A 56,305-nucleotide genomic window follows, 5' to 3' on the forward strand; every position below is an offset into this window, starting at 1 on the left:
AGAAACATTAAAATATTTTTTTAACAAACGGTTAACAACAAAAACCGGAAAGGTAAACATAAACAAATATGATGCCCGGATAACCGTAAAGCCGGCTGAAGTCAGTTTTTGTGTCAGTTCTTTTTTGGTGTATCGCTGCCGGGCCTGCATAACTTGGTCGTGCGGCCCAAATAACCAAGGATGGGCACAATCAGTAATTAAAATATAGCCCTTGGGCTGAAGTACCCGAAAAACTTCCTGCAAAACTTTAATATCTGATTTGATTCCCTGATGATATAAGACGTCAAAAAGAGTGACTAAATCAAAAGAAGAGGCTGGAAAAGGGAGGCTGTCCGCCGAACCCTGTTGCAGCTGGGTTAATCCCCGTTGACGGCAATATTTAATGGCTAAAGGGGATAAATCAACGCCACTGACTGTTCCAAATTCTTGCAGCATTAACATATTTCTCCCGGTGCCGCAGCCAACATCAAGGATTTTTGCCTGTTTTAAAGATAAGGTTGATAAAATGGCCGCGGTAAAACGCCGCTTGGCAACAAACCACCAGTGCCGGTCTTCCAGCTGAAACATTTTGGTATATTCCAAAGATTCCATAACTTGATTTATTTTATCCTACTTTATGCTAAGATACCTTTTGTATGCAACCGGCGCGCGAATATAATTTAAAGGAATTAGGCAAGCGGGCAAAATGTATTCCCGGACCGGAACCGAAACTAACCGGAGAAGCCCATGACAAAGTGATCGGGAAAAGGGCCAGACCGCTTTTTTCTAAAAATATAATCCCTGTTTGCGAGCCCACTTTAAACGCTAAGGCATTTATTTATGTTAAAAAAGCCTTAAAAACTAACTGGATTAGTTCTAGAGGAGAGTTTCTAGAGAAATTTGAAAACCTATTTGCCAAAAAAGTCGGCGCCAGATATGCGGTCGCTGTTAATTCTGGGACTTCAGCATTACACTTAGCCTTGGCTACTTTGGGTATTAAGGCAGGAGACGAAGTGATCGTCCCAACCTATACGATGATTTCTTCAGCTTTTGCGATTTCCTATTTAGGTGCCCAACCAGTATTTGTGGACTGTGATGATTATTATCAAATCGACTCAAAATTAATTGAAGCGGCGATTACTAAAAAGACTAAAGCAATAATGCCCGTACATATTTACGGACACCCGACGGACATGGATAAAATTGAAGCCGTGGCTAAGAAATATAAGTTAAGCGTAATTTACGATGCGGCTGAATCCCATGGGGCTAAATATAAAGGCAAACAAATCGGCGGCCGCGGTTCAGCCAGTTGCTATTCTTTTTATGCCAATAAAATAATTACTACCGGTGAAGGCGGAATGGTGGTAACCAATAATAAAGATTTTGCCGACTTAGCTAGAAATTTAAAAGACGTAGCCTTTTCGACTGAAAGGCATTTCTGGCATAAACGTTTAGGTTATAACTTTAGAATGACAAATTTAACCGCAGCTATAGGTTTAGCCCAAACAGAGCAATACGACAAATTAGTTGCCGCCAGAATTTATCATGCAAAATACTATATGAAAAATTTATCTGCAGTTAAAGGAGTTAAGTTTCCCCGGACTGCACCATGGGCAAAAAATGTCTATTGGATGTTTGGGTTTGAAGTGCTGCCCGAATTTGGCATGAGTAGAGATGAATTAAGGAAATTTATGGCACAAAGAGGAATAGAAACACGGACCTATTTTGTCCCCTTACACTTACAACCATATTATTATCATGAAAATAAAGGGAAAGTTTTACCAGTATCAGAAAAGCTAAGTGAGACTGGCTTATACATTCCCTCTGCTTCCAATTTAACAAAAAAACAACAAGATCGAGTCATTCAAGTGATTAAACAAGCCGCGAAAACTGCTCAATAACACGGCAGATATATTGCAATTCTTTCTCAGCTAGACTGGCAAAAGTGGGTAAATTCATACCCTGTGAGGCGATTTTGACGGTGGCTGGAAAATCCTGAGGGCAATTATAAGCTTTGTATGCCGGCAGTAGCGGAATCGGGAAAAAGAAAGGCCGGGTTTCAATGTTTTTAGTTTTTAAATAAGCCATTAACTGGTTACGGGTGCGGCCGAATTTATTTTTATCAATTAAGATAGAATACATCCAGTAATTAGATTTGGCATAGGCTGCTTCATTAGCAATAATCACTCCGGGAATGTTTTTTAAAAGCTTGGTGTATTGTTGAGCAATTCGTCTTTTTTGCCGAATAAATTTAGGCAATTGTTGTAGTTGTCCGATACCGACGGCTGCCTGAAGATTAGTCATGGCGTAGTTATAGCCGATAGCCGGATGGTAATAAGGATGAATGGTAATTTTTTTAGCCTGATCGCGATAAAATTTGGCGGTGTTGTAATATTTTTTATTGTTGGTAGTAATCATCCCGCCTTCACCGGTGGTCACAATTTTATTACCAAAAAAACTAAAGGTACTAATATCTGCCTGACGGCCGGTTGGTTTACCCTTGTATAACGAACCTAAAGATTCAGCTGAATCACTGATTAGTTTTAAATTATATTTCCGGCAAATTGCTTTTACTTTGTCAAAATCGACCGGATGGCCGTAAAGATCAACTGTCATAATGGCTTTAGTTTTCGAGGTAATTTTGGCTTCAATTTTATTAATATCAAGATTATAAGTTTGAGGCTCAATATCCACAAAAACTGCTTTAGCACCAGTGTAAGTAATAGCATTGGCCGAAGCGACAAAGGTTAAGGCGGGCACAATCACCTCATCTCCAGAACCAATCCCTAAAGCGATCAAGGCTAAATGTAAAGCAGCCGTTCCATTACCGACTGACAAGGCGTATTTAACACCAACAAATTTAGCTAATTTAACTGCAAATTCTTCCACATAAGATCCGATTGAAGAAATCCAGCCTGTATTCAGACAGTTATTAACTAATTTTTTTTCGGTTGAACCGAAAACCGGTTTGGCTAAAGGAATAAAAGAGTTCACGAAAGTATTTTACCTCTTTTCTGCCAAAGGAAAAGTCATCACAAAAATGCATGCCGGTGCGGCGAACCAGGATCATAAAATTACCAAGGCCGCTGATAAACCAAGTCAAAACTAAACTGACTGCCGTGCCAACGGCGCCGAAATGAGGGGCTAATAAATAATTTGAACTAACTAATAAAATCAAGCTGAAAAAACTAATCCAAATAATCGGTTGATGATTACGGGTGGCAAATAAAACATGATCATACGGAGCAAAAATTATTAAAATTAATTGACCGAGTAACAACCAAGCAAAAACCGGAACACTGGGTAAGAATTGGCGACCGAGAACCAAGGAAATTAGCGGATAGCGAATAAAGTAAAGCAATAATAAAAATGGAGCAAAGAAAACAACGGAAAACTTGACGGCTAAATTAGTGTAGCGTTGAATTTCGTCTAACTGACCCAAGTGATAAAGTTGGGATATTTTTGGGAAAAAATAAGTCATCAGTGAACCGGATAATGTTTTAATAAAACCAAAAAGTCCAAAAGCCCCGGCAAAAAAGCCAACTACTTCCACGGAATGAGAATGCCGCAAAATCAAAGGGATGCTACTATCCTGGAGATAGGACAAAGGCATAATTAAAGCAAAAGGGAGACTGTAGTGAAAATATTTTTTAGCTAAGGATGGGGAAAATTGTAAAGGTTTAAATCGCCAGAGCCAGTAAAGACAAAAACCGAACAAGACGATCGTTTCTACTAAAATAGATAAAGAGTAACCAAAAGCATTTTTAAAGACTAAAATAATTATCCCTAAACCCAGAAGTTTAACGACTTTGGCAAGAAGGTGGGAAAGATTGGGCGGCCAGGACTGCTGTAAGCCTTCAAAGGTAATTAAAGTGGCCTCGGCAATCCGGGAAAAAATTTCGTTGACCAATAAAATTATAAAAATCCAGGATAACTGACCCTTAATTGTACCGGCAATTAAGGCCATAACCACACAGATACTTAAAATGATTAGCTTCATGGTTAAAAAAGTGCCCAGGGTTTGCCGGGGCCGATTCAAAAAAGCAGTGAAGTGAATATGAGCCCGGGAAAGGCCAAAATCAGATAAGGCCATAATTATCCCCAAAAAGCCAATTAGGTAGGCGACCTGGCCAAAAATTGTCGGGCCAAAAACCCGGGCAGAAATCGAAATGGTGAAAAAAGAGATTAATCCACCGAAAACGTTAGCAGTTAATTGAGTCAAAACATTCCGACCAAGCTGAAACATATGATTATTTTCGGCCCACCGCCACTTGTTGCGTGGAGTGATCACCACTAATTAAAAACGGGTTATAACCTGTAGAAAACACGACCGTATTAATCACCCACCGGAAAAGATCAAAATGAAACCGGCCCAATGTCAATAAGCTGGAAGTATACATTTTTTTTAACCAATAAGGGTGTGATTGATATATTTTGACTTTTTTAAAATAAATTTTCAAAAAAGATTGCAGTTGTTCCGGAGTATATTCCCGGACATGCAATTTGTCTGTCAAACCGACGACAGGTTTAATAGGAGTAGAAATAATGGCGCAGCCGTTAGGTTTTAAAACCCGACGGATTTCTTGAAGCATGGGTTGGGGCCGGGATAAATGTTCAATAATTTCTGTGGCTAAAACGACATCGAAAAAATTGGCTTTAAAGGGTAATTTAAAGGCAGAAGCATGGAAGAATTTCGCTTTAACCCGGGTAGCGGCATAATTGAGACTGCTTTGGTCCAAGTCGACTCCATATAACCTGGCGCGCTTAATCAAGTTTAATAAAACCCCATCGCCGCAACCGATATCTAACAAACGTTGATTTGCTTTTTTGGGTATTAATTTAATTACTTGTTGATAACGGGCAACAACAAAGGCGTTAAAAATAAATAGGTTCCGGCTGACTTGTTGCCAATGATAATTAGGTGAACGTGATTGATATTTATTAAAAATTATAGAAGACATAAAGGAATTATATCCTAACTATTTATTTGTTTATCTTTTTTGTAATATAACGTAGCACCTAAAGGCTAATAATCCCCTAAGAGGAAAAAGTAGCTTCTCAATAATTCTGACTAGAGGAAATAACCAATCGGGTATTAATTGTTTATTCTCAAAACCGCCGGATAACGGATAGCGAACAAAACTAAATTTTTCTCTTTTTATTATATTAAATTTCCCCTTAAAGAGTTTATTAAATTTATCTAGCTGTTTAAAAAAAAGCAGGAAAGGGATGGCTTGATTTGAAGACCAAGGGATTTTCTTAGGCTTATTTTTAGAAGCGGAAAAAACGTCTACGTTAAAAATAAACGGCTCGGGATGAAAAATTCTATAGATAGGTAAAGAAAAAGGGCTGGGAAAAGGTTCCATCAGGATTATTTTCCCTCCTGTTTTTAACACCCGGCAGGCCTCCCGAAAGAATCGCAGTGGGTCTTGGAGATGATGTAAAACATCAATCATCACAATATTGGATAAGGAATGTTTCGGAAAAGGAAGATTGTGAGCATCGATACATTTATCTAACCATTCGCAAGGAACAATATCTGAAGAAATAATCTCCGGATAATATTTTTTAAAATTACCGATACCGGAACCGATTTCCAGAGTTTTTCCTGGTTTAAGGTCTTTAATAATTTTTTTATACCAATCGGAGTAAATAATTCTGAGAATTTTTTTGGTTTCCCAGATTCTTCGGTATCTTAACAACCTTTGATAATCATCCATAAACTATATTATAATGCCTAAGTTTATATGAAAACGGCTTTAATTACCGGTGTAACCGGACAAGACGGTTCCTATCTATCTGAATTATTACTGGAAAAAGGATATAAAGTCTATGGATTACAAAGGAAGACAAGTCTTCCTAATTCCGCTCGCATTGATCATATTTATGATAATCCCAATTACCCAAACTTTTTTACCTTTTATGGCGATCTGAGCGATGGTTTAAGCATTAATCGGATTATTCATCAAACTAAACCGGATGAGATATATAATTTAGGCGGCCAAAGTCATGTCAAAGTCAGTTTTGACATCCCCGAATATACTGCCAATACAACCGGTCTTGGCGCCTTGAGAATATTAGATGCAATCAAAGATCAAAAAGCCGCCACTAAGTATTACCAAGCAAGCTCATCGGAAATGTTTGGTAAAGTCCTGGCTAGCCCACAAGATGAAAATACACCTTTCAATCCTCAATCTCCGTATGGTCTATCAAAGTTATTTGCTTATTACACTACTAAGATTTACCGGGAAGGTTATGGTATTTTTGCTTCCAACGGTATTTTATTCAACCATGAATCTCCAAGAAGAGGGATAACCTTTGTTACCAGAAAAATTTCCATCGGTCTGGCTCAGGTAAAACTAGGATTGCAAAAAACCCTGAAACTTGGCAATATCGATGCCAAAAGAGACTGGGGTTACGCTAAAGATTATGTCGAAGGCATCTGGAGAATTCTCCAATATTCAAAACCTGATGATTTTGTTTTAGCCACCGGTGAGACCCATACGGTAAGAGAATTTGTTGAAGAGGTGGGAAAATACCTTAATTATCAAATTGTTTGGAAAGGCAAGGGGGTCAAAGAAAAAGGGATTGATAAAAAAACTAACAAAACAGTTATTGAGATTGACCCGATATATTTTCGGCCGACGGAAGTCGATATGTTATTAGGTAATCCGAAAAAGGCTAAAAAAGTCCTGGGCTGGAAACCAAAAGTAACCTTTAAAAAATTGGCGGAAATTATGGCAAAAAGCGACTTTGATTTAGTCAAAAAAAACAAACTCTGATGGAAAAATATTATTATAAAAAAACTTTAATTGGCATTAAGATTACTAGCTTAACGAAAGGGTCTAATCCTCAAACTGACACCCAGGGACCAGTGGGAGTTTTAACTTTTAAGCATCCCCGGGGCTCTCGTTTTCCCGCCCATGTTCATAAACCCGTTAAAAGAATTACTCACCAGCTTCAAGAATGTTTTATTGTCAAAAAAGGCCGGATAAAAATCAATCTTTACGGTCCTGATAAAAAATATTTTAAAACTGTGGATTTAAAAGAAGGACAATTATTCTTAACGGTTAACGGTGGCCATGAAATAACGGTTTTAAAAGACTGCGAAATATTTGAGATTAAAAATGGGCCTTACAAGCCGGATAAAGTTTTTATTTAACAAACTGCTTAATTGACTGACAGATATATTCAACTTGTTTGTCGGTCAAGCTCGGAAAGGTCGGCAGACAGACGCCGTGTTCATACCCGTAAACCGCATTAGGAAAATCTTGATTGTTTTTTAAGTAGCTAAAACATGGCTGCAGGTGTAACGGATAGAAAAAAGTTCTTGCTTCGACTCCTTTTGTGGACAAAAATTTCATCAGCTTGTGAGCTTTTTCGGATAGAATTCCCACTCTAAAGGGTATCCACTCGGCGCCTGCTTCGGGTTTAAAAAAAGTGATTCCTTTTACTCCTTTAAGTAAGTCCTGATAAAGTTTTAGTAAATGAGCTTTTCTTTGCTTTATTTGGTTAAGCTTGGCAAGTTGGGTTAAGCCTATGGCGCTTTGAACATCGGTCAGGCGGAAGTTATAGCCAATTCGCGGGTGGATAAAACTACCCCTGTCAATCCTACCTTGATTTCTTAGATATAAAAGTTTTTCATAAATTTTTTTGTCATTGGTGACGATAAACCCGCCTTCGGCCGTGGTGATGGTTTTATCGGCAAAAAAAGAAAAACAGCCTGCTTCCCCAAAAGTGCCGGCATGCTTTTCTTTCCAGTGCACCCCAATGGCTTGAGCGGCATCTTCGATAATCATCAGCCCATATTTTTTGGCAAATTTCCCCACTTCGTCCATATTGACAACTGTTCCGTAAATATGCACCGGCATTACTGCTTTTGTTTTTTTGGTGATTAATTTATCCGCTTGAAACAAGTCAATTTGGAAATTTTCCCGATTAACATCCACAAAGACAGGCTGGGCACCAACCATTTCCACTGCCGTAGCCGAGGCAATAAAAGTAAAATCAGGCACTAAAACCTCATCGCCTGCTTTTACTCCCATAGCTTTAAGGCCCAAGTAAAGAGCTAAAGTGCCATTAGGGGCAAAAACACCGTAACGGCTACCGATCAGCTGAAGCAGTTTTTCACTAAACTGTTGGCTTTTTGGCCCTTCGGTAATCCAATTACTTTTAAGACATTCAGTCACTGCTTCTATTTCTTCTTTGCCAATCCACGGTGAAAATTGAGGCACTTTCATAATTTAATTATTCCTAAAGATTAAATAACCCTTGGCCGCCATTTTAAGTAAATAAAAACCGTGAGTCAATGGTTTAGTTTTAGTCTCACCATAAGTCCGCGGATAATAACGAATGGGAATTTCGCCAATCTTTAACCCCATTCTGGCGGCACCGTAAAGCAGTTCAAAATCACCGAAGGGGTCCTGAAACCCTAAAAATCCCCACCGTTGATAAAGCAAGTTATAGTCTCTTTTAAGAATTGACTTAATTCCGCTTAATACATCAGTCGTTCTTTGGCCCAAAAAGAACGAAAACCATTTCGCGAACACAATGTTTCCCAACTGATTAACGAGTGGCATCGCTTTATTACCTTTAGGATAAACAAATCGGGTACCTTCAATAAATTCAAACCTGCCAGTTTTCATTGCCTGATAGAAGTAGTCAATATCGCCCGGGTCGGATGTGCCGTCGCCTTCATAGATAATGATTATTTCGCCTTTAGCGGCTTTAAATCCGACCCTGGTGGCATCACCCTGGCCGATGCCCGGCTGGCCCATCACGCGAATATTTTTATGAGGATACTGATTGATCATTCTGAATATTTCTTTCCTGGTGCCGTCAGTGGAATGGCCTTCGACAAAAAGAATTTCCTGCTGGTCGCAAATCCTGGGAATTGATTTAACTATTGGTTCGATATTGCCTTTTTCATTTCTGACGGTGATACAAATAGTTAAACTTTCGGGTAATGCTTTGGGGAATAGATACGGTTCAGACCGACCAATAATAAACTGGTCCAATTTAAAAAAATCAAAGAAAGGAATCAAAACACTAATAAAATTAAATAATCGTCCTAAACCAAATAAATTTAAAGGAAAAATTGTCCTTCTAAAAACTCTGGTAACTTGAAAATTAACCCCCTCAAGATAAGTTCTTAAATCATTAACGGATAACCAGTTTTGTACCCCCTCTTTTCTTTTTAATCCCAATTTCTCAGCCAGCGCCAAAATCCCTTGCCATAAATAGTTGTATTGATAAATTAAAATTCTAGTAGAAGGATGACAGGCCCGCAGAATATTCTTTAAAATTCGGAGCATATCAGTTGTTTGCCCTAAGACTCCGTTTAAAATAATATAGTCAAATTTTTCTTTAGGAAGATAATTTTCATAAGCACTGTTTATTGCTACAGTCCCTTTTGTCGGACATAATGAGTCAAGAATTTTTGCGTCATCTGCCCCTAAAAAAAGAATTTTTTTATTGGGAGGAATAATGAAAGAAAAAGTTTTTCTGATTCTTTCATGATAATACTGATGTTGCCATTTTTTCATATTGTGATAAATTTTTGTTTTATCATATCTTATAGATCAAAAAATTCCTGTTTCTATAGACAAGTTGGAAATTAAGGGCGGGATGGTTACTGCTAACGATTAAATATTGGAAGGGGTATTGTTGCTGGATTTTGATGAAATCTGATTCACGAAATTGAGTGGAGCTTTTTAAAGCTTCCATTTTATCTTGCCATAATTTGCTATATTCCCAACTATAAAAAACCGCACCCCCATCTTTGAAGTCACCCACAATACTCCTTTCGGAGAAGTTCCTAAAACCGGAAATGTCCGGGGGAATCAAAAAAACCGCAGTTACCGGCGTATTGACCTTGGCCCATTTTTGCACATCCTGCCAAGTATCATAATGGGCCAGACTAACCAAGGGGTTAGGGTAATAAAGATAGTCAGGCAGATTAACTTTGGGTTTAATTAAGAAAAGCATGACTAATAAATGACCGGTCAGAACCAAAATAATAAAAAGGGGCAGGTAAGAAAATTTCTTCGGCTTTAATCTAAGCAGTTGGGGTTTAACAATCAGCAGAAAGGGCAGAGACCAGATGGCGGCAAAATGCCAAACAGTAAGATGATCTCCCCAAAAATAAACACCGCTAATAGCCAATAAGGTCAATAGTTTAACGAAAAACGGGCCGGTCGTGACCAGCCGGCAGCAGGCAGCGCTAAAGGCAATCAAGCTGATAATAAAAATAAAATTTATCGACCGCAAGAGTTGGAGTTGAATTAAATCTGCAACCGGAATGACGGCGCTAATAATAAAATGAAACAAGAACAACCCGGCACAGATTTTTAAAAATAATTTCATTACATAAGCGTATTTAGAAAAAAGTTTATCATTTAGAACCAGCCAGGATGTACCTAACAATGATAAAAATAAACCAAAATTACCCCAACCGCTCCAACGCCAAAGATGAGGAAAACTATAAGTGCCGCGGGCACGTAAAGTCTCCAGCCAAGCTTGATTTTGCCCTAAATTTATAAAAGCAAAAAGAGGAAACTTTTTTTGTTTTTTTAGCATTAGCCACAACCACAGCAGGCCGACGGGTATGGGAATTGACGGATTAGTGAAGGCCCCTAAAAGAATCAATAATAAACCGGAAATGAATTTCCGACGCAAAATAAAGCTTAAGGCCAGTAAAGACAGCGCCAGACTAAGATCTCGGCTGACAAAATAAAAATGATGGGTCATGTAGCCGATTTGGGCGGCCCATTTGGGTAAAATAAATAAAAATACGGCTAAAAATCCAATCATCGATTGTCGATAGATGGTTTTGGCCAAATAAAAGACAGAGAGATAAAGCAACCATAAGCTTAACAAATAAAGAAGCAGGTGCGTCCAGGCTAAATTAAGACCGCTAATTTTGCTTAACAATACCGGAACGTAATTAAAAAGAGAATAGCTAGCATGGGGTTGGGAAAAATAATAGTCATTAGGATAAAGAGAGGGGTTGAGCAGCTTGTTTAAATAAGGCAGGTAGTGATCGTGATCCAAAACGCTAAAATAATAGCCGGTTAATAAGGGGCTGATAAGGGTGAGGACTGTGACCCAAATAATGTCTTTTGGTTTCATAATGATCTAAGTAAACTGATTTCTTTTTTAATGATGGTTTGATTATTAAATCGGTGAAGAACAGTCTGACGGGCTTGTAAGCTTATGTTTTTCGCTTTTTCTGGCTGATCAATTAAACTTTGAATTCCCTGTGTTAAACCTAAAATAGTATTTTCTACCAATAAACCATCTTTGTTGTTACTAATAATAAACTGGCTGTAAGGTTTGTCAGCGACCACGCAAGAAAGACCGCAAGCCATCGCCTCGAGCAAAGCCTTGGGGCTGCCTTCATGAAGTGAGGCCATGATAAAAATATCACCGGACTGCAAAAGTTTTGCCACTTGATCGTGAGGCAAGGAGGGAATAATTCTCAAATTAACGGATAAATCTTTAGCCAGAGCCTTTAATTTTTCCTCTAACCTGCCGTTGCCGACAATTGTCAGCCGGATTGGTCGCTGGGTTTTTACCTGACTGACTGCCTTAATAACTGCTTCAAAGTTTTTCTGATAAACCAACCGGCCGACAGAGATGATTTCCAGATATTTTCCCGGTTTTTTCTTTTGCGGTTTAAAAAGAGCGGTATCCACCCCGTTGGGAAGCAAAACCAATTTATTTTTAGGGATTATCCGAGAGACTTTATCATACATTTCCGGGTTAGTGACAATAACCCGATCGCTAAATTTCAAGCCAAAATATTCCGTCAATTTAATAAACGGAGGGATTAAATGATGATCTTCTTTTTTGGCAAAATAAGTATAATCATAACCGTAAGTACTGACTAAAATGGTCGGCCATAAAATTTTGGCAATTATTCCCGGCCAAATTCCTAATATTTGTTTAACTCTTAAAACCTGACACGATTTTAATTGCTTAAAGTAAATAAAAGGAATTAAAAAAGTATAAATAAATCTTGGTAGCCCGGTTTTATTAACAAATAGTTGAATATATTTGGGGAAGGGGTTAGGTTCGTCATCATAGGAAAAAACAAAGGGCCGGCCAAAGGCCGGTAAATAATATTTTAAATAATTGTTAAACCAATGAATGTCCCGACCGCTTTGACGATAGGTTTTAAAACTGTCTCCCAAGTTTAGTAGAATCCCCAACTGAGGTTTCATAAGCTTATTTTAACCGCAAATGGCAACAACCGACACACTGAGTCCGGAATTTTCCCGCCTTAATCTGTTGCCGGAACCTTCGGTAAACGGAATTATTCCACAACTTCATAAACGGAGTGTCTAAAACTGAGCCGATTTTTAAGTTAAAACAGGGGTAGACATCGCCGAAAGGAGAAATCCTCGCCAAATGAAAGATTTTATTACAATAAAGACGGCTTAAATCGACTTTGCCGGAATAATAATCAACAACTTCTGGTAAAGACAGGCTGGGCGAGAAACTTAATCTAACGCCAAGTTTTTCAGCGGTTATCATGGCCAACTGCAAGCTTTTTGCTAATTTTGTTTTGGGAAGTTTTAAAAGTTTCTGACAGTAATCTATTTTTAAATGTCGTAAATTTGGATGTAAATCGTAGCCGGAACGATCTAAGGACGGGTCAAGCAGCTGAAAGTTAAGCCAGTCAACTTTTAAGTCTTTGGCCAATTTAACTGTTTGATCCAAGAGTGGATAGTTTTGCGGTAAAATTAAAGAATTCATTGTAATCGTCGGCGTTGGTTTATTCTGTTGTTGTTTTTCCAGCTGAATCAGCTTTAAACTATGCAGTGTTTTTTTAAAACTGCCTTTGCCCCGACCTTGGTCATGAATCGCCGCTGTCGGTCCGTCAAGGGAAAACATCAAGGTATCCAAATCGAAGCTAATCAAAGCTTTAATCTGCTCTTTAGTAGCGGCGGTTAAGTTGGAAATCATGCCGACACGGTGCTTTTTCTTAGCATAAGCAACAATGGTTAAAATATCTTTATGAATTAACGGCTCACCACCAGTAAAAGACAAAGCAGTTTGAGCGGGAACCTGATCAATGACTTTTAAAATTTCCAGAGTTAATAACTGTTTCCGTCGGGTAATTTTTTTCACCACTTCTTCCTGACGCAGATAGCAAAAAGTGCAGTTTAAATTACAGCCATAAAGGATTTCAAAAACCACATTGATGGGAAATGGCGACCAACCGTTAGGCCAAAAAGAGAAAAATTGCTCGTAAACCGGGGCTAACTTTCTTTTAATTACTTGGAGCATAAAGATGAATATAAGTCTAAATGAGTCTCTAAAATTTGTCCACGCTCAAATGATTAAAGTGTCTCCCGGTGATAAAAATAAACCTAAATTCATAAGGATTTTTTAATAACTATTCTAAACCCGGTTGATTCATTAATATTTTGGCCGGCTTTGGCTTTTTTATATAAAGCAATTTTTGAGTATAAGCGCAAAGATAATCCGCCCAATAAATCAATAAAGCCGATCCAAGGTGAATCATAAGTCACCGCTCTGAGGCTGATAATGTCAAAACCGGCTCTTTTAAGGATATTTTTAGCCTGAGCTAAAGAATACTCAATTTTATGGTCCGGGTCGGCAAACGGGTTTAAGCCGACTTTTTTTTGCAGCTGCTTCCAGGAAGTATTGAGATTAGGAATAGCAATAAAAGCCAAACCCCGGGGCTTTAATAACCGCCGAATTGAGGCTAATAACTGATTTCGTCTAATAATGTGCTCTAAAACATCCAAGCAAAGAATTTTGTCAAATGACTGGTCTTTAAATTTTAATTTTTGCTCTAAATTAAATTGTCTAAAAACAACATTGGTAATATGCTTATCAGCGGCGGAATTTCTAGCAATGGTGAGTTGTTTTCGGTCATAATCCAAACCGATAATTTTCCGGCATTTAACGGCAGTCTTTAAAGTGTGCTGACCGTTATGACAGCCAAGGTCCAAAACCACATCCTGCCGGTTAATATCCGCCAAATACCAGAGCGGCTCGATGTTAATCAAATGTTTTGGGTGAATGGCATATTTACTTTTACCGGTAAGCTGCACCAGTCTCATGGAAACAGCGGACAGGACTTTAGTTTTTTTTATTAACCAAACAAAAGGATAAAGTAATTTCATGTTAAGCGGCGATAAAGAGCTAAATACTGGTTAATAATTTGTTGGCGGTTAAAGCGTGTTTGTAATAATTCTAAACTTTTTTGGGAAAATTGTGTTGTATTTTTCATGGCCTTAACTAATGCCTCTGCCACCTGGTCAGGTTTTTCCGGATCAACTAAATAACCATTGTCTTTCACCAGCTCCTGGTTACCACCGCGATTGGAGGCGACGATCGGTAAGCCGAAACTTAACGCTTCCAAGCCGGCGCGGGACAACGGTTCCGGCCAGCGGGAAAGAATCGCAAAGGCACTTGCCTGTTCATATAATTTCAAAGTTTGCTCATGGCTTAACTTGCCTAAATATTTACAGTTCTTGGGAAACTCGGACTTAAAACTGGGGTTAATGTTACCGCAAAAAATAAATTGGTATTGAGGTAATTGTTCGGCGGCCTTAATTAAACAATCCGTACCTTTGCCAAAAGACAACTTTCCTACTGATAGAATCATCCTTTTATTCTGGCTATAGCCCTGAGTTTGTCGGGGGCCATGGCCCTGAGCTTGTCGAAGGGGAGGCAAATTGTAAATCCAACTAACTTTTTTTACTCCATTATCCTGGTAGATTTTAGCTAACTGGGGCGAAACCGCAATTACTTGCTGGCAGCGGTTTAAAAACCACTTCAGTTTATACTGCCATAACTTGGCCAGAACCAGTTTCCACTTGGCCGTTCCGCCGTATCTTGACTGATATTCAGGAATCTCTTTATTAATGTAATAGCCAAAACCACATTTTTTTTGCTGTTGGGTAAAGCATAAGGCTAAAGGGCATAAAAACTTAAAGTCGCGCACCGTCGCTACCACCGGCTTATGGGTCAGCCAGCCAGCTAAAACTGCTCCGGGTAAAATATACTTACCGTGAACATGAATTAAGTCAATCTTTTTTTGCCTGATAGTTTTAATAATAAAATAAGCTGAATAAAACCAGAAAAAAGGATTATTAAACCAAAGCGGCGATAAAATCCGGCCGGGTTTAATTTTTTTAGGAAAGGGGAATTTTAAATCGGGTGATCGACCGCCTAAGTCAGGCGACAAAATAACCACTTTAATCCTGCGGCGTAGGCCTTCGGCTAAAGCGTGCAGGCTGTATTCAGCGCCGGAAACAGCATGCGGATAAGCGTATTCACTTAAAAAAATAATATTCATTTTAAAAGAGTGATAAAATTTTGTCCGCCTTTAATTCTTCCAGAACCATCAGAAACATTTTTATAAGATGTGCCTGTGGCTAAGATTTTAAAGCCAAGTTTGCGGCAAATTTGTTTCATTTTGGAAACACGAATGACTAGGCTGGTTTGATTGACAGGAGCGGTAGTAATTTCTTTATAGCCTTTAAGGAAAAAGCGGATTTGATCCAGGGGATTTAATTTTGAAAATTTACCAAAATACAATTGAGCCACTCCGCCAACTTTAAGACAACGACGGGTTTCTTTAAGATAACTAGTTAAATTCTCATAATTTGGCAAGTGTTGAAGGACAATAAATGAATAGATAAAATCAAGACTGTCGGAAGCAACAGCAATTGAACAACCGGAGGTGGTAAGAAGTTTAAAATTTGTTTTACCCTGAGAGGTTAAAAATTTAATAACGGTGTTTTTTTCTTCATGAATGTCAATACCAACCACTTGTTTAAAATAACTACAGGCAGCATTAAGAATTCTCCCCCCGCCATAGCCTATTTCTAAAGCAATTTTTTCTTCGGGATTGTTAAGATGTCTACAGACCGTTTGAGTGAGAATATGAAAAGTTAAATCCCAATAACCTCTCTTGATTGATTCATTAATATCTTTTGATTTATCAAACCACGCCTGAAATGCAGCCATGCCTTTTTTTTTACTGGCTTTAATGGCTTGGCTGTATTTTTTTCTATGCTTAATTAAATCTGAAGACTGACTCATAATTGATTAAATATCTTTAGCTGAGTTTTAATATTTTTCCTCCAAGTGAATTTATTAATAACATATTTTAAGGCTATTTTGCCCATTTTTTGCCGTAAATCCGGTGATTTAATTAATTGAAGTATTTTTTCCACCCAATCATTAACATCCCCTGGTTTAGCTAAAAATCCTGTTTGGCCATCTTGAATAATCTCTCTTATTGAAGAATTATTATTGCCAATCACCGGGATACCACAGGCGCCGGCTTCAGTCAAAGTCATACCAAAACCTTCTTTTGAAGAAGGTAAAACCAGAATGTCAGCTAAACGGTAAAGTAATACTTTGTCAGATTCCGGAACAAAACCGGTAAATTTGACTCTATCAGTTAAACCTAAATTCTGAACCTGTAATTTTAATGATTTTTCCAATGGGCCTGTGCCGGCATAAATTAAAACTGTGTTTTTGTTGCCAATTTTGTCTAAAACTGTTAGTAAAAATGCCGGATTCTTCCGCTGTTTTAACCCACCGACAAATAAAATCACGAAATTACCTGCCAAATCCCAGTGATCAATAAGTTTTTGGGGTTTTGGACCAGGCTGGAATTCCTTGCCAACGCCATCATAAATTACAGAAATTTTTTCTTCCGGATAGTTTAATCTTGTAATAATTTCGTTTTTAGTAAAATGGCTAACGGCAATAAGGTGATCAAAATTCCTGATGACGATTTTATCAATTAAGTGATTAATACCCTCTTCCAGGTGATGATAGGTAGCGATAACCGGTACCTGAGGATAAAGTTTTTTAAAAACGCTGGCAGCCGGACCGACAAAATAAGGGTTATGGACGCGTAAAATATCAAATTTTTCTGCTTTATAAGTTTTAATTAAATACGGCAGGACAAAAGCAGAAAATACATGGGGCGGAAACATGGGTTTAATCGGGGCATATGCTACAGTTAAGTTTTTGTGTTTCAGATATGGCCGGTTTTTGGGCAGTAAGCTGAAAACTTTAACCCCTGCCTGGCAAAGCCGGTTAATTACTTCCCGGTCATAAACTTCCCCGCCGGAATTACTTTCCGGACTTAATCCCAGCTCTGGTGAACAAATTTTTAAACCCATTCCCTTATTTTACTGTACTTCTCTTAATCTTTAAATGTTGCGCTGGCATTACCGTACAAAACCTGGCTCTTATAATTACTCCAAAGCCAGCGGCTAACATATCTTCTCCGGTACGAAGCAGTAGCGCTAGTCATTTTTCGGTAATTTTTCAGCATCGCTTGCCTGGACCGATCCTGCGCTTGCCGGGCGGTTTGCCCTTTTATTAGAGTAGTAACCACTAAGTTTGACGGTACAAGAAATAATTTAGCCATTGAATCAGTCAATGGCCTAGTGCGTTTATCGGAATCATAGCCTAAAATAAATTTTTGGTTATAACCGATAAAGGCTTTAGCTCCCTCTTTGATTAATACTTTACCCAAAGTAATCCCGGCATCACAGCTCCGGGCATAAATGATTGTTCCGGCCACTGCCGATTTTTTGCCGGTTTCCAAAAGCGGTTCAAAATCCTGACCGGTAATGGTTGTGCTATTGCCATGACCGTTCAAAAACAGAATCGCGGGCTGGTTAGATTTAAGACAACTGTCAAAATTCTTTTTATTGGCCTTCTTTCCGGCCAAGTCATAAACAGCGAATAATTTTTGTTTGGCGGCTTTGATTACCAAAGTTGACCAATAATACAAATAGTTAGTTGCCTCATCATGATTGGATCTTGTTACCAGAAGTGATTTACTCATTTTGGTAAATTGCCCCGGATACCAAATCTTTCAAATATTCGAGCTCTACCCGCATTATTGTTTTTCCGATTTCATCTTCTTGTTCAATGTGTTTAATTACCGCCTGCTTATTCAGCCTATTTCCGCCAATTGCCATATTAAGATTTTCCGGCATTAATTTAGCCCGAGCCAAGGCAATTTTTTTTATTTCATCTTTCGCTCTCATTTGAGAATTTTTAGTTTAGTTAATATTTCTAAAATCTCTTTTCCGACCGGCGTGTTTTGTTCGACTTCCAAGTGGGCGGCATTCCAGGTTAACGGTTCGTTAGCAATAACAACGACTATTTCGTTTCTGATAGACAAGGGCAAATTAGCATAGATTTTCAAAAAATCTGTTCTCTTATCCATGTAAAAAATTATAGCACAAAATTTTACTTTACTTCCCGGCTCTTTTCACTTACTTACAGTCACGGTTAAATTCTGGCCGTCAAAGTCAAAACTGAAAGTAATCGGCTGGTCCAGATTGTTAACAATATACAGATTTCCTAAGGGGTTGGGGCTTAAAATTCCCACACCGTATTCTTTGGGGACTTCATTAATCTGGGCAAAATTATGGTCAGACGGGCTATGGGCAGTTAAACCGGCATCTTCAGCCGCCCAATACATGAGCGAAGCTAAGTGGCAGACGCCGTCGCCGATCAGATGGCCGTCAGACTTAAACCCTTCTGCGCCGTTAAAATGGGCATTAGTGGTTTTAACTACATTGGCCGAATAATCGGGCAAAGTCTTCTCATGGAAAGCGAATTTTTCACCCGGTTTTAAAGTAAACTGGGTTTTAAACGGCTGGTTAATCCTGTCCCAATCGATCTGACTTTTGTCAGTCACCTGATTATCCAGATAGTATAGGGTTAAGAGAATATTATCCTTAAACACTCCGCTCACAAACTCATTATCATATCTGTTTTCCAGGTTAATACTATGGGATGATAAAACCGCATTGGACGCCCCCAAAATTTGCGGTTGGGCCAAGGCTAAATGAAGCGACAGAATCAGTTCATAAAGCATATTTAAGGGGATATTATACCATATTATAGGATATTTGCCAAACCCCACAGAATGGTTTAATCTAAAATATGACCGGAAAACTAATTGGGTTGTTTTTATTGGTACTGGGGCTAACTATAGGAGGAATATTTGCTTTCAGGCCAAAAGAAGTTAAACCAAATTTTAGTCTAAAAGTCGAAAACGGGGTGATGGGAGTTTTCCACGGCCAAGAAGTGATGCCGCCGGCAATTGACTTGGCTGCGGTTGAGCCGGAGACTCAGGTTCTGGGCGACGCCGACCCAAATGCAGAAAAACATATTTACATTGATTTAAGTACCCAAACCCTAACCGCCTATCAGGGAGACAGTTTGTTTATGCAGGTTTTGGTTTCCACCGGAAAATGGGGCCGGACGCCGACCGGTGAATTTACGATCTGGTCCAAATTCCGGGCGACCCGCATGTCCGGCGGCTCAGGGAGCGACTATTACGACCTACCCAATGTCCCCTACGTGATGTTTTTTTCCGGCTCCGGGGTTGCCGCCGCCAAGGGCTTTTCCATGCATGGTACTTATTGGCATAATAATTTTGGCCACCCAATGAGCCATGGTTGTGTCAATATGAGGACCGTTGACGCCCAAAAACTATTTAATTGGGCCGGTATTAATGAAAAAATAACGATCTATGGTCAAGCCCCAGGCTAAATCATCACTGTTAATCATTATTTGCGTGGCCGTTATCGGCGGGCTCATGTTTTGGCGCCTTAATCCCCAATCAATCCCAATTAAGGTTATTACCGAGCCGAGTCCCGGCCCGGTGCTAAATTTATCTGCCAACTCATCAGACGGGAAAATTTACCTGGAGATGAAGCAGAAAAAGGAAGCGAATACAATAACCTGGACCATGACAGCTAAGCAAGGTGAGGAAACGGCAAAAACAATCTGGTGGCAGACTTTGCCGGCTGATACCACTATCTCTATTCCGCTCAACTCTGTCTCCCCGGATAATAAATATATGTTTTTAAAGCAAACCGGGCCCGATAAAACCCGCTATATAGTGTTAACCACCAGCGGCAAGCCGCTGGGTTCAGGATCGCAAACAGTGGAATTTGCCGAGTTGTTCGAGCTAAAGCACCCGGAATATATTATTACCGAGGTGACAGGCTGGGGCGGAACCAACTTAATTGTGTTTAATACTGACAAAATCGCGGGCGTAATTGGCCCATCTTTTTGGTTTGACTTGTCCGGCAAATCGTTTATTCAGCTCTCCCACCGCTTTGATTAGTTTTTACTTTACTTCCCGGCTCTTTTCACTTGTTCTCTTTAATTTTCAAATATCATTTTCTTGTAAATTTTCCGGGTAGTCTCGACATCTTTTTCGCAGTACTCACAGATTTCTTTAATCCGGCCAGCTTGATAAGCCTTAGCCACGTCTTTACCTTCGATTTCCCCTTCTTTAGGGCTGGGAATGCCTAAAACCTTAGACAGCGCGTGCAAAGAAATTTTACTTTGCAGATTCCATTTGCTCCACTCGCACATAATGTCAAAGATGGGAAAGTTACGGTAGCGGGCAAAGTTTAAGTCTTTGCTGGGCTTAACGCCTAAAATAACCGATCTTTGGTAAATAAACCTTAAATCAAAGTCCATCAGATTAAAGCCAATAAATAAATCCGCATTTTTGGCAATAGCCCAAAAATCCGTCAGCATTTTCTTTTCGTCTCCGGAAAGAGTTTTCACCGCTTCGTCATTAACGGCATAAGAAATGCAGGCGATGCGGCCGTAAGACCCGTCCAGTCCGGTGCTTTCGACAAACTCTTCAAAAGTTCTTGGGGTATATTTACTTCTTCTTTTCCTCTTATAAATATCTTTGAGGATCTCCCTCATTTCTTCCCCTGACGGCAAAGTTTCAATATCTAAGTAGAGTTTAGTCATATTTAAATTTTACTACTAATTATTACCTTTAGTTGATCTTTAAACCACTATTCTATATATTCAAGTCATGAAATATGATGAGATGTTTAATAAAGTAAGGAATTTGGAATTTGATACAGAAATGTCTGTTTGTAAATCTCATGATACGGAACTTTATTTGCTTAGACCATCTGTTCTCTCCAAGAGATTTTCCACATATAACGTAAAAAAGAATTTTCAAATATGGCTTAGAACTGTTGCAAGAAATTTTAGACCTAATCATCTTAGGGTTTTTATTGATTTAAACTTAAGGGTAAGAAGCAGACCAGATTTAAAGGAAAAAATGTTAGTTGCCTTTGATGACATTTTCTACGGTAAAGATCCTAACGAGGTAATTCAGGGTTTGAAAAAAGAAAAATTTGAACATTTTTTGAACCCAATTGAAATAATTGCTAATTTGTCACAACTTTTCATAATTGAGCAGGCTTACTCATACAACAAAGAAAGCAATTTTGACCCTCCTACGCTTTTTTACCAAGGATGGATAAGGCAAGTTTTAGATGATATTAAAGAAATTGATAATTTGTGTATGAGTATTTCTAGGGGTCAACCTGCAGCAGCAAAATATACATCGAAAGAAAATAAAAAAAGTAATAAATTCCAGGCTAAATTAAGGCCCTTGTGGTATATTGAGGCATAGAATAGTTTTCTTTCACTAATCTAAGCTGTTTTTTCTCAAGATTGGATTTTAGCTCTTCAAATCTTTGTATTGATAAATCTAAATACTGTTTTTCAGTGTCAATTCCAATAAATTTTCTTCCATATAAATAAGCGGCTAACCCCGTAGTGGAACTGCCGGTAAAAGGATCAAGGATTAAATCACCCTTTCTAGTACTGGCTAAAACTATTCTTTTAAGCAAGTCTATAGGTTTTTGAGTCGGATGTTTTCCAAATTTTTTCTCAATCGGTTTAGGCGTATTAATTGACCAAACTGATCTCATTTGCAAGTTCGCTTTTTTTAATTGGTCTTCCGGCCAATTACCATCTTTCATCAATTTATAGTTAAAGATGTGTTTACCTTCTTTGTCTTTTCTGGCCCAAATTAGGGTTTCGTGGCTAGCGGTAAAAAAACGGCAGCTTAAATTTGGAGAGGCATTCGGCTTAAACCAAGCAATATCGTTTAATATGTGAAATTTATTAATTTCTAAGGCCAGACCGCATTGATAAATGGAGTGATAAGTTCCACTTACCCAAATAGTTCCATTGGGTTTTAAAATCTTTTTACATAGCTTTAACCATTCTCTATGAAATTCAAAATTTTTCTTTGTTCCATTACTTAAATCCCAGTCTCCTTTTTTTACACTAACCATTTTCCCGTTTTGGCAGGTGAAACTGCCGCTGGAAAGAAAATAAGGCGGGTCGGCAAAAATCATATCCACGGAATTCTCCGGAAACTGACTCAAGAGTTTTAAAGAATTACCCAAGTAAAGCTCAAAGTTTAGTTTTTCGTAGTAAGGTTTTAACATATCTTTATGGGATCGGGTTTTATTTGTATATCTTCATTAAGAACCCTTTGGCAAATTTTGTCAACAACTACGTACTTATTATTTTACTTCCCTATTCTTTTCACTTATGATGGCTTAATTCCAATTAGCTAATTTATCGTATAGCTTGGTTTCTTTTAATCTCCACATCATCATATCTTTACTTACCCAGTAATTTTTTGCTAATTCACTCCAAGATAAAGAGATAAGCCGTTCCGCTTTTATCAATTGTAAAGGCACTAATAATTCGGCGGCAAATTTATTAGCGGCCACCTCATCGGGATTTTTATTTGAAAAGTCTATTGTTCTGAAACCAGAATTATGCCCCATTAAAATATGCCCCAATTCATGAGCGATCGTATACCTTATCCTTGTTTCAGGTTTTTTATTATTATATATAATCTGAGTCGTTCCAACACTAAAACCATCCTCATCACCTAAATCTTTGCCTTGAACGGAAATTTTAAAGTCTACTTGTTTTAAAATTAAGTTTAGTCGAATTGGGGGAATTTTTTGAACACTTTGCTTAATAAGATTTCTGGCAAGTTTTAAAGCAAATCCATTGTCATTTGGTTCATCTTGAAAATTCATCTTTTGAAAGCCTTATGGCTTCATTAATGGCTTTATTAAATTTTGGGTTTTTAAGGGCCTTTTTCGAAGCACGGAAAGAAATATGAATTGATGGAACGCTAAAACCTTCAATTAATTCTTTCAGACTAACCTGTAATTCTCTAGCAATCTTGGATAACGTTCCAAGATTATTGATTTCTCTCTCGCCACTTTCATAAAGAGCGATTAATGAGGTAGAAAGTCCAAGTTTATTCCCCAACTCCTGTTGTGACGCCCCGACAGCTTCCCTTGCTTCTTTTATGTTTTTCCCAATTTTTTTGAAATTTAACTCCATCATGCTAGAGTTTAAACCAAAGTTGAAAATTTGTCAAATCTGCTTGTTGACTTTGTAAATATTTTTGTTACAATACAGACATAGTTACTAATTATTTTAATTTAATTATGGGTAAAAGTTCAGAATCTAGACGTAAAAATGAACCGGTCGTTAAATCTCGGGGGTCAACGGGAAGTTATGCCGCCAGTGGTGGTAATAATTCTATTAAACAAGACTGTCTGTTTAGTCTAAAATTTGAGCAAAAAGTCCCTACTCTCATGACTGTAATAGTTGGTCAATACGCTGTTTTGTTGCCGGATAATTCCAATCTTTACCTAAACGTGATTATTGACGGTCAAAGTGCCGGAAGATATTCAGGTAAAATGAGCAAAAAAGTAATTAAGTGTATTAGCGAGGGCTTTGTTTACGAAGGTAAGGTCATCTCTATTAAGGATAGCTCCCTGGCAGTAATCGAAGTTAAGGGCCGTGGATGAAAAAATTACAGATCAGTTAGAATTTTGGGGTCTCAATGGTTTATCAACAGCGCGCATATCCGGTTGTCCAGTCGTTGATTATTTAGATGATTGCGACAGCGCTTGTTATCCAACAAAACCTTCAAAGTACGAAGCGCTGACGTGTGGCAGCAAAAAAGGGGCTCAATTTTTGGGAGACGCAAGGGGGGCGACATTAAACAACATTAAAGCGTTGAGGGTAAAAATTCCAAAACTGCCAATTTTCATCCCGGAATTACAACATGGTAGCAAGTACTTAGTTAATAATACTAAATTAGATTGGGTGGCAGTCAAAATTGACGAAGTTGTGTCAAAACATGATTTAAAAGTTGCCGCTGATATTCGTAAAAGAATAGGAATCGATTCAAAAACAAAAGTACTATTACTTGGTTACGGATCCGACCGGTTTTTAGAGAATTTATGGACAAACAGGAAGAAAATCTTTCCTCAAATCGCCAGCTTGAAAGCGGATCTTTACACGGCCATTGACTATTCAGTTTTTCTCGTTCACCCACACCTCGAGAGAGTTCTTAACGTTAAAAGAAGTTTGGTGACTTTTGATATTTTACAAAGGCTAGGAGTTCCGGTCGTGCCGCATATTTATTGGAGCGGGGAAAAAGACATGAAAAGATGGGCGTTCTGGCTGAACCAAAATTCTGGAGTAAATTTAGTGTCCATGTATTTAGGTTGGATTAGAAAAAGCGAATGGGTGAAAATATTTTCAGAGCTTAAGTGTCTAAATAAATCGCTTGAGAGAAAAATAAATTACTTGATAAGCGGGCCGGGCAATTTAACAGAAATAAAACCGTTAAAAGAAATTCTCGGAAACGTAATTTTAACAGACGCAGAATGTGCCTTGAATGCGGCACATCATAAATTAAGTCAAAATAAATTAAAAGTTACTTACTATCCATTCAAGGAAAATTTAGATTACCATACAGAATTAGTAAAAGCCGCATAAGGGGTGAGCAACCTGTGATAAGATAAATTTATGAAAAAAGTGATGGTGACGGGGAGCGGAGGGTTCATTGGAAGACAGCTGTAGGACGGAAGCACTATTTATAACTAGCAGGACAGTTTTTTGCCTTGGTAAAACCGGCTTTACGGGCTTCGGCTTCGGTGCAGAACCAACTATCGCCGTTGTGCAATTGAACATCAACCTTGTTGTAGTAACCGCAGCCAGGAAAATAATAGGTCATTTCGCCGCTGTTCTGACTGATATCAGCAGAATTTAGTTTAATGTTGCCTTTTATTTGACAATCCGAATTTTCCGGGTTAAACCTTTGAGTGCAGAGTTCGCTAAAGACCCCCAGTTTGGCCGCCCTGGCTTTTTTGGTGGCCGGCAATTAAAGCCGCCTTATTCCCGCCATATTGACTATGAACTTCCGACCAACCAGATGCCAGCATGTTTTCATCGACAGAACCGTCTTCAGTATAAACAAGAGAGATTAATCGGCTAGAATCGCGATAAACGACCTTGAGATAAATGTCTTTATTTGGATTTTTTGGCTCTTGCGGCAGGCATTACTTAATTGTAACTCAAGTGCAGAAATCAAGTTGTGTTAAGATAAGGAGTGTTGATGAAGGTTATTTTCTCTTACTTAATGACTTAACGATTAAATTTTGAGCCACAGCCGGATCTATGTGATCGGCTTTAATGAAAAGAATTTGGCGTTCAGGAAGATATTTCTCAGGCAAAAACCGCCAAATCATAGCAGGATCAATTTTAAACTCTGCTTTGGTATCAATAGGGATAATCGAATCGCCTTGCTGCGAAAGCCCGAGATCGCCTAATATAGTGTGAAATCCTAAACTCAGGTCATTGATTAATGAACGCCAGTTTTCCCGCTCTTGAAACGTAACCGGACTAACCAGAAAATAATATCCGGGGCGGGCTTTTATTTTCTGAGCGTCTTCAGGTTTACTCAGATCACAAAAACTAATTTGTTTTTCGCCAATTGCACCAATTTCCATAATTGAAAGAACGGTGGTTACTCGCGAGGTTTTTCTGCCTGGATGGAATAATTTATCCCAAGTTTCTTTAAAAGACATAGATTTCGGGCAGACGGGGAATTATACCAGGTTGGGGAAGAGAAAGCCTTTGATATCTAAAAAGTCAATTTTTTTATCCTTGACAAAAATCCTGTCTTTACCACTGATATCAATTTGCCTGGGAACATAAATTAAGCCGTTAATTTCCCTTAAATCATCCGGTAATACTTGTTTCTTTCGGGAAAAAGCTGAAAGTTTATCGGTAAAATCCTTCAGCGGACTCATCCTTTGTCGATGTAAAGCATAACTCGATTCTTTTGGTTTAACAAACAACTTTAAGATGCTTAATTTTGTTTGCTTATTTTGCTTCTCTACTAATGCCTCTAAGCGAGCTTGAGTATCATCCTTTTCCAACATTGGATTGGCGCCGCTTAAAATTAATAAACCTTCGTTATCCCCAATCACTGTTTTAACGCCGGTAAAAAATTTCCTTAATTTGAGAACGGCTTGTTTCATTGAATGAAATCTGCCTTCTCTAAATTCAATCGGCTGGTGAAGGCCAACAGCATTACCATGGTTATCTTTGGCCAACATCAGGGCGCAAAAACTGGCACCATGTATAAAAATTACGGCCGGATCTGTTTCAGTGGAAATAATATTCTCAGAATCTTTGATTTTTTCAAATCCGGGCGTGGTTTCATAGACAGTCGGATCTGCCGAGCGAACCTTAAAGCCACTTTTAGGCAAAGATTGCTGTAAATTTTCCGGAGAGGCGTAAGCAATTGTGGTATCAAATTTTTTTAGGACATCAAGTATAGGAGAAGGTTCAAGCGTTTGGGGTAAACCCCGGTTAATTTCAAAAAAATCCTGCATATTTATTATATGATAAGATAAGTTTATGAAAAAAGCGATGGTGACGGGGAGCTCGGGGTTTATCTAAAGACACCTGATAGAAAGACTGAAAAAGGAAAAGTTTAAGAAATTTGTCAATAGCCGCTTGACAACGTGCTATAATGAAATTACATAGACCCTGTTTCTGAATTGTCACCGTAAGGTGCGCGTTCTCAACTAACGTTGAGATAGGAACCAGGGTCGCTTTATTTAAACGGCCAAATATCTTCAATTCTTCTTGACCTTTTAAGCATAGTTAAATAATCAGAATCTTTTTTTGTAAAGTCAGAGAACACTGCCCCAGCTACCATATCAGCCAGTTGAATCAGCGTGTTTTGTCTTGAATCCACAAACTTTAAATCTTTAAAGATTTTACTGTTCTTATTGTCTAAACGCCTGGATAAATAAACTCTTAACTGATTCCTTAGGGTTCTCTCTCCTCTTTTATCAACTTTCAATTTTGCGTTTTTTATTGATCCGCCGCTTTGTTTCAAAACCTGCATGATTACATAGTTATAAAAATCTTCTTTATTGCTTCTTAATCTTTGGCTGCGAATTAATGCTTTGTTAACCATAATGGCTCTAACCCTAAACTTAAATGATCTGATAGCGTTGAAAAAGGCTTTGCGAAATTTTCTGTTGGTTTTATTGAACTTAAATTCGTATTTATCTTGTAATTTCAGTTTTCTCCTTAGTTCTTTAATTGCCACCGAGGTCTTTTCTGCTTCCAGGTTGTCATTGAAAATAACTAAGGCCAACACAAAAATATCGCTTGAGCCTTTTTGGAGCTTAAAACCTGGATCTCCGGATTCGTCAATAAAAACTATCATTAAATTATTTTATCACCTAAGGCCTGAAAAATATCAGTTGTGTGATAAGATAAGTTTATGAAAAAAGCGATGGTGACGGGGAGTTCGGGGTTTATTGGGAGAAAACTGATCAAGAGATTACAAAAAGACGGGGTGGAGGTAGTGGGGTTTTCTAGAAAAGAGGGGAAAAATATCACCAAAAAGGAAGATTTTGCGGGGTTGGGAAAGGTGGACACGGTGTTTCATCTGGCGGCAGTGTCGGGGTATAAGGACTGTGCGGAAAACACCGGTTTGGCGTATGAGGTGAATGTGGGCGGAACAACTAATGTTTTAGAATATTGCCGGAAAAGCAAGGCAAAATTAATTTTTCCCAGCACGTATGTTTATGACCAGCCTTATTCAGAGGTGAAAACGGAAACGAGTGCGACGAAGCCGACGACGCATTATTCTTTCACGAAATTCTTAGGCGAAGAACTCTGTCGTTTTTACACGCGGGTATTTAAAGTGAACAGTTTGATTTTACGAACAGCCAATGTGTTCGGATTTGGCCAAGAAGACAAGTATTTGGTGCCGATTATCTTTAATAATATTCTGGCAGGCCGAGAGTTTGAGCTGACCAAGCCGGAAATTGAACGGAGTTTTATTTATATTGCTGATTTGGTGGAGGCTTATGTCCGTCTGGCAGAAGCGAATAGCGAAAGCGGAGAAACATATAATATCGGACCGGAGAAGCCAACAACTTTGCAGGAATTGGTGCAGGCGATGGAGAAGGTAACCGGAAAGAAAGCCCGGGTAAAATATTCCGGCCAAGAGCGGCCAAATGAAGTGAATTTAAACCGGGTGGATACAGGTAAGATGAAAGCAAAACTTAACTGGCAGCCGGAAATCAGTTTAGAGCAGGGATTAAAACAATATCTGGAAAAACTTCATGAAGTTTAAAAAAACAGCATTGTCCGGTTACTATACTGACCAATATTTTAAATCCCGGGTAAACAAGCAAAAAACTTTACGCCAAGCAGACCCGGCAATTTTCCAAAAGGTCGCTCAATTTATCAACTTAACCGGCCCGGTTGGCGATATTGGCTCTGGGGCAGGAAATTTTCTTAAAGCCTGCGAGACAAGAGGCATTAAAGCAATTGGAATTGAGGGCTGCAAAGCCGCCGTGCTCTGGGCCAATAAAAATTCTAATAACAAAACTATCCGGCATGATTTAACTAAAAAACTGCCTTTTAAAGACAATTTTTTCCAGCTGGTGCAAAGCAATTCAGTCGTGGAACACTTAAAACCAGCCGCGGCCGACCAGGTGATCGCTGAAGCTTACCGAATTCTTAGGCCGCAGGGCCTTTTTGTTTGCAGCTGCCCGAATTATTTTGACTGGGCAGAAAGATTCCCGGAACATATTAACCTCTATACGCCGACAAGATTAAGGCAAGCGCTGAAAAAGCATAAATTCCAAATAGTTTATGAGCATTTCAGCTTCAATTTGTCATTACTCACTCCCTGGGAGAGATTTAAAGAGAATGTGCCGACCGGAAAGTGGCGCCTGATGACGAAAAAAAACTCAAGGTTAATTAATTTAATTTTGGCGCCAATCTGGCTGCCGGTAAGACTCATTAATAAATATATTTTAAACTGGGAAACATTAGATATTGTGGCAGGAGAATGTTATTTTATCGGCCGGAAAAATTAAAAGAATTCCAAAGATGCGGCAATCTGTAAACAAATGTCTTTATATTGGTTGCGGACGTCCTGGGCGGTGCCATTCCAGGTAAGGTTAAGAATATAATCGTTGTGGTCAATAAAGATGGAAAAGATGTCATTCCCCTCGCCCAGACTGCTGAAAAACAGACCGGCGGAGTTAGCGATCACTAACTGACGGGATTCACGGCCCTGATCGGTTAAGGCCGTAACTGCCGGAAAATTGGCTAAAGCGTAGTTACCTTTCTTGGCGGCAGTCGCAATAAAAATGACGTGGGGAGCAGACAATTTGTCTTCAGCAACATTACTGAAAGTAACGACTCCCGGATTCTGGTTTTGATTAATGACGGACCAATCAAAGGGGTGGCGGAGTTTATAACGAAAAGTTTCATTGGAATAATATTTCCAGTTGGTATAAGTGGGTTTAGTCACGGCTGAAGTAGTCGCAACAGGCGAAGCAATTCCGGCGGCTGACGGAGAAGCTGAAGGTTCGTTGATTACTGGCTGAGGAGCAGCTGATTGACAGCCGCTGAAAACCAGCAGGCTGAAAATTAAACAGCCGGACCAGAAAAACTGACGATACACAGCTTTTTTTATACCAACTGGGACTAAAAAAGACAAGAGGGGTTTTATCAGCTTCCAAACCTCGCTTTTGGGATAATGGTATTTGGTTAAAGCTAACCAACGGGCTTTTAAGGCTAATTTTTCCTGGGTTTTTAAATTTTTTAAAGAAATGGCCGAAGCAGTATTCACCCGGTAATAAAGCAGAGGTTCGGATAGGTTGGCGGTCTGGTATTTGGCAACAATTCTTAAAGCTAATTCATAATCCTGAGCAAAAGGGAAGGTGTCGTCATAACCATCCAGGTCAAAAATAATTTCCCGCCGGACCAGCCAGGTGGGGTGAATAAAGGGACAGTATTTAAGAATATTGGCCCGGATATGCTGATGATCCTGAGGATTTGTCTTGAGGCCAACTTGTTTACCCTGACTATCAATTAAATAAGCGGCTGTGCCTAACAAGACGATGTCCGAATGGCTGGTCATATACTGCAGCTGTTTGGCCAGACGGGTCGGGAAACTGATGTCGTCGGCGTCCATGCGGCTAATCAGCGGGGTTTTGACCTGCCTTAAGGCTTTATTTAAGGATTTAGTTAAACCAAGGTGGTGCTGATTGGTAATGATTTTGATGCGATTGTCTTTTTTGGCAAATTTAGCCAAAATCCGGGGAGATTCATCACTGGAACAGTCGTCAACAATATAAAAAACAAAGTCGGAAAAAGTTTGAGATAAAATACTAGTGATGGCTTGGGCTAAAGTGGTTTCGTTGTTATAAACGGTCATCAAGACGCTTAACTGCATATATATTCATAGTATACTATCCTCATGAAAGCGTTTATAACCGGCATTTCCGGGTTTTCCGGCTCCCATCTTAAACAACTATTGGAAAAAGAAAAAATTCAGGTCAGCGGCTTGTATAGTGATTTAAGGGGTAAAACCGGCTTAAAAAAAATTGTTGAAAAAGTTAAGCCTGATTGGGTGTTTCATTTAGCCAGCCCGGTAATAAGAAGCAAGCAAATGATTGATGAGGGTTTGGCGAAAAATCTGGAAGTGGATTTATTCGGGACAGTGAATTTAATCGAAGCCCTGGCCGAATTAAAAACCATGCCGAAACTGCTGATTACCGGTACGGCGGCGGAGTATGACCCGGAAATTAAGGCGGCGAGGCAAGAAACCGATGCCTTAATCCCCAATTCCAGCTACGGCTTGAGTAAAATGACCCAGGAGTTAGTCAGCCGGAAGTTATGCCAAAGCTATGACATCCCTTTGATTTACGCCCGGTCGTTTTTATTAATCGGGCCGGGCCAGAAACCGGGCTTTGTGATTAACGACTGGTGCCGGCAATTAGCACAAAGTCAAAAAAAGTTAATCACCGGCAATTTAAGCATCAGGCGGGATTTTACGGATGTGCGTGACGGAGTCGCGGCCTACTTATTACTCATGAAAAAAGGCAAGCCGGGAGAAGTTTATAATGTTTGTTCGGGCCAAAGCCGGGAATTAAAAGAAGTTATTCTGGCATTAAAACAGGTGGTGAAAAATGATTTTATCGTTGATGAAGATAAAAATAGATTTAAGAATAATGATCCACTGGAATTATTCGGCGATAATACGAAATTAAAGGCTTTGGGGTGGAAACAGAAATTTTCTTTGGAAGATAGTTTGAGAGAGACACTGGATTATTGGTCCAGTAAGGTCCGACCTTTTTGAAATCTAAGATCCGTTAAGGTCGGACCTTAGAAAATCAAGGAGTCACCTTCTACATTCCAAAAAGGTCAGACCTTGTAAGGTCTGACCTTTTTAAACGCTTGATAGTAGCGGGAAGCGGTTTTGGACCAGGAATAATTTTTCGAAACTAACTGATAACCATTTTCACCCATCACAGCTAAAGACGGGTTTTGCAGAGCTAACTTCATGGTACGGGCTAAGGCTGGAGCGTCTCCGGCAGGAACTAAGTAACCGTTAGCCTGATTAACAAATTTAGCGACACTGCCGACTTGAGTGGCAATTACCGGCAACTGATGCGCCCAGGCCTCAAATAAAATCAAGGGGTGGCCTTCGGCTAAAGACGGCAAAACCAGACAGTGGGCCCGGAATAATTCTTTGTCTAAATCCGCTTGGCTCAACACTTTAAAACCAGGACCAAATAAGTGCAGTTTTGTTTGGGGAAACTGTTTTTGCACGAGTGAAAAAGCTTCTTGTAAAACCGGAATCCCCTTCCGCGGCTCGTTGCGGGCGACGGTTAAAAAAGTAAAATTACCCCACTTCGCCCCCACTTCGCCAGAGGCTACGCGGGGCAAGCTGACTCCGTTGGGGATAAATTTGGCATCTTTTAAGGTCAGGTCGTCGGTTATAACCAAATTATATTTGAATTTTTGGGTGATTAATCTTTCTAACCACTGGAGGCGGCTGCCGAAACCAATCGCCACTAAAACCACCGGAGTTTTTTTCACTAATTTAATTAATTGAAGGGTAATTGCCGGCAGCCAGGTAGAAGCGAGGAAAATATCCGGCTTGAACTTTAAACAATAAAAGAAAGACTGAATTATAAACCAAAAACGACCAAGAGGATTAAAAAAAGGCAAAGCTGGTCCGAGGCGGATAATTTTCAAACGATTATTAAAATAAGTTTCGTTGTTAGCAAAAATTTTACCCTCGTAACGCAAGGTCCGGGTGACAACGGTAATTTGGCAATGATGGTCTTTAACCAAACGGCTGGTTAATTCCCAAAATAACTTCTGGCCGCCGCCGATAAGCGGCTGCCAGGCATCGCAAATAAAAACAAGGTTCATGTTAATCGTTGACTAAGCGATATTTGATAATCGTAAACACCAAGTCCAGGCCGTCGCGAAAACGGATTTTCTTTCCCTGAAGACGGGTGCGCGGGTGGAAACTCACGGGAACTTCAGCAATTTTAAAACCTAATTTTAAGGCTTTGACCGTAAACTCGGCGTCAAACTCAAACTGAACAGAACGGAGGTTAATTTTGGTTAAAACCTCTTTGGTAAAGGCTTTATAGGCAGTATTAATATCGCTGACCCAGTGGCCGAAAAGAAGCCCGGTTAAGGTGCTGGTAATCTTGGTCGCCAACCAACTTTTAAAAGGGATTTTGGTTTGGGAATTTAGAATTCTTGAACCGTAAACAATTTTGGCTTGGTTGCTAAGGATCGGCTCTAAAAGCAGGTGAAATTCCTGCGGATCAAGCTCCAGATCAGCATCCTGAATAATCACAATGTCGCCGGTAGACTGTTTTAAACCTAAGCGGATAGCCGCCCCCTTACCTAAATTAATCGGCAGTGATAAAACTTTAAGGTTCGGAATTTTTTGAAGTTTGGCGTTGATTTGCTGACGGCTATCATCAGTGGAGCCATCATCAACCACAATAATTTCTTTGGTAATATTTTTAAGTTTTACCGCCCTAACTTTTTCAATTAAAGCGGCAATTGTCGCCTGTTCGTTGTAAACCGGAATGATTACGGACAATTTCATAACTGTTTACTTATTACAGACAAATAAACTTTCTTGGTTTCATTGTAAATTTTTTGCCAAGTGTAGTGATTAGATAACTTTAAGGCTTCCAGTTGTTTTTGACGATAAAGTTCTTTGTCAGTTAAAAGACGTTCAATTTGCTTAGCCAAATCACTTTCGTTCCCCGGCTTAAAGAAAAGCGTCCCCTGGCCAAAATTGGTAATTTCCTGATTAACCGGAATACTGGCTAAAACGCAGGGTAGGCCGCAGGCCATGGCTTCAATCGTCGCCAAACCAAAGCCTTCCACAACCGACGGCAGGCAAAAAATCCGGGAGCGGGACAATGTATCAATTAGTTCATGACGGGAGAGATAGTCAACAATTTTGGCTTTATCTGTTAAACGGAATTCCTGAATAAGTTTAAGTAAATGTTTCTTTTGCGGGCCGCGGCCGATGATCAATAAACGTAACGGCAGATTATCCAATAAAGACATTGCCTTAATTAAAACATCAATCCGTTTGGTTTTAACCAAACGCGCCAGGCAAATAATTGTGGTTTTAGTAAACTTTTCCGGGGAAGAAGTGAAGCTAAACTCTTTCGGGTCAATGCCGCCGTGAACGACAACTAAATGATCAGTTTTAACTTTGGCTTTTAACAGCTTGGTTTTGGTGGAATCGCTTAGGGCAATCACCCCGTCCCAGGACAGTTTTAAATAAAGTTTTTCCATCAGCCAGCCGGTGATGCCGACAAACCAACCAAAATCCAGCCAGTTTTTTCCTAAAACATCCGGCACCCAGATTATTACCGGCTTGGTTTTAAGCCGAGCCGCCAAAAACGCCGGCAAGTAAGTGACGACATTGGAAGCTTCGACTAAATCAAATTTGGTAAACAGGGCTTTAATTAAAGATCTAAATAAATAACCGGTCCGGCTGAACACGGATAAAGGCGTAGCCGGCACCTGCCGGGAAGAAGAAGCAATCACTTTAACTAAAAAATCTTTTTTAGCCTGTTTAATGATGTAGTATGCCCGGGCCTCAACTCCACCGGTAAATATCAATTCGTCGTTTTTAGGGAAAAACTCGGTTAAAAACAACAATTTCATTTCTTTTTTTCCTGATTCAAGGCAATCATCCGGACCAGTTTAGTCAAATCGTGGCGCAGGTTTTCCAGCAAAACATTAGTCCGAAAAATAAGATAAAACAGTAAAATAATGGAGGCATAAATAACGGCGTCACTGCCCCGGTTAATACCTAATTGCTTAGCAACAATCGAGGTTAATTCCGGTTCAAAGACGCCCAGTAAAGCCACAATAAACAAACCAAACCAAAAACTGCCGCTAGCTAAAGTTAAACTGCCGTCTTTTAATCTTAAGAAAACCCGGGAAGCGGCAAAAAGCAGAAAAACACTGAAAATAATCTGAACCGGCAAAAAGGACATAAGTTTACCTTAATAATCTTAGCACCAGGCGGAACAAAATGGCAAATACATTACCGGGCTTGACGCCTTTACTCAATGAATAATCAGTATAAATAACTTTTATCGGCACTTCGGTAAATTTCAGCTGATGGTATTTGATTTCCCGGAAAAATTCGTTGCTGACTTCCATCCGTTCGGTCTTTAATTCAATTAATTGAATCGCTTTCTTATTAAAGCCGCGAAACCCGGATAAAGAATCCGTAGTGCTAACGCCGAAAAAAACTTTGGTTAATAAATTAAAGGCCTGATTGTTAATTTTTCTTAAAAACGGCATTTTGCCGATTTGACTTAGAAGACGGCTGCCGATAACCACATCGGCCTGGTGATTCAGTAGTGGATTTAATAGTTTAATTAAATCAGCCGGGTCGTGCTGGCCGTCCGAATCCATGGTGATGGCAAAGTCCGCGTTAATTTTTTCGGCATAGTTAAGACCGGTGGCTAAAGACGCACCTAAACCCCGGTTAATCACGTGAGTTAAAACCGTGACGCCGGCAGTCTTGGCGACTGGAGCGGTTTTATCGGTCGAACCATCATTAACCACGCAAATTTCTGATTCGAGCGGAAAGGCAACCACGGTTTTTTTCACTTCCCGTAAAACCTGATCAAGAACCTTGGCTTCATTTAAGGCAGGCAGAATAATTAAAAGTTTCATAAACTTAATAAACCATCGGCTAATTTTACTTTTGGCTGCCAGTGAAGATTTTTGACGGCTAAATGGTTTGCCAAAACACTCCGGACAATATCCCGGCCGCGGGCCGGAACCAATTTGGCTTTCAGCTTAGTTTTACCATTCCCGCATAACTTTAATAATTGATTAATGGTCGTTTCCTGACCGGTGCTGATATTAAAAATCCCCGATTGGGAAAACGATAAAGCCCGAATCATGGCGGTAACGACATCGGATACATGAATAAAATCCCGTGTCTGTTGACCATTGCCGTAGATTAGCGGCGTGATCCCACGTTGAATTTGATTTAAGAAAATTGGGACAACCCCGCCTTCGGCCGAACTGTTCTGAAACGGACCGTAAACATTAGCCAAACGGAAAATCACTGTCGGGAAAAATTTTTTAAATTGACGGCAATAAAGCTCACCGGTCAACTTAGATAAACCATAAAGAGAAATTGGTTTTAACGCGGAAGTTTCCTGAATCGGAAAGTTCCGGACTTCACCATAAACCGCGGCTGAAGAAGTAAATATTAATTGTTTGACTTGAGCGGCTTTGGCCGCCTCTAAAACATTATAGGTACCGATAATATTATTATGGATAATTTTGTCCAGCGTGCCGCTGACGCGGCTTTCCGCAGCCAAATGATAAATTACTGCCGGTTTAATTTTTTGAATCGTGTCAACCAGTTTTGAATCAGCAATATCCTGCCGGATGACGCTAATAGAACCGGGCAAGCGGTTAGAGCTGGGAGAAGAAAAATTATCAATTACAAAAATTTGATAATTTAAATTAGTTAACTTTTTCACCAGATGAGAGCCGATAAACCCCAAACCGCCGGTGACGATAATTTTTCTGGTCATGATATCCAGTACCCCCGGGAAAACCTAATAAACGCCCAGCTTAACAGCAGAACTGAGGCTATCAACCAAAGTATTTTCACTAATTTAGACTTAGTTGCCGCCACGAAATAAAACAAAGGGAAGGCGGTTAAGACATAACGCGGCATTGAGGCAAAACTGCCGGTCAAAGTCGGCAGCAAATAGGCAGGAATAAGAAACAACAGATAACTTGTCCGGAATTTTTTCAATAAAGCAGAGATAATTAAAACCAGAAAAATCAGGGAAATTAAAAATTCAAAAACCAGAACCGGGTAAATCTCATTTTGCGGACTGACCCCGAAAAACATTTTTAGGTAGCGAAAAATAACCTGATAAATCATGACAAAAGTGTCTACCTGGCGGCCGGAACCAAAGCCCGGCTGCGCCGTGACAAAAATTAAGAAATTATGGAAACGGTGCTGTAAATAAGCCAAGTACAAAAGTAAGCCGGAAGCGCTTAAAAAAGAGATTTTGAATAATGCCAGGAGATGATTTTTTTTATTTACCTGATAATACTCCCACAAAATCAGCGGCAGCAAAAAAATGCCGACCAAGCGGGTAGCCGAGGCCAGACCGGCAATTATGGCGGCAGGGATAAACCGCCGGGTCCGGGCTGAATAAAGGCAAAGAGCGACTAAAAAAAGGAACAAAGATTCAGTATAGACGCTGAAAAAGAAAAAGCTGGCCGGAAACAATAGCAATAGTAACAACGACCAACGGAGAGTTTTGACGGAATAATCCAAGCGGCCCAGCTTAATAAAATAATAAATAAAACCAATCAGGCTTAAATGGGAAATAATCAGGCCGGAAAGCAAGTGGTTATGGGTAAGCAGGCTTAAAAATTTAATTAAATTTGGGTAGAGCGGAAAAAAGACCTGGGTTAAACCATAAAGATAACCTTCCTGGGCAATACTAAGGTAATGGACGCCGTCAAAATTACCCCACAACCACAGCCAATCCGGCCCCTTGGGCTGCAAAAAAAGGTCCCAGTAAGGAAAACTACCCTTAAAGGGAACAAATTTTATCGCCAAACCGGCCACTAATTGTAAAAACAGACGGACGATTAAGGCTAAACCTAAAGCCTGGACAAATAATTTATTGTTGGTTAAGAATTTTTTCATAAACTTTTAAGGTGGCGTGAGCAGTTGCAGCCCAAGAGAATTTAGCTGATTGAGTTAATCCTAACTGACGGTATTTTTCCCGTAAAGCGGAGTTTAGCCAAAAATTATTTAAGGCTTCGGCTAATTCAGATGGATTGGCAGGATTAATTAAAATTGCCGCCGAACCGCTGATCTCCGCCAAAGATGTGTCTTTAGAAGTAATTACCGGACAACCACAGGCCATGGCTTCCAAAACCGGCAGGCCAAAGCCTTCGGCCAAACTGGGCTGACAATAAACTGTGGCTAAATTATAAACTGACACTAACTCATCTGTTTTAACAAAACCCAGGGTAATAATCTTATGGGGATTGGCTTTGGCTAATTCCTGAAATCTTACCAAGGCTTGGTTTTCCGGGTGATGCTTAGCAAAATCATGACTGACAGCCTGTTGGCCGACTACCACTAAGGGAAAATTTAATTTAAGGCAAGTTTTGGCTAAAAATGGTAAATTTTTATTGAAATTAACATCACCAACATAAAGAATAAATTTTCCCGGCAACCCAAAATTGTTGCTTGGTTTTATCGGCTTAAAAACCGGGTCGGGAGCTAAATAAACCACATTAACTTTGTCAGCGGAAATGCCGGTAAATTTGACAATGTCTTTTTTAGAAATTTGAGAGTCAGTGACAATTGCCGAGGCTGATCGTAATTGATTTTTTTGGATTAACCATCTGAGCTTGCCTTTAATTCCCGGTGGGAACTGGTCTGGAAATTTTAAGGGAGTTAAGTCATGAACCGTAATGACATAAGGGAAACGATTAATCAAAGGCAGGCTGAAATGGAAGGGATTAAAGCCCGGATAATGAACTAAATCAGCCAGCGAAGGCGCCTTTTTCTCAAATTTAATTAATTGAAGTGAAGGGATTTTTTCCAGTCCGGCGATTAAACGACGGGTATAAAAACCAATGCCCCGGAAGGAACTGGCAGAATTAAAACAACTGATATCAATGCCGATTTTCATGATTAAGCTCCCAAAATTTAAGATAAATTACCGGAAAACGCAAAGCCGACATTAAAGAAAAAATAAAACCGGGCAGGCCATCGACAAAACCTTTATGGCGAAAGTAGGTAGAAAAAAACCAAACCTTAGGTTTAATAATAAAATACTGAAAACACAGCCAAAGGCTTGGTTTAAAATTCTCTTGTTTAAGTTTAGCGGCAGCCAAAGAGGTGTAGCGATTAAAGCGGGTGAGATAACGACTAAAATGGCGGTCAGAGTAATGAATGATAGGATTGGTAAGATAACCGACCGGACCGTCAATGATAATCTGCTCATGAACAGTTTCACAGGGAAAACTCCCCTTACCGTTAAGAAAAAGACGGATAATATAATCAGGATATTGGCCGCCTTTAGTTAAAAACCTGGTCAGAAAAAAATTTTTTCTGGGAAGATAATAGCCATTAAATTGAGGGTGTGGTTGGTTGATTATTTTTTTAATTTCCCGAGCCAATTCCGGACTGACTCTTTCATCGGCATCCAGCTGTAAAATCCATTTACCGCTAGCTTTATCCACTGCCAACTGTTTATTAATATGAAAAATCGGCTTATTGGTCACCTGAAAAACTTTGGCGGAAAAAGTTTTAGCAATCTCTCTGGTTTTATCCTGTGAACTACCGTCAACAATAATAATTTCGTCAGCTAAAGTTTTAACTGATAATAAGCAGTCTTTAATATTAGCCGCCTCGTTATAGGTGGCTAAAACTACACTAAGCGATATTTGCATAATAAGTAAAACGCCTGCAGGCCGTCTACCCAGGTAATTTTTTTTCCTTCGCAAAATTCGCGGCCGGAATAAGAAATCGGCACTTCGTAAATTCGGATTCCCTGTTTTAAAATTTTACTGGTAACTTCCGGCTCAAAACCGAAACGGTTCTCTTTCAAATCCAGGGAAAGTAATAGTTTTTTAGGAAACAATTTATAGCCGACTTCCATGTCAGAAATAGTGGTGTTGTAAAAAAGATTTGTCAGAAAAGATAAAAATCTGTTTCCGGCTAAGTGCCAAAAAAGCATATTCCGATGCGGCCCCAAAAACCTAGAGCCATAAACAACTGCCGCCTGGTTATTTAAAACCGGGGTAAGTAATAACTTAATATCCTCCGGATCATATTCCAAGTCCGCATCCTGGATTAAGACATAGTCGCCGGTGACTTGTTTAAGGCCGGCCCGAATCGCTGCCCCTTTACCTTGATTTTTGGATAAATTAATCGTTTTAATTCCGGAAATTCCGGCAATAATTTTTTTGGTCGTATCAGTCGAACCATCGTTAACGACAATAATTTCCGGGGAAATTTTGGTTAATTTCTTAACCTTAGTAATAATCTGACGAATTGTCCCGGCTTCGTTAAAACTGGGAATAATAACTGATAATTTCATAGACGCTGTAAATCGGGTTTAGTGGCCGAATATAACCACTGTTTGCCGTCACTGCCGGCAAACTGCATTTGTTGGGTGGAAGGATAATAAGCTTTAAAAATTAAGTCTGTCTGATGATTTAGCTTTAATCTGATAAGCTGGATTAATTCCCCGCGCCCGTCGATAACGTAAAAAGTCGGCTCCGGCGCTTTGTCCTGATAACCGATTAAGTTCTTGTCCGAGTCAAAAAACTGAAGGGTTAAATCAGACAACCGTCCGTTAGGATCAATTTCCACCCGGGCCGGAATGGTTTTGTCTTTTAACTTAAACTGGCAAAAATCCCGGCAGTCAACCTTAATCAATAAAGGATCAATTGAGGCAAGCGGTGTTCCTAATTCCGACGCCTCATATTTTAAACTAGTAAAAGCGTGAACAAACCGGCTAAGACTAATCCGCCGGTAGCCAGAATCGACAAAAACCTGATAAAATACAAGCAGTAGAAGCCAAAGCAAGGAAAGACAAAGAAATAACCAATGGCCAACAAGTTTATTCATAAAATTATCCGATCCAAGAGAATTATATCATTAATTATCGTTTGGGCCCTGATAATTTTAGGGGTAACTTTAAGGGGATTTAAGGCCGATATTTATCCAACCGATAACAACGACGACGGCTTGTTTTATGCTTGGGCCGGAATTTCTTTCTGGGATAACCCACTTAGACCGATCACCCATTCAATTTTTGACAATAACAATCCGGCGCTTGTCTGGCGGTCACAATTTAGAGATTTTATTCCGTTAGAAAGATTTGGTCTGAAGCTGGTTGAGCCTTGGCTGGACCATCCGCCGTTAGGCGCGGCAATTATCGGCCTGCCGGCCCGATTATTGGGCTACCGGGGCTTTGAACCGATTCCCCAGATGATTGTCCGCTTGCCGGCCTTAATTGCCAGCATCTTTACTTTATTTTTAACTTATCTTTTAGGGAAAAAACTATTCGGGGAAAAAGTCGGACGATTGTCATTATTATTTCTCGCTACCGTTCCTTATTATGTCATCAGTCAGCGGCAATCCTTCTTAGAAAATATTTTAACGCCGGTGGTTTTAGCCGCCTTAATTTTCTTACACGAAAGCAAACTATTACCAGCGCTAATTTTGGCCTTCTTTTGCGGCTGGATTAAAGTGCCGGGTTTTGCCGTCCCTCTGATGATCGCTGTCTGGCTACTGCAGAAAAAACAACTAAAAGCGGCGATGGCTTTTGTCGGAACAGGAATTTTATCCGTAGTCACTTATCTTATTTACGGTTTTGCGGCCGACAGAAATGCGTTTTTATTTATTTTGACCAATCAAGCTGACCGAGGCGCTTTTGTTAATTCAGTCTTTGATGCAATTACTAAGCCTCATTTTTACGGCGGGTTTAACGACGGCTGGTATGTTTTAGGCTTTATCTTCAGTTTTTTAATGCTGACAAAATTTAAAAAAGAATCTTTTAAGTTTTTTAATTGGTTTTTAAGTATGTGGCTGTTGCTGCTTTTTTTAATTGCCGGCCGCTATAATAATTCGCCCTGGTACTGGTTTCCTTTGATTCCTTTTTTCTCCATTTCCTTAGGTTATTTTGCTAATCTTCTCTTAAAAAAACACCATTTGTTTTTGGTTTTACCTTTTTGGCTCTTAGGTTTAACCGGTTTTGATTTGTTAAAAATTAACCTCAACCCGAATTATTTGCGTTTGGCAACGATATTTTTCTTTATTCCATTTGGACTGAATTTAAAAAAAATTACTGTTTGGCTGACGCGATTATTGCTAATTGCTTTGGTTTGCCTAAATATTTATGTAATCTTACGTTACCCGACGATTCACTGCCGGGAAGAAGAGTGCCTGGCGCCGACAAAAATAATTCTAAATTATGAATAAGCAAAGAATTTTTCATTTGGTGGTTTTGGGAATAGTTATGCTGGTGTCTTTCCGGATTGCCCAAGCAAGAAGCCTATCAATGCATTTCGTGGATGAAGAAGATCATATGACGATTGGTCGACTGACCAACAGAGGATTCAAACTTTACCAGGATATCCAGTCAAACCATCAACCGATTGTCTATTTTACTTCGGCTAAACTGCAACAATTACTTAATCCGCCGAATATTTTTATGCTGGTCCGCCGCCACCGGCAGGCAATGTTTGTTTACGGAGCAATCTGGAGTTTACTGATTGTCTGGCGTTTTAAAACCGTCGGTTTAATTTTCGTAATCTTTTTTGAATTTTTAAAGTATTATCTCTTCGGCAATCTTTGGTTAATGGAGGCGTTTGCCGCATATCCGGCAGTGTATTTATTCGGAACAATGCTGCAGGTTTGGTTTAAAAATCAAAATATTAAAAAATCCGAACTTGTCTTTTTAGGCATATGTTCGTTTTTAGTTTTGTTTAATTTGGTGCCTTTGTGGCCATGCTTAGCTTTTATGTGGCTGCTCTTTTTATTAAAAATTAAAAAGAAAATTTTTTGGATGGTAGCGGCATTATTAACATCAACGCTAATTTTTTTCACACTGTCCCGGTATTCCGTCGCTGATTGGTTTATCAGAACAGTCTATAACAACTTTGTTTATGCCGTCCCGACCATGTCACCATTGCATGGACCCGGTGACTGGTTAAAAATGATTTTTTTCCCGTTTTTGGCCTACTTTACCCCCAACTCTTTGCAGGCGCAATTTATTAGTTTATTTTTCAGCGTCTATCTGTTGGCCGTGGTCTTTAAACGAAAATTGTTAATAATTTACCCCTTACTGCTTCTGGCTAATAACCGGGTACTATCGCCCGGCACGGTTTATTATGAAGGTTTTCATTTACTCCCCTGGCTGGGATTAATGATTTTTACTTTCAGTTTCTGCTTAAAAACAATTAAATTTAAATTTTGGCCGGTTTGGTTAATTTGGGCGATGATTTTACTGACTAATAAAAACATGGCCTATTTTTGGAAAACTGACCCAAATTATGAATACTATGTAAATTATTCCACTTTTGACGATTTAAATTTTGCCATAAAAATAATCAACCAGGAAGGCCAAAAAATGGCGGTTTCTGTTTTAACTAATGAGGTTTTAGTCCAATGGAAAACTTTAACCAGCCCAGCGACTAAACAAGTGGTTAGTTACGCCTGGGAGCGGAAAATTCCGGCATTAAAAGAAGAGTATAGTCGGGTTTTTAATATCAATAATCCTAATCCGCCGGAATTTATTTACGGCGAAATGGAACGTGAGTTAGTTCAAGCTAAATACCATTCTCTTTCCCGGGACGGAAAATCGACGGGATTATTTATCAGAAAAGATATTTATGGAAAAATTACTCCTGAGCAATGGGAAGCGTTAGCGACCAGAAGATTTAGTCGCTGATGGTGACATTGGCAAACTGATAGGCATTAGTCAGGCCGGCGGTATCCGGAGGAGTCCAGAGTGCAGTCTGCTGAAATAAGACCGGATCAATCTTTAAATATATTAACGGGTAAAGATAGGTAGAATCATGAACTCCGGATAAATTTATTGGCTCAGAATCTTCAGAATTTTTAGTTAATTTTAATAAATTTTCTTTTAAGCCAATCGGCAGACTGGAGGTAACTTTAACAGGATAAACTTGGAGATATTGATAGCCGGCATAAGCAACATTAATAAAATAGATTACAGCAATTATGGGTAAGAATTTTTTAATTTTAGTTAGTCCGACAGAAGCTAAAATTAAGATAATCGGCAATAAAAATAATGCCCGGGTGGAATGAGGCGCATCAATCGTTATTGCCGAGGTTAGGGGGGCTAACAGCAACCAGCTGATAAATAATAATTTAGGCTTGGTTAATTTAAGCAAGCCGATAACCGCTAAAATAATTTCGATGGCGTAGAAATTGCCCACTCCGGGAATTTGATGCCACGGATGATTGTCTCCTTTAAAAATTAAAAATTGAGGGGAAAAAGTGTTTAAATAATTCCTGGCAGTTATTTTACCGAAATAAATATATTTATTGAAAAATAATTTGGTTTTCAGAGGATTTTGTTGATATTGAATTGTCCGCTCGCGATTATAGGTGTCGATTAAATAAGGATCGGAAAAAACCGTAATTGCCTGCTTTTGCTGGGAAACCCGCCAGATACCGGCAAAAACTCCTAGGAAACAACAAATAAACAAAACAGAGGCAATTATTCCCGGACGGTAACGCCAAAAGAAAACCAGGGAAAACAAGGGGATAAAAATTAATGCCGAAGAATAAGCCAGACAGGCTAACAGCCAAAAGAAAAAGCCAAGGGTTTTTTTCTTTAATAACAGCCAAAGACCGACGAGAAATAAGGCCAAAGCTAAGTTTGCCTCAAAAGCAATCCGGGAATAAAAAACTGCCCAGGGATTTAATGCCAAAAAGAAACTGGCCCATATATTTTTTGAGATAAAGTAAATAGCGATAACACTAATTACTCCGGAAAGAGCTGACCAGAAACGGATGGAAAAATCATTAAGGCCGAAAAGTTTAACCGGTAAAACCGTGGCATAGATATATAAAGGCATTTTATAATCACCGATAGATTTAAAAGCTAGCGGCCAAGAGACACCATGTTCGTCTTTCCCGGTTTTTAAAATCGAGTAGGCATTATAACCAATGGCGGCTTCATCACGGTTTAATGCCGGCGGCAAACTATCCAAGCCGGCAAACCGGATTAAGGCAGCCATTAAAACTATTACTAAAAAGAATTTAGACAAATAGCCTCCTGAGGACAGACTGACGGCAGATAATAATAAAATTTTTGATTGGCTGGGAATAAACTTAAATCATTTAAATAGAAAGCAAAATATAATTCCGGCTGGTATAACCGATTGCTAATATAAACCGGCTGAACCGGCAGTCTGTCTTTAAATTGCAGGGCTGCTTGTTTATACGGCAAAATCCAGGCAGCGGCTGACCGACCGGGATAATGAATAAAATAGTCATGTAAATAAAAAGATAAATTTAAAATTAAAGCCAGGCTAAAAATAATGCTAATAATGGTCTTAAACCGGCTCCAGCCTAAGCCAATCAGCCAGGCTAAAGGAATCATCAGATAAATTGCCCGGGAAGCATGCGGAGTTTCGTTTACTAAGGCGGCGATTGTCGGGCTTAATAATAACCAAGCCAATATCAGCCAAACTTCTTTCCGACGGTAATTTAATAAAGCCACGAGGCCGCTGACCAATAAAATTCCCTGTACCAGTAGCAGTTCACCGCCAAAGCCGGAATGATGGCGAAGATTGGGGTCGCCGCTGACTAATAAGAACTGCGGATCAAAATAAGATGAGTAATTAAGCAGAAATTTTTTAATTCTTTCCGGCTTTCTTTCAGTTGAAGTAATTAAATTATCATTGGAAAGACGGTACTGCTGACTGGCCGCATAATAAGGCGATTTAATTAAAATAATCAGGCTGACAATAATTAAGAGCAAGCCTAAAAAAAACTGTGTTAATTTAGTCCGGCTGTAAAGCAAAAAAGCCAAGACAAACAAAACCGGGGCTAAAATTCTCAAACTAAAATAGGTGTAAATGCCTAAAATAACGGCAAGGCTGGATAAAAATACCCTTTTTTTGATAATTAAATAAACGGCTAAGACTAACCAAAATAAAGACAGGTGCGATTCCATGCCGATGCGGCTGAAATGAATGCTCCAGGGCATAATTAAAAAGCTCACCGCTACATATGGACCAAGCCATTTAAATAACAGCCAGGCGATTCCCAATGAGGCTAATAGCGACGGCAGTCGGATGGTTAACTCGGAAATATTAATGACTTTACCCAAAATCGTTACCAGCCAAATATAAACCGGGGCCTTGTAGTCGCCGTAAGAAATAAAAATCGGCTGAAGCCAGGAATGACCGTTAAGGTCTTTACCTGTTTGCAACAACGAACGGGCATCTAAGCCAATGGCAACTTCATCCCAATAAAGGCTGACAGGAATTTTCCCAAACTGATAAAAACGGGCAAACAATCCCAGAAGCCCTAATCCAAATAAAAGAACTAACAGACCTTTTTTCATTTATACTATTATTATAGTATGTTAATATTTTTATTGCTTTTTGCTTTGGCGACCCGCCTGCCTCACATTTGGGGCTATAACATCCCTTTTAGTTATGACCACGGCCGGGATGCCTTGGCGGTTTTAGATTTGATAAAAAACTTTTCTTTAAAATTCATCGGGCCGTGGACCAGCATTCAGGGGGTCTTTTTCGGACCGGGCTGGTATTATTTGCTGGCTCCGCTGTATTGGCTGCTAAACGGGAATCCTTTAGCCGGACCGCTGACCATGCAGATAATCGGCCTAGTAATTATTTGGCTGGCTTATAAACAATTCGGCATTTATGAAGCGGTTATTTTCGCCTCGGCGCCGATTTTTACCATGATCAGCGTCAGCGCTGCCAATCCTTTTCCAATGGCTTTAATCGGACTACTGATACTTATTTGCTTAAAAACCCCCAGCCGGCACCCAATAAGTTTAGGCTTATTAGTCGGTTTAGGCTTTCATTTTTCTTCAGCCTTGGCAATTTTTTATTTACTGATAATTCCGTTAATTTTATTATTCAGAAAAATTAAGTTAAATCTAATAAAATTAATGATCGGGTTGATTATTCCTTTTATCCCGCAAATACTGTTTGAAATTAAATATAATTTTTTAGAAGTTAGGTCACTAATCAGTTATTTTGCCGCCGGGGAAAGCCAGCATATTAATCCGGGGAAAATAGAAATTGTGACTAAGTCTGTTTTCCATGAATTAAGTCTGGCAGTGTTACCGGATGGCAGTTGGTTAAAATATTTAGCTTTGGGATTACTGATAACCGGAATAGTTTATTTAATTGCCAAAAGAAAAATTAATACTTTCTGGCCGGATATTGTTTTATTTATTTTAATTCCCACCATTGGTTTTTGGTGGCTTCATTACAATGTCTGGTATGTCTACGGTTTGTTACCGGTGGCGGTCGTGGCTATCGGCCGGATTTTACACTCAGTACCAAAAATTATTACTTATAGTTATTTAGGGTTGTTAATTATCGGCGGTGTTAAAATTCCTGTGCGTCAAATCGGGAATGGCTTTTTACCGATTAAGCTTCAGGTTTTAAATTACATCTATGATCAGGCTCAAGGTAAATTGTTCAGTTCCTACCAGTACTTACCCAATATTTACGACTATCCTTACCAGTATTTGTATTTCTGGCAGGCATTTAAGGGCAAACCCTTACCGGTGGAATTTGCTTATAAGCCGGGAGAGATAAGTTATGTGAGCGAAAAGCCAAAATTACTAAAATTATTTCCTAAAAATAATCAACCACCTGATATTATTTTTTTGATAATCGAAAGGCCGGAAAATATCTGGCACTACCCATTCCAATCATGGCTTAATAACATTAAATATTCAGAAATTATCAGTAAAAAAGAGTTCGGCCCGGAACTGGAAGTTTGGCAGGTAAAGCCCTGACTATTTTATCCTTTTCAAAAGCACCCCGGCGTAACTTAAATATAGTTTTTTATAATTATTGTCGTTTAATAAACTGTTTTTTAAACTCTCCATGTCTTCATAGGTCATTGGATAGAAACTTTCAGTAAAGGTTAAAACTATATAATCAGCTTCTTGATAGTTATTCGGAAATTTATAAATTTGATTCCGATTAATTAAGTGGGCCAGCAGGGGAACTTGGGCAGAGACTGAAGCATTTTCCGGAATTAATTGCATCATTTTATAGTAATCATCATTTCGCGGCGGTAAAACATAAAAAGATCTTTTAAAAATTAAAGCAAGCGGAGGAGCGGGATAATAAGGATCAAGACCGGGCCGGTTAGTATAAAACGTTCCCACGATGGCCATCAATATTGACAGATAAATTAAAGGCTTGAATTTGATTTTTTGTAAAACCTGAACTGCGCTAAAGGCCAATATCGGCGTCAAGGTGGCAGCATAATGTCTTTGGAGGCTATATCTGACCGCATCATTGGCAAAATGCCTTAAAAAGGTAAACGGAGCCATCAGCCAATATAAAGGTGAAAAAAAAGGCAAAAATCCAAAAGAGAATGAAGTCAGTAAGATATTTCTCAGCTTAACTAGCGGATAAATAAAATCCTTTAAAAATTCTAGGGGTGAAGTTAAAAAAGTTTTAATAATCATATTAGGAGTGCCTTTTGTTCCGAAAGAGTTGCGGGCAAAGACAGCTTCACCGTTAAATAGGGGAAGAAAAAAATTGTAAATTAAGTAATAGTAGGTAATGGATATAATTGCCGTGATTAAACTAACTTTTCTTTCTTTTTTAATAAAAAATCCATAAAGACTTAAGCCAAATAAATAAATTGCCACATCCTCCCGACTAAATAAAGCCAAAATAAAAGTCGGCCAATAATATTTCCATTTTTTGGTTTCGAAAAAGTAAATTGCCAGGCCAAGAAAAGTGGCAGAAATAGTAGCAGAATGATAATCAGAAGAAATCGCTGATTGGATGCCGATAAAATATAAATATAAAAAAGAAATACATAACGGAATGAATTTGCCTTTTATTTTTCTGGTTGAGTATAAATAAACCGGAATTACACCTAAAACAACAATTATCTGTTGAAAGATTATCAAAACTCTCGCGTCAGGCCAGAGTCGATAAAAAGGAGCGAATAATAAAAGAATCGGGTCAAAATGGTCGTTAAAACTAAGGCTTTGGAGTACTGAACTATAGGGTGCTTCCAATCTTGAAAGGTGCCAAACCGGTTGAGCAGAATGCGCCAAATCCTCACCAGTTTCAAAACGGTTATATTTTTGAATGCCAATTGTTAAATAGGCAACTAAAAAAAATCCAACTAAAAACACCCAAAGTTTATTATGTTTATAAACTTTTTTCATATCTGTATTTTATCTTAAAATAGATCGCCAGTAAGATTAAACTTAAACTAATCAGAGAAATCTTAGCTCCAAGATAGAAAGATTGTGGCTGAAAATTAAAAATTACCCGGCTATTATCTTCGTTGATGACTACCGAGCGAAAGATATTTTCATACGGACTAATAGCGGCTGGTTGATTATTAACCGTCGCCGTCCAGCCGGGATAATAAGTATCATAGACGACCAATCTACCCTTATTCTTGACCTGAAGTTCCAGCTTATTGGGATCTTTTTGAATAATCGATGGTGTATCAATAATTTTTTGCTGATTATCTAGTAAAACAGCCCGAGGGAGGGCTTTATCATTTTGGTAAATTGAAACATCCCCATCGCTAAAAACTAACTGATTCTTAGGTAAACCCAAATCCCGATTGGTAACAAAATACTTAACGGCTAATTGTTTAAAAATATCATCATCAAGGCTGATCCTGCCAAAATCGATTTTACTCAAAGCCAAATCGCTCCGTCTTTGAGAAATAAAAGGGTTGAATTGTACCATCTCTTCATAAAGAGGGTTTATTGCGGAATTCTTTTGAAACAAATCATTGTATCTTTTAATCACAAACGAGGTGTAGCCATTAACCGTCGCTAAACCGTAAAAGGCGCTGAAGTTGGGTGGAATCAACCTCAACTCGTCCGAAAGTTTTTTACCAATTGCCGCCGCGGATAATCGCTGATTTTCCTTAGTAAAGGGCGACTGTAAATCTAACATACCGTAGAAATCGTTTAGGCCGCTGTAAGGTACCGCTTCGGAAGAAGAAAGAAAACGGCTATCGCCTAAATTATCAGCCAAATAAGCCGCAACCGGATTAGTTTGGGTAAAATACTTATAATCAATAGTGTAAAGATTGCTGCGAGTAAAAAAGAATAAGTCAATTACTGTCATAATAATAATGATTCTCTTCCGTTTGAACCAAAACGTTAAACTGCCGAATAACCCGATAATAAGAAAGTTTTTTAGGATAAAATCGGCAATTACCCAATCAACCGAAAGATTATGAAAAGTGGAAAGAGATTTATGTATTAGGTCCGCAGTTTTAAGAAGAATAAAATGCGGCAAGGCGTGGTTAATAAAAACTGCCAATAAGGCGACAGCAGAAACAACGGTGACTGAAAAAAAGCCAAAAAACAGCCATCCTTTTTTTGGCTTAAATTTAAAAAAATCAAAGCTGTAGCCTGCCAAAAGCGACATAAAAAAAGTGTACAACGACAGAAAAACCATCGGATTACGGAAAAGCCTGAAAATAGGGATATAAGTGGTAAAAATCTTAAAAAAAGGCAAATACGTTCCAAAAGAAATAATCAAAGCCGTTACCGCGATAATTAAAAAACTTAAAGTAATTTTCCCCCGTAAAATTTTTTTTAGATTTAAAACCACCAACAGTAAAGGCAGAAAACCAATATAACCGATTGTGGTTGTATCCATCGTTCCCCAGCCGCTGCCCTGATTTTTAATACCCCAGAAATGAGCGAAAAAAAACCGGACTAAAGAAATGGGGTTAAGCGAATAGTTTTGGAAAATTGATAAATCTTTATAAGCTTCCTGCCTGGTTGTATAAGGAATTAATTCTAGTGCTGGAATAAGGGAAATACTGGAAAAAAGCAGGGCTAAAAGCACAACTGCCATCAAAATTACCAGACGGGTAAAAATTTCTTTTCTGGTCCGGGATAAAAAGATAATCACCGGAGAAACCAATAATTCAATAAAAACATACTGGACGTGACCGGCGAAAATCTGTAAAGATAAAGCCAAGCTGCTCAAAATTATCCCGGAAATTTTTTTAACCTCAAAGGCCCTAAAAAGGCTGTAAAAGAAAAGCGGAAACAAAGCAATAACGAAAAATCTTTGCGGATCAGCCGTATAATTAACCAAAATCCCGGAAAAAGAATAAACAATGCTGATAAAAAACGAGGCTGGCGAAGAAAGTTTCAACAGTCGCCCTAATCGGTACATAAAAAATCCCGCCAGAAAAAAATGACCAACTAACAACCAACTGACACTTCTGATTGATGTCTCTAAAAATAAAATAAAAGCGGGTAGATAATAGTTGCTCAGAGTCATGTCGGCAAAAAAAGGGTAACCGGAATAAACATGAGGATTCCACAAAGGGAAAATTCCCTTTCTGAAGTTATCAAAAAAGAATTTTCTAAACGGCAGAAAAATGGAAACAGTATCACCATAATAAAAAACCTGATTTTGAAAAATTACCGGGAAAAAATATAAAACAATTAACAAGCCTATCAGAAAATATTGAGAAAAAATTATCCGTTTGACCATATTATTGAATGAGATTTTCTTTCTCAAATAAGACAAATGCCGGCTGGCCGTCGTCAAATAAAATCATATCCTTAAACTGAGTAAAGCCAATTTTTGGTCTGTCTTCTTCAATAGCAATATTGCAAACGTATAAGACTTTATCTTCCGCGATTTTAGTGGGACATCTTTCGCCGATAAAATATAAATTGTCAACTTTATTAATTGTGGAGAAGCCGAATTTATCCGGAGCGGTAATTGATTCATTGGCTTGGGCTTGCCATTTAACCGGATCATATTGATTGTAAAACAGAAAATAAATATAAGCCGTGCCGCGCGAATCGGTAATCAGAGCTTTGTCGTAATTGGGCATCATTTCATTGACTCTTTTCACTAATTCTTTATAGCCACCCTGCCACTCATAAGGCTGGTGGATCGGGGCATGAACAAAATAAGCATCAAGATAAGAGAAAAAATTAAAGCCAAAAATTAACAATAAAAGAAAACGCAAGTAAGGAAATCGTTTAATCGTTTCACTGGCTCCTAAAGCAATTGCTAAAGATAAAGGAATGATCATCAGAATCGCCCTGATGGCGCTGGGAGTTTCAAAAGTAATTGCCGCCGGTAAGGGTGCCAATAATAACCAAACTAAAATCGGCCAATGTTTGTTTTTGACTAAAAAATATAAACCGAGAAAAAAGAAAGGTAAAGTAAACCAGAGGGCTTGACCGGTATCCGGTACCCGGTAACGCGGCCGAATCGGGTCGCCATTAAAAAATAAAAAATTTGAATCAAAATGAGAAGCGTACCGCCGAATAAAATCAACCGTGAACTCAACCGGTTTATTATGAAAGGCCCGGGTCAACCACAATGGCTGATTTCTGGTTTCTATAAATTTTTGCTGCAAACGCTGGCTAACCCCGGATTGAGCGTTAAAAATACTAATGCCGGCACTTCTGGTTAAACTGGCTTTTGAAAAATTTAGAATGAGCCAAGGAATAAAAACAATTATTAATGTGTGAATAATTGTTTTCTTTATCGGCAGTTGGCGACGATATTGCCAAATCAAATAAATCAACCAAACCGGAATAAAAAGTCTGGGGGCGTGGTAGGAAAAAACGGACAAAGTCAGGGCAGTCAGACTGACAATGAGTTGTCCGGCTTTAGATGATTTAACAAAACGAAAGAAAAATATACTGCCTAAAACAAGCCAAAATAGACCGACATTAGCTTCAAAAGCTGCCCGGGAAAAATGAATATGCCAAGGCATGGTGGCCAGCACTAAACTGGCAATTAGGGCGAAGGGCGAGGGGTGCCGGGCGAAATTTTTAGCCAAGAAATAAACTAATAAAACCGTCAAGCTGCCAAATAAAGCCGAAGGAAAACGAACGGCAAACTCAGTTAAACCAAAAATTAAGACTGAAGGAATAGTCAGGTAAAAGTAAACCGGCATTTTACCGTCGCCAAAGGATTGAAAAATCAAAGGCCAACTTTTACCAAATTCGTCTTTGCCGGTTTTGATTAATGAATAAGCATTATAGCCAAAATCAGCCTCGTCGTTAACAAAGCCTGAAGGAACTTTACCTAGTTTATAAAAACGTAAGGCTATCCCTAAGATAAAGATTAACCACAGCCAAAATTTTTCAGATTTGATAAACTGAAGTTGTTTCATCGCCATAAACTTTAATAAACTGCTGACTATTCCTTATTGTTTCAAGAGTCGCCTTTAAAGGCAAGGCTTCTTTGTCTTTTTGATAAAGCGTTAACATTTCTTGTTCGTGAATAATAATCAGTTTTACCTGTAAAACTTTAAGTTGACTAATTGCTTCTTCAATGGGTAACGTTCGCAGAATCGAAATCGTCTTAGTCCATTCCGGTGGTTCAAAACCAGAATAACCGTTAATGAAAACGTGACGGGCGGGGAGCAAAAATGAATGATAATAGAGCCGTTCGATTTCTAAATCGTGTAAAGGCATCACCCAAGTCTGAATCGGCAGTTCTAAAACAATGCTGGGCTGCTGAGAAAGCAGCCAGGGATAAACCGGAGGAATCTGGGTAAGAGTCGGGACTGATTTGACGAACAGCGGCAAACGAATTTCCGTTACTATTAAGATGATAATTAACAAAGAGAATAATTTTACCCACATTGGTTTTATTTTTTTAAAAACGCCTGCCAGCCAAAGTCCGATTAAAAGCGATAAGCCTAATAAAGCTAAATGGGACCAACGTTGGGGCACACGCATGCTTTTAAAACCCGGAATCAAGTAGTAACTCAGCCAGTAAGGCAAAGGTAAAGGCAGACTTAATTTTTGTTTAATGATTTGGAAATACGGACCAAAACTCATAACTAACCCGGTTAAAAAAACCAAAAAAGTGGTTTTAGTTTTAGTTGAGCGGAAAGCAGTCATTAAACTTAAGGCACCTAAAATTGAAACCACTGCCCCAAGATAAGCAGGCCAAGGGTGTTTGACAATAATTGCTTGCGCCAAAGTTTCCAGGCGTGAAGAATGTGTCGGATAGAAATATTCCAAAAAATAAGCCGAGCCGGCGAAGACATCTTTTAAAGATCGGCCAGCTTGCCAAGTCCGGGCGACCCGCAAATAGGGCTGAAAAACCAAAAATAAGACAACAAATGCCAGCAGAAAGTATTGCCCCAAGAGTAAAAAATGGGCCCGCTTAATCTGCCGTTTAATAAAAGCGATAAGGGTAAAAATACTCAAGGTAAAAATAAAAACATAACCAAGAAAAATCGTATTTAAAATTTGGCACAAGAAACAGCTTGTCACTAAAAGAGCGTATCGATGAGAAGGCTGACGGAAAAATTTTATTAAAAAATAAATTCCCAGAGGAATCCAGTACATGGTTAAAACCTGAAGATGTTCAATGGTGTCAATCTGACCAATCGAAAAAGCAAATAACGCTCCACTTATTAAACTTGCCCACCAATGTTTAGTTAACAAATAAACAACTAAGTAAACGCTAAAACCATTAAGAACAAAACTTAAAAACAGATTAAAACTGTAGGCTAAAAACGGTTGATGAAATATTTTAACGAAAGGCAGGGCTAAAATGGCGCTGGTCAGCAATGGGTCAGAAAATGCCAAAGTGTCTTTCAGCGGATAAAAAAAAGGAACTTGGAAAATTGTTCCGGGTTTAGTAGTTAAGGCTTGAATATCCCAGTTCATTAAATAACTTAAAAGGAATTCTTCTCTACCGGCAGCCGTTAAAGCGGCGGGATGTAAAACCAAGGGCCAAGTTATTAAAACCGTTAAGACAATAAAAATTAACAAACTCCAACCATGCTTAAATTTCATAAAATTTAAAAATAACCTGACCGTTAAAATCGTCGATTTCCTTTACCAGTCTGGCTTTTGCGGGAGAGGCCTCTTGCGCAGCGGTCACCACCAGACTCTTCGCGGCAGGTTCGCCTTCGGGCAAAGAAAAGTTAATTTTCCCAAATTCCAAATATTCCCCCTGATCTTTTTTTACTTTTGTATTAGCCGCCTGAACTAACTGCGGATCAGTTTTAGTATAAAACCAGTAATAGATTGACGGCCGGCCCAGGCTGCGGGTGATGTAAATATGATCATATTTACCCTCATTATCAGCCACATACCCAACCATTTCCTGATAACCATACTGCCACTCTCCTGCCCATTGCCGCGGATAGATTTGATAATAGGCCTTTAAATAACGACCGGTCTCTAATATTAAAATTAAGATTGCACCGTAAATTAATAGTTTTCTGGAATTAATTAATCCGCGGGCGGTAAAAATCGTTAAAGGCACAAGCAGAGCCAAGCTTCTTAAAGCGTGCGGTGCGGCTAAAGTTAAAGCGGCCGGAACCGGCGCTAAAAACAACCAAGACAGCAGTACTAAATCTTCTGTTGTCCGTTTTTTGAGGCTCAACAATACCCCATAAAGCAAAAACGGGAGCTGGATCAGATACAATCCGCCGACTGTTTGAATCGAATGCCGCGGATTGGCATCACCGGAAATAAATAAATAGTTAAAATTAAAGTGGCTAAAATAATTGGTTAAGAAAATCCGGCCATACTGCCAGTAACGGTGGTGAATAATTCTGGGAAGCAGACCCCCGCCGTCGGCGGCAATTAATTGATTGGACTTAATAATTGGTTCAAGGGTAGAAAAAGCGCTGGTTTCATTAAAACGCTGACGGATTTGGGGAGAATTTAGTTTAACAGCAAGCGGCAGGGCTAATAAAATTACCAAAACTCCGGTGAAGAAAACTTTTTTTTGGCGAAAAATAAAAAATAGAACAATTAATAAGAGCGGCACAAAAATCCGATCGGCATGATAGGAATACAGACAAGCAGCAAAACTAATCGCTCCAGCAAGTATTTTATTTTTCAATAATAACCACACCCCTAAGACAACCAAAAATAAACCTAAATTGGCTTCAAAGCCGGCGCGGGAAAACTGCAAATGCCACGGCGAAACTGCTAAAAGTAAAGCGACCAGTAAACCCACCCGCCGATCTTTAACTAAGAAATAGACTAATAAAACTGTCAGTGTGCCGAATAAGGCCGAGGGAAAACGGACCGCAAAAGTATTTAAACCAAAAACAGCAATCGAGGGAACGGTCGCATAAAAATAAAGACTGGGTTTGTAATCGCCAAAAGATTCAAAAGCCACCAAAGGCCAGGCATTACCATGAAAATCTTTGCCGGTTTTAAGAACTGAATAGGCATCATAGCCGATAGCGGCTTCTTCCCAATAAGGAGAGGGTGGATTAGACCCAAGATGATAAAATCTTAAAATTGCCGCCAGAATTAAAACGGCAACTATTTGTTTGACAGTTTTGTTGACAACCATAATAAACCGGCCATGGGCAGGTAGCGCAAAAATAAGTAACTAAAGAATTTTAACGGCAAAGGAGAAATAATCATTAATCCCTCATTTGGTTTAATCCAAGGGGTCGTATCCACAATCAATAAAATCAAACTAAGCATCATAAAAGCTAACTGTTGTTTGATTGATTTAAACGGAAATAAAACTATTAAAGGAATCAGCCATAAATGGAACGGTTGGGAAAAAATTTTGGCGGTAAAGAAAATCGTCAGGAAAAAAATTAAGCTGATTTTGATGCTGCCGGCATAAGTATTAAGTTTATTTTTTCTGGCATAAAGTAAGACTAATAAGATAGAGAGAGGAAAGATTACCGAGACTGCTTTTTCCGCCGCTTGGGAAACCGGTCCCTGTAACTCAAAATCCGGCGGCTGGTCGCGCCGGACTTCACTATGAGTGAAATAATTAACCGTCTCGACGACAAAACCGGGAAAAGAAGCATACTTAATCCCCCGTTCATTGTTGTAAACAAACATCACCCCCAAAGAAGAACGAAAAATTAAAAGCGGTAAACCCCAAACTAAAATAAACCCCAATATTATCATTTTCCAGTCTTTTTTTAAGAAAATCAGTGCCAGCGGCGCGGTTAGTAATTTAAGTGCGGTTGACAACCAAAATA

Annotated in this window: 60 protein-coding genes (1 of these 60 cut by a window edge); 14 read left to right on the plus strand and 46 right to left on the minus strand. The window is 39.0% G+C overall.

What is annotated here, in order from left to right; genetic code table 11:
• Positions 1 to 591: class I SAM-dependent methyltransferase (locus tag NTZ93_02460; GenBank protein ID MCX6816699.1), on the minus strand; the 591-nt coding region annotated here is incomplete at its 3' end.
• A 44-nt stretch (positions 592 to 635) separates the two neighbouring features.
• Between NTZ93_02460 and NTZ93_02465 the strand changes: the two genes are divergently transcribed.
• Positions 636 to 1,880, plus strand: a complete 1,245-nt coding sequence (locus tag NTZ93_02465) for a DegT/DnrJ/EryC1/StrS family aminotransferase (protein MCX6816700.1) — start codon at positions 636 to 638, stop codon at positions 1,878 to 1,880.
• Here NTZ93_02465 and NTZ93_02470 read toward each other — a convergent pair.
• Genes NTZ93_02470 through NTZ93_02485 form a run of 4 tightly spaced genes read right to left on the minus strand, consistent with a single transcriptional unit; the run spans position 1,852 to position 5,699 of the window.
• Complete coding sequence (locus NTZ93_02470) at positions 1,852 to 2,973, minus strand: DegT/DnrJ/EryC1/StrS family aminotransferase (protein ID MCX6816701.1); 1,122 nt, start codon at positions 2,971 to 2,973, stop codon at positions 1,852 to 1,854. The genes NTZ93_02465 and NTZ93_02470 overlap by 29 nt on opposite strands.
• On the minus strand, positions 2,912 to 4,225 hold the full coding sequence (locus tag NTZ93_02475) for an oligosaccharide flippase family protein (protein MCX6816702.1): 1,314 nt from the start codon (positions 4,223 to 4,225) through the stop codon (positions 2,912 to 2,914). Before NTZ93_02475 ends, NTZ93_02470 begins: the two co-directional genes overlap by 62 nt.
• A 4-nt stretch (positions 4,226 to 4,229) precedes the next feature.
• On the minus strand, positions 4,230 to 4,940 hold the full coding sequence (locus tag NTZ93_02480) for a class I SAM-dependent methyltransferase (GenBank protein MCX6816703.1): 711 nt from the start codon (positions 4,938 to 4,940) through the stop codon (positions 4,230 to 4,232).
• Between the two features lie 30 nt (positions 4,941 to 4,970).
• Entirely contained in the window at positions 4,971 to 5,699 is a 729-nt protein-coding gene (locus NTZ93_02485) for a class I SAM-dependent methyltransferase (GenBank protein ID MCX6816704.1), read from the minus strand.
• 27 nt (positions 5,700 to 5,726) lie between these two features.
• On the opposite strand from NTZ93_02485, the gene gmd reads away from it, so the two are divergent.
• Together gmd and NTZ93_02495 are read left to right on the plus strand one after the other, a co-directional pair.
• Positions 5,727 to 6,761 carry a GDP-mannose 4,6-dehydratase gene (gene gmd, locus NTZ93_02490; GenBank protein ID MCX6816705.1) on the plus strand — a complete coding sequence of 345 codons (1,035 nt, stop codon included), beginning with the start codon at positions 5,727 to 5,729 and terminating at the stop codon, positions 6,759 to 6,761.
• A complete protein-coding gene (locus tag NTZ93_02495) occupies positions 6,761 to 7,141 on the plus strand; it encodes a hypothetical protein (protein MCX6816706.1) in 381 nt (126 codons plus the stop codon). Before gmd ends, NTZ93_02495 begins: the two co-directional genes overlap by 1 nt.
• Here NTZ93_02495 and NTZ93_02500 read toward each other — a convergent pair.
• The 13 genes from NTZ93_02500 to NTZ93_02560 form a co-directional block, all read right to left on the minus strand.
• The gene (locus NTZ93_02500) at positions 7,134 to 8,219 is read right to left on the minus strand and encodes a DegT/DnrJ/EryC1/StrS family aminotransferase (GenBank protein MCX6816707.1); all 1,086 of its coding nucleotides are present in this window, start codon (positions 8,217 to 8,219) and stop codon (positions 7,134 to 7,136) included. The genes NTZ93_02495 and NTZ93_02500 overlap by 8 nt on opposite strands.
• A gap of 3 nt (positions 8,220 to 8,222) precedes the next feature.
• Positions 8,223 to 9,524, minus strand: coding sequence for a glycosyltransferase (locus NTZ93_02505; GenBank protein ID MCX6816708.1), 1,302 nt, complete (start codon positions 9,522 to 9,524; stop codon positions 8,223 to 8,225).
• 22 nt (positions 9,525 to 9,546) lie between these two features.
• Complete coding sequence (locus tag NTZ93_02510) at positions 9,547 to 11,109, minus strand: hypothetical protein (protein MCX6816709.1); 1,563 nt, start codon at positions 11,107 to 11,109, stop codon at positions 9,547 to 9,549.
• On the minus strand, positions 11,106 to 12,203 hold the full coding sequence (locus NTZ93_02515) for a glycosyltransferase family 4 protein (protein ID MCX6816710.1): 1,098 nt from the start codon (positions 12,201 to 12,203) through the stop codon (positions 11,106 to 11,108). The genes NTZ93_02510 and NTZ93_02515 overlap by 4 nt, the downstream gene beginning before the upstream one ends.
• Before the next feature lie 4 nt (positions 12,204 to 12,207).
• Positions 12,208 to 13,272, minus strand: coding sequence for a radical SAM protein (locus tag NTZ93_02520; GenBank protein ID MCX6816711.1), 1,065 nt, complete (start codon positions 13,270 to 13,272; stop codon positions 12,208 to 12,210).
• An 89-nt stretch (positions 13,273 to 13,361) separates the two neighbouring features.
• Positions 13,362 to 14,138, minus strand: a complete 777-nt coding sequence (locus NTZ93_02525; protein ID MCX6816712.1) for a class I SAM-dependent methyltransferase — start codon at positions 14,136 to 14,138, stop codon at positions 13,362 to 13,364.
• The gene (locus NTZ93_02530; protein MCX6816713.1) at positions 14,135 to 15,316 is read right to left on the minus strand and encodes a glycosyltransferase family 4 protein; all 1,182 of its coding nucleotides are present in this window, start codon (positions 15,314 to 15,316) and stop codon (positions 14,135 to 14,137) included. The genes NTZ93_02525 and NTZ93_02530 overlap by 4 nt, the downstream gene beginning before the upstream one ends.
• A complete protein-coding gene (locus tag NTZ93_02535) occupies positions 15,313 to 16,065 on the minus strand; it encodes a class I SAM-dependent methyltransferase (GenBank protein MCX6816714.1) in 753 nt (250 codons plus the stop codon). The genes NTZ93_02530 and NTZ93_02535 overlap by 4 nt, the downstream gene beginning before the upstream one ends.
• Positions 16,062 to 17,162 (minus strand): glycosyltransferase family 4 protein, encoded by a 1,101-nt coding sequence (locus tag NTZ93_02540; GenBank protein MCX6816715.1) that lies wholly within the window; start codon positions 17,160 to 17,162, stop codon positions 16,062 to 16,064. The genes NTZ93_02535 and NTZ93_02540 overlap by 4 nt, the downstream gene beginning before the upstream one ends.
• Positions 17,163 to 17,185: 23 nt before the next feature.
• On the minus strand, positions 17,186 to 17,836 hold the full coding sequence (locus NTZ93_02545; GenBank protein ID MCX6816716.1) for a hypothetical protein: 651 nt from the start codon (positions 17,834 to 17,836) through the stop codon (positions 17,186 to 17,188).
• Complete coding sequence (locus tag NTZ93_02550; GenBank protein ID MCX6816717.1) at positions 17,829 to 18,041, minus strand: hypothetical protein; 213 nt, start codon at positions 18,039 to 18,041, stop codon at positions 17,829 to 17,831. Before NTZ93_02550 ends, NTZ93_02545 begins: the two co-directional genes overlap by 8 nt.
• On the minus strand, positions 18,038 to 18,223 hold the full coding sequence (locus NTZ93_02555) for a hypothetical protein (GenBank protein MCX6816718.1): 186 nt from the start codon (positions 18,221 to 18,223) through the stop codon (positions 18,038 to 18,040). Before NTZ93_02555 ends, NTZ93_02550 begins: the two co-directional genes overlap by 4 nt.
• Positions 18,224 to 18,268: 45 nt before the next feature.
• On the minus strand, positions 18,269 to 18,880 hold the full coding sequence (locus NTZ93_02560; protein MCX6816719.1) for a VanW family protein: 612 nt from the start codon (positions 18,878 to 18,880) through the stop codon (positions 18,269 to 18,271).
• 68 nt (positions 18,881 to 18,948) lie between these two features.
• Here NTZ93_02560 and NTZ93_02565 point away from each other — a divergent pair, with 68 nt between their 5' ends.
• Together NTZ93_02565 and NTZ93_02570 are read left to right on the plus strand one after the other, a co-directional pair.
• Positions 18,949 to 19,560, plus strand: a complete 612-nt coding sequence (locus NTZ93_02565; protein ID MCX6816720.1) for a L,D-transpeptidase — start codon at positions 18,949 to 18,951, stop codon at positions 19,558 to 19,560.
• Positions 19,541 to 20,140 (plus strand): hypothetical protein, encoded by a 600-nt coding sequence (locus NTZ93_02570; GenBank protein ID MCX6816721.1) that lies wholly within the window; start codon positions 19,541 to 19,543, stop codon positions 20,138 to 20,140. Before NTZ93_02565 ends, NTZ93_02570 begins: the two co-directional genes overlap by 20 nt.
• A gap of 38 nt (positions 20,141 to 20,178) precedes the next feature.
• Here NTZ93_02570 and NTZ93_02575 read toward each other — a convergent pair whose 3' ends face one another.
• Positions 20,179 to 20,787, minus strand: a complete 609-nt coding sequence (locus NTZ93_02575) for a ribonuclease H-like domain-containing protein (protein ID MCX6816722.1) — start codon at positions 20,785 to 20,787, stop codon at positions 20,179 to 20,181.
• Between the two features lie 67 nt (positions 20,788 to 20,854).
• Here NTZ93_02575 and NTZ93_02580 point away from each other — a divergent pair, with 67 nt between their 5' ends.
• Positions 20,855 to 21,466, plus strand: a complete 612-nt coding sequence (locus tag NTZ93_02580) for a hypothetical protein (protein ID MCX6816723.1) — start codon at positions 20,855 to 20,857, stop codon at positions 21,464 to 21,466.
• Here NTZ93_02580 and NTZ93_02585 read toward each other — a convergent pair.
• The 3 genes from NTZ93_02585 to NTZ93_02595 form a co-directional block, all read right to left on the minus strand.
• Positions 21,432 to 22,292: a site-specific DNA-methyltransferase gene (locus NTZ93_02585; protein ID MCX6816724.1), complete on the minus strand. Its 861-nt coding sequence runs from the start codon at positions 22,290 to 22,292 to the stop codon at positions 21,432 to 21,434. The genes NTZ93_02580 and NTZ93_02585 overlap by 35 nt on opposite strands.
• Before the next feature lie 114 nt (positions 22,293 to 22,406).
• A complete protein-coding gene (locus NTZ93_02590; GenBank protein ID MCX6816725.1) occupies positions 22,407 to 22,901 on the minus strand; it encodes an ImmA/IrrE family metallo-endopeptidase in 495 nt (164 codons plus the stop codon).
• The gene (locus NTZ93_02595; protein MCX6816726.1) at positions 22,885 to 23,217 is read right to left on the minus strand and encodes a helix-turn-helix transcriptional regulator; all 333 of its coding nucleotides are present in this window, start codon (positions 23,215 to 23,217) and stop codon (positions 22,885 to 22,887) included. Before NTZ93_02595 ends, NTZ93_02590 begins: the two co-directional genes overlap by 17 nt.
• Before the next feature lie 104 nt (positions 23,218 to 23,321).
• Here NTZ93_02595 and NTZ93_02600 point away from each other — a divergent pair, with 104 nt between their 5' ends.
• Positions 23,322 to 23,687 carry a hypothetical protein gene (locus NTZ93_02600; GenBank protein ID MCX6816727.1) on the plus strand — a complete coding sequence of 122 codons (366 nt, stop codon included), beginning with the start codon at positions 23,322 to 23,324 and terminating at the stop codon, positions 23,685 to 23,687.
• Positions 23,680 to 24,666, plus strand: a complete 987-nt coding sequence (locus NTZ93_02605) for a DUF4417 domain-containing protein (protein ID MCX6816728.1) — start codon at positions 23,680 to 23,682, stop codon at positions 24,664 to 24,666. Before NTZ93_02600 ends, NTZ93_02605 begins: the two co-directional genes overlap by 8 nt.
• A 94-nt stretch (positions 24,667 to 24,760) precedes the next feature.
• Here NTZ93_02605 and NTZ93_02610 read toward each other — a convergent pair whose 3' ends face one another.
• From NTZ93_02610 to NTZ93_02625, 4 genes are all read right to left on the minus strand, one after another.
• On the minus strand, positions 24,761 to 25,051 hold the full coding sequence (locus NTZ93_02610) for a hypothetical protein (GenBank protein MCX6816729.1): 291 nt from the start codon (positions 25,049 to 25,051) through the stop codon (positions 24,761 to 24,763).
• 241 nt (positions 25,052 to 25,292) lie between these two features.
• A complete protein-coding gene (locus NTZ93_02615; GenBank protein MCX6816730.1) occupies positions 25,293 to 25,757 on the minus strand; it encodes a hypothetical protein in 465 nt (154 codons plus the stop codon).
• 21 nt (positions 25,758 to 25,778) lie between these two features.
• Complete coding sequence (locus NTZ93_02620; protein ID MCX6816731.1) at positions 25,779 to 26,570, minus strand: hypothetical protein; 792 nt, start codon at positions 26,568 to 26,570, stop codon at positions 25,779 to 25,781.
• A gap of 224 nt (positions 26,571 to 26,794) precedes the next feature.
• A complete protein-coding gene (locus tag NTZ93_02625; protein ID MCX6816732.1) occupies positions 26,795 to 27,418 on the minus strand; it encodes a DUF3800 domain-containing protein in 624 nt (207 codons plus the stop codon).
• Between the two features lie 57 nt (positions 27,419 to 27,475).
• Between NTZ93_02625 and NTZ93_02630 the strand changes: the two genes are divergently transcribed.
• Together NTZ93_02630 and NTZ93_02635 are read left to right on the plus strand one after the other, a co-directional pair.
• Positions 27,476 to 28,336 carry an NAD(P)-dependent oxidoreductase gene (locus tag NTZ93_02630; protein MCX6816733.1) on the plus strand — a complete coding sequence of 287 codons (861 nt, stop codon included), beginning with the start codon at positions 27,476 to 27,478 and terminating at the stop codon, positions 28,334 to 28,336.
• Positions 28,326 to 29,087 carry a class I SAM-dependent methyltransferase gene (locus NTZ93_02635; GenBank protein ID MCX6816734.1) on the plus strand — a complete coding sequence of 254 codons (762 nt, stop codon included), beginning with the start codon at positions 28,326 to 28,328 and terminating at the stop codon, positions 29,085 to 29,087. Before NTZ93_02630 ends, NTZ93_02635 begins: the two co-directional genes overlap by 11 nt.
• Here NTZ93_02635 and NTZ93_02640 read toward each other — a convergent pair.
• Positions 29,084 to 30,454: a glycosyltransferase gene (locus tag NTZ93_02640; protein MCX6816735.1), complete on the minus strand. Its 1,371-nt coding sequence runs from the start codon at positions 30,452 to 30,454 to the stop codon at positions 29,084 to 29,086. The two genes, NTZ93_02635 and NTZ93_02640, sit on opposite strands and share 4 nt — an antisense overlap.
• A 24-nt stretch (positions 30,455 to 30,478) precedes the next feature.
• Here NTZ93_02640 and NTZ93_02645 point away from each other — a divergent pair, with 24 nt between their 5' ends.
• Positions 30,479 to 31,360, plus strand: coding sequence for a GDP-mannose 4,6-dehydratase (locus NTZ93_02645; GenBank protein MCX6816736.1), 882 nt, complete (start codon positions 30,479 to 30,481; stop codon positions 31,358 to 31,360).
• A gap of 65 nt (positions 31,361 to 31,425) precedes the next feature.
• Here the strand turns inward: NTZ93_02645 and NTZ93_02650 are convergent, their stop codons facing one another.
• From NTZ93_02650 to NTZ93_02700, 11 genes are read right to left on the minus strand one after another with little or no spacing between them, the layout of a single operon-like run.
• Entirely contained in the window at positions 31,426 to 32,442 is a 1,017-nt protein-coding gene (locus NTZ93_02650) for a glycosyltransferase family 4 protein (GenBank protein MCX6816737.1), read from the minus strand.
• A gap of 1 nt (position 32,443) precedes the next feature.
• Positions 32,444 to 33,139, minus strand: coding sequence for a glycosyltransferase family 2 protein (locus NTZ93_02655; GenBank protein ID MCX6816738.1), 696 nt, complete (start codon positions 33,137 to 33,139; stop codon positions 32,444 to 32,446).
• Entirely contained in the window at positions 33,136 to 34,221 is a 1,086-nt protein-coding gene (locus NTZ93_02660; protein MCX6816739.1) for a glycosyltransferase family 4 protein, read from the minus strand. Before NTZ93_02660 ends, NTZ93_02655 begins: the two co-directional genes overlap by 4 nt.
• Positions 34,218 to 34,556, minus strand: a complete 339-nt coding sequence (locus NTZ93_02665) for a DUF2304 family protein (GenBank protein MCX6816740.1) — start codon at positions 34,554 to 34,556, stop codon at positions 34,218 to 34,220. The genes NTZ93_02660 and NTZ93_02665 overlap by 4 nt, the downstream gene beginning before the upstream one ends.
• 4 nt (positions 34,557 to 34,560) lie before the next feature.
• Positions 34,561 to 35,247, minus strand: coding sequence for a glycosyltransferase family 2 protein (locus tag NTZ93_02670; GenBank protein MCX6816741.1), 687 nt, complete (start codon positions 35,245 to 35,247; stop codon positions 34,561 to 34,563).
• Positions 35,244 to 36,125, minus strand: coding sequence for an NAD-dependent epimerase/dehydratase family protein (locus NTZ93_02675; protein ID MCX6816742.1), 882 nt, complete (start codon positions 36,123 to 36,125; stop codon positions 35,244 to 35,246). Before NTZ93_02675 ends, NTZ93_02670 begins: the two co-directional genes overlap by 4 nt.
• A complete protein-coding gene (locus NTZ93_02680; GenBank protein MCX6816743.1) occupies positions 36,122 to 37,264 on the minus strand; it encodes a mannosyltransferase family protein in 1,143 nt (380 codons plus the stop codon). Before NTZ93_02680 ends, NTZ93_02675 begins: the two co-directional genes overlap by 4 nt.
• Positions 37,239 to 38,264: a glycosyltransferase family 1 protein gene (locus NTZ93_02685; protein MCX6816744.1), complete on the minus strand. Its 1,026-nt coding sequence runs from the start codon at positions 38,262 to 38,264 to the stop codon at positions 37,239 to 37,241. Before NTZ93_02685 ends, NTZ93_02680 begins: the two co-directional genes overlap by 26 nt.
• Entirely contained in the window at positions 38,248 to 39,027 is a 780-nt protein-coding gene (locus tag NTZ93_02690; protein ID MCX6816745.1) for a glycosyltransferase family 2 protein, read from the minus strand. The genes NTZ93_02685 and NTZ93_02690 overlap by 17 nt, the downstream gene beginning before the upstream one ends.
• Complete coding sequence (locus tag NTZ93_02695) at positions 39,006 to 39,677, minus strand: glycosyltransferase family 2 protein (GenBank protein MCX6816746.1); 672 nt, start codon at positions 39,675 to 39,677, stop codon at positions 39,006 to 39,008. The genes NTZ93_02690 and NTZ93_02695 overlap by 22 nt, the downstream gene beginning before the upstream one ends.
• Positions 39,674 to 40,210, minus strand: a complete 537-nt coding sequence (locus NTZ93_02700; GenBank protein ID MCX6816747.1) for a hypothetical protein — start codon at positions 40,208 to 40,210, stop codon at positions 39,674 to 39,676. The genes NTZ93_02695 and NTZ93_02700 overlap by 4 nt, the downstream gene beginning before the upstream one ends.
• Between NTZ93_02700 and NTZ93_02705 the strand changes: the two genes are divergently transcribed.
• Both NTZ93_02705 and NTZ93_02710 read left to right on the plus strand, forming a co-directional pair.
• On the plus strand, positions 40,190 to 41,566 hold the full coding sequence (locus NTZ93_02705) for a glycosyltransferase family 39 protein (protein ID MCX6816748.1): 1,377 nt from the start codon (positions 40,190 to 40,192) through the stop codon (positions 41,564 to 41,566). The two genes, NTZ93_02700 and NTZ93_02705, sit on opposite strands and share 21 nt — an antisense overlap.
• Entirely contained in the window at positions 41,559 to 43,037 is a 1,479-nt protein-coding gene (locus tag NTZ93_02710; GenBank protein ID MCX6816749.1) for a hypothetical protein, read from the plus strand. The genes NTZ93_02705 and NTZ93_02710 overlap by 8 nt, the downstream gene beginning before the upstream one ends.
• On the opposite strand, the gene NTZ93_02715 is transcribed toward NTZ93_02710, so the two are convergent.
• Both NTZ93_02715 and NTZ93_02720 read right to left on the minus strand, forming a co-directional pair.
• The gene (locus tag NTZ93_02715; GenBank protein ID MCX6816750.1) at positions 43,027 to 44,355 is read right to left on the minus strand and encodes a hypothetical protein; all 1,329 of its coding nucleotides are present in this window, start codon (positions 44,353 to 44,355) and stop codon (positions 43,027 to 43,029) included. The two genes, NTZ93_02710 and NTZ93_02715, sit on opposite strands and share 11 nt — an antisense overlap.
• Positions 44,356 to 44,366: 11 nt before the next feature.
• A complete protein-coding gene (locus NTZ93_02720; protein ID MCX6816751.1) occupies positions 44,367 to 45,689 on the minus strand; it encodes a hypothetical protein in 1,323 nt (440 codons plus the stop codon).
• Between the two features lie 18 nt (positions 45,690 to 45,707).
• On the opposite strand from NTZ93_02720, the gene NTZ93_02725 reads away from it, so the two are divergent.
• Entirely contained in the window at positions 45,708 to 47,123 is a 1,416-nt protein-coding gene (locus NTZ93_02725) for a hypothetical protein (protein MCX6816752.1), read from the plus strand.
• On the opposite strand, the gene NTZ93_02730 is transcribed toward NTZ93_02725, so the two are convergent.
• The 6 genes in view from NTZ93_02730 to NTZ93_02755 are tightly spaced (at most 1 nt apart) and all read right to left on the minus strand, a layout consistent with a single transcriptional unit that may run on beyond the window.
• Complete coding sequence (locus NTZ93_02730; GenBank protein MCX6816753.1) at positions 47,124 to 48,524, minus strand: DUF2079 domain-containing protein; 1,401 nt, start codon at positions 48,522 to 48,524, stop codon at positions 47,124 to 47,126. It abuts the gene before it with no gap.
• On the minus strand, positions 48,508 to 50,841 hold the full coding sequence (locus tag NTZ93_02735; GenBank protein ID MCX6816754.1) for a hypothetical protein: 2,334 nt from the start codon (positions 50,839 to 50,841) through the stop codon (positions 48,508 to 48,510). Before NTZ93_02735 ends, NTZ93_02730 begins: the two co-directional genes overlap by 17 nt.
• Position 50,842: 1 nt before the next feature.
• Positions 50,843 to 52,489 (minus strand): glycosyltransferase family 39 protein, encoded by a 1,647-nt coding sequence (locus NTZ93_02740; GenBank protein MCX6816755.1) that lies wholly within the window; start codon positions 52,487 to 52,489, stop codon positions 50,843 to 50,845.
• Positions 52,461 to 54,131, minus strand: a complete 1,671-nt coding sequence (locus tag NTZ93_02745; GenBank protein ID MCX6816756.1) for a hypothetical protein — start codon at positions 54,129 to 54,131, stop codon at positions 52,461 to 52,463. Before NTZ93_02745 ends, NTZ93_02740 begins: the two co-directional genes overlap by 29 nt.
• Complete coding sequence (locus NTZ93_02750; protein ID MCX6816757.1) at positions 54,121 to 55,653, minus strand: glycosyltransferase family 39 protein; 1,533 nt, start codon at positions 55,651 to 55,653, stop codon at positions 54,121 to 54,123. Before NTZ93_02750 ends, NTZ93_02745 begins: the two co-directional genes overlap by 11 nt.
• Positions 55,623 to 56,305, minus strand: partial view of a hypothetical protein gene (locus NTZ93_02755; protein MCX6816758.1) — the 3' portion only. It continues 472 nt past the right edge of the window; 683 of the gene's 1,155 nt are visible here — the last part of the coding sequence; its start codon lies beyond the right edge, outside the window — the gene reads right to left on this strand; it ends in the stop codon at positions 55,623 to 55,625. The genes NTZ93_02750 and NTZ93_02755 overlap by 31 nt, the downstream gene beginning before the upstream one ends.

The organism is Candidatus Beckwithbacteria bacterium, from assembly GCA_026397255.1.
Taxonomy (GTDB): Bacteria; Patescibacteriota; Microgenomatia; order UBA1400; family CG1-02-47-37; genus JAPLVF01.

Excerpts from the sequence above, each read along its gene's own strand:
- NTZ93_02465 (MCX6816700.1), top strand. The coding sequence starts at position 636 with ATGCAACCGGCGCGCGAATATAATTTAAAGGAATTAGGCAAGCGGGCA.
- NTZ93_02630 (MCX6816733.1), top strand. The coding sequence starts at position 27,476 with ATGAAAAAAGCGATGGTGACGGGGAGTTCGGGGTTTATTGGGAGAAAA.
- NTZ93_02530 (MCX6816713.1), bottom strand. The coding sequence starts at position 15,316 with ATGAATATTATTTTTTTAAGTGAATACGCTTATCCGCATGCTGTTTCC.
- NTZ93_02545 (MCX6816716.1), bottom strand. The coding sequence starts at position 17,836 with ATGAGTAAATCACTTCTGGTAACAAGATCCAATCATGATGAGGCAACT.
- NTZ93_02625 (MCX6816732.1), bottom strand. The coding sequence starts at position 27,418 with ATGATAGTTTTTATTGACGAATCCGGAGATCCAGGTTTTAAGCTCCAA.
- NTZ93_02740 (MCX6816755.1), bottom strand. The coding sequence starts at position 52,489 with ATGAAACAACTTCAGTTTATCAAATCTGAAAAATTTTGGCTGTGGTTA.
- NTZ93_02640 (MCX6816735.1), bottom strand. The coding sequence starts at position 30,454 with ATGCAGTTAAGCGTCTTGATGACCGTTTATAACAACGAAACCACTTTA.
- NTZ93_02620 (MCX6816731.1), bottom strand. The coding sequence starts at position 26,570 with ATGCAGGATTTTTTTGAAATTAACCGGGGTTTACCCCAAACGCTTGAA.
- NTZ93_02730 (MCX6816753.1), bottom strand. The coding sequence starts at position 48,524 with ATGAAAAAAGTTTATAAACATAATAAACTTTGGGTGTTTTTAGTTGGA.
- NTZ93_02550 (MCX6816717.1), bottom strand. The coding sequence starts at position 18,041 with ATGAGAGCGAAAGATGAAATAAAAAAAATTGCCTTGGCTCGGGCTAAA.
- NTZ93_02645 (MCX6816736.1), top strand. The coding sequence starts at position 30,479 with ATGAAAGCGTTTATAACCGGCATTTCCGGGTTTTCCGGCTCCCATCTT.
- NTZ93_02525 (MCX6816712.1), bottom strand. The coding sequence starts at position 14,138 with ATGAAATTACTTTATCCTTTTGTTTGGTTAATAAAAAAAACTAAAGTC.
- NTZ93_02690 (MCX6816745.1), bottom strand. The coding sequence starts at position 39,027 with ATGCAAATATCGCTTAGTGTAGTTTTAGCCACCTATAACGAGGCGGCT.
- NTZ93_02665 (MCX6816740.1), bottom strand. The coding sequence starts at position 34,556 with ATGTCCTTTTTGCCGGTTCAGATTATTTTCAGTGTTTTTCTGCTTTTT.
- NTZ93_02570 (MCX6816721.1), top strand. The coding sequence starts at position 19,541 with ATGGTCAAGCCCCAGGCTAAATCATCACTGTTAATCATTATTTGCGTG.
- NTZ93_02600 (MCX6816727.1), top strand. The coding sequence starts at position 23,322 with ATGGGTAAAAGTTCAGAATCTAGACGTAAAAATGAACCGGTCGTTAAA.
- NTZ93_02475 (MCX6816702.1), bottom strand. The coding sequence starts at position 4,225 with ATGTTTCAGCTTGGTCGGAATGTTTTGACTCAATTAACTGCTAACGTT.
- NTZ93_02700 (MCX6816747.1), bottom strand. The coding sequence starts at position 40,210 with ATGAATAAACTTGTTGGCCATTGGTTATTTCTTTGTCTTTCCTTGCTT.
- NTZ93_02615 (MCX6816730.1), bottom strand. The coding sequence starts at position 25,757 with ATGTCTTTTAAAGAAACTTGGGATAAATTATTCCATCCAGGCAGAAAA.
- NTZ93_02480 (MCX6816703.1), bottom strand. The coding sequence starts at position 4,940 with ATGTCTTCTATAATTTTTAATAAATATCAATCACGTTCACCTAATTAT.
- NTZ93_02695 (MCX6816746.1), bottom strand. The coding sequence starts at position 39,677 with ATGAAATTATCAGTTATTATTCCCAGTTTTAACGAAGCCGGGACAATT.
- NTZ93_02565 (MCX6816720.1), top strand. The coding sequence starts at position 18,949 with ATGACCGGAAAACTAATTGGGTTGTTTTTATTGGTACTGGGGCTAACT.
- NTZ93_02650 (MCX6816737.1), bottom strand. The coding sequence starts at position 32,442 with ATGAACCTTGTTTTTATTTGCGATGCCTGGCAGCCGCTTATCGGCGGC.
- NTZ93_02580 (MCX6816723.1), top strand. The coding sequence starts at position 20,855 with ATGAAATATGATGAGATGTTTAATAAAGTAAGGAATTTGGAATTTGAT.
- NTZ93_02515 (MCX6816710.1), bottom strand. The coding sequence starts at position 12,203 with ATGAAACCTCAGTTGGGGATTCTACTAAACTTGGGAGACAGTTTTAAA.
- NTZ93_02495 (MCX6816706.1), top strand. The coding sequence starts at position 6,761 with ATGGAAAAATATTATTATAAAAAAACTTTAATTGGCATTAAGATTACT.
- NTZ93_02520 (MCX6816711.1), bottom strand. The coding sequence starts at position 13,272 with ATGCTCCAAGTAATTAAAAGAAAGTTAGCCCCGGTTTACGAGCAATTT.
- NTZ93_02675 (MCX6816742.1), bottom strand. The coding sequence starts at position 36,125 with ATGACCAGAAAAATTATCGTCACCGGCGGTTTGGGGTTTATCGGCTCT.
- NTZ93_02500 (MCX6816707.1), bottom strand. The coding sequence starts at position 8,219 with ATGAAAGTGCCTCAATTTTCACCGTGGATTGGCAAAGAAGAAATAGAA.
- NTZ93_02585 (MCX6816724.1), bottom strand. The coding sequence starts at position 22,292 with ATGTTAAAACCTTACTACGAAAAACTAAACTTTGAGCTTTACTTGGGT.
- NTZ93_02655 (MCX6816738.1), bottom strand. The coding sequence starts at position 33,139 with ATGAAATTGTCCGTAATCATTCCGGTTTACAACGAACAGGCGACAATT.
- NTZ93_02575 (MCX6816722.1), bottom strand. The coding sequence starts at position 20,787 with ATGACTAAACTCTACTTAGATATTGAAACTTTGCCGTCAGGGGAAGAA.
- NTZ93_02555 (MCX6816718.1), bottom strand. The coding sequence starts at position 18,223 with ATGGATAAGAGAACAGATTTTTTGAAAATCTATGCTAATTTGCCCTTG.
- NTZ93_02735 (MCX6816754.1), bottom strand. The coding sequence starts at position 50,841 with ATGGTCAAACGGATAATTTTTTCTCAATATTTTCTGATAGGCTTGTTA.
- NTZ93_02705 (MCX6816748.1), top strand. The coding sequence starts at position 40,190 with ATGGCCAACAAGTTTATTCATAAAATTATCCGATCCAAGAGAATTATA.
- NTZ93_02590 (MCX6816725.1), bottom strand. The coding sequence starts at position 22,901 with ATGAATTTTCAAGATGAACCAAATGACAATGGATTTGCTTTAAAACTT.
- NTZ93_02510 (MCX6816709.1), bottom strand. The coding sequence starts at position 11,109 with ATGAAACCAAAAGACATTATTTGGGTCACAGTCCTCACCCTTATCAGC.
- NTZ93_02540 (MCX6816715.1), bottom strand. The coding sequence starts at position 17,162 with ATGGGTTTAAAAATTTGTTCACCAGAGCTGGGATTAAGTCCGGAAAGT.
- NTZ93_02485 (MCX6816704.1), bottom strand. The coding sequence starts at position 5,699 with ATGGATGATTATCAAAGGTTGTTAAGATACCGAAGAATCTGGGAAACC.
- NTZ93_02745 (MCX6816756.1), bottom strand. The coding sequence starts at position 54,131 with ATGAAATTTAAGCATGGTTGGAGTTTGTTAATTTTTATTGTCTTAACG.
- NTZ93_02670 (MCX6816741.1), bottom strand. The coding sequence starts at position 35,247 with ATGAAACTTTTAATTATTCTGCCTGCCTTAAATGAAGCCAAGGTTCTT.
- NTZ93_02685 (MCX6816744.1), bottom strand. The coding sequence starts at position 38,264 with ATGAAAATCGGCATTGATATCAGTTGTTTTAATTCTGCCAGTTCCTTC.
- NTZ93_02720 (MCX6816751.1), bottom strand. The coding sequence starts at position 45,689 with ATGAAAAAAGGTCTGTTAGTTCTTTTATTTGGATTAGGGCTTCTGGGA.
- NTZ93_02710 (MCX6816749.1), top strand. The coding sequence starts at position 41,559 with ATGAATAAGCAAAGAATTTTTCATTTGGTGGTTTTGGGAATAGTTATG.
- NTZ93_02750 (MCX6816757.1), bottom strand. The coding sequence starts at position 55,653 with ATGGTTGTCAACAAAACTGTCAAACAAATAGTTGCCGTTTTAATTCTG.
- NTZ93_02680 (MCX6816743.1), bottom strand. The coding sequence starts at position 37,264 with ATGAAAAAATTCTTAACCAACAATAAATTATTTGTCCAGGCTTTAGGT.
- NTZ93_02505 (MCX6816708.1), bottom strand. The coding sequence starts at position 9,524 with ATGAAAAAATGGCAACATCAGTATTATCATGAAAGAATCAGAAAAACT.
- NTZ93_02660 (MCX6816739.1), bottom strand. The coding sequence starts at position 34,221 with ATGAAATTGTTGTTTTTAACCGAGTTTTTCCCTAAAAACGACGAATTG.
- NTZ93_02635 (MCX6816734.1), top strand. The coding sequence starts at position 28,326 with ATGAAGTTTAAAAAAACAGCATTGTCCGGTTACTATACTGACCAATAT.
- NTZ93_02560 (MCX6816719.1), bottom strand. The coding sequence starts at position 18,880 with ATGCTTTATGAACTGATTCTGTCGCTTCATTTAGCCTTGGCCCAACCG.
- NTZ93_02715 (MCX6816750.1), bottom strand. The coding sequence starts at position 44,355 with ATGGCTGCCTTAATCCGGTTTGCCGGCTTGGATAGTTTGCCGCCGGCA.
- NTZ93_02535 (MCX6816714.1), bottom strand. The coding sequence starts at position 16,065 with ATGAGTCAGTCTTCAGATTTAATTAAGCATAGAAAAAAATACAGCCAA.
- NTZ93_02725 (MCX6816752.1), top strand. The coding sequence starts at position 45,708 with ATGTTAATATTTTTATTGCTTTTTGCTTTGGCGACCCGCCTGCCTCAC.
- gmd (MCX6816705.1), top strand. The coding sequence starts at position 5,727 with ATGAAAACGGCTTTAATTACCGGTGTAACCGGACAAGACGGTTCCTAT.
- NTZ93_02595 (MCX6816726.1), bottom strand. The coding sequence starts at position 23,217 with ATGATGGAGTTAAATTTCAAAAAAATTGGGAAAAACATAAAAGAAGCA.